The following is a 57,671-nucleotide window of genomic DNA, read 5'->3' on the forward strand; positions in this document are numbered from 1 at the left end:
GCTAGGAAGCCTAGCCAAGTAGTTCCCTGGCTCACCAGCCGCCCGCGGCAAAGAAGACACTGAGAAAGCGATCGTAGGAAGCTTGAACAGATGTCGCACTTGTGCTGGAAGTGAAAGCGAAGTGTATTTTCCGTAGCGGTAGGATTCATGCCACCACTAAAAATGCGAACAAATCCCCTTCTCTCTACCCATTTTTCTCAACGATCTCTAGTATATGATCAATAACTCCTATACCGTCAACTTCATCCAATAGGTTATTTAACATAATGGAAAAGATTAATCTTTCTCCACTATTCGTATCGATATACCCTGACAAGGTTACTACTCCAGAGATTGTTCCTGTTTTTGCTTGAACAGATTGTCCGGCCATTCGGTAGCGTAGTGTCCCTCCAATTAAACGGTCTGGTATTCCTGCTACTGGTAGTGATTTTTCATAGACTGAGAACCACGTTTCATCTTGAATTTCATATAATAATTTCGATAGTTCATTTGGTACCAGCATATTAATATGTGAAAGACCTGACCCATCTCGGATGACAAACTTATCCGTATCAATCCCGTACTCGGAAATTACATTTTCAAGTACCTCAATTCCTTCTTCCCAACTCCCTTTTCCATGTACGTTCCTACCTAGTTCTTTAATGAACACTTCAGCGTGACCGTTATTACTCAATTTCATATAGGGAACCATTAATTCAGACAAAGGCATGGAGTCGTGTTTCAATAATAATTTTGCTTCATTACTAGTTATCCCAACCTTCGTATTCTTTGTCCATGAAACCCCTTCTTCCTCTAATGCTTGAGTAAATAATGATAGGGCATATTTTGTTGGTTCCCATACTGCCATCCATTCTTTCACTCCAGGTGACCCAACTGGTATATCTCCTTCAATAGTAATGATATTTGTACCATGCTTTCGATTAAAGGTTAAATCTTCTTCTTGATTTTTAGATACAGTTCGAGCAGTATTAATCACTTGTACATAATCAGTATTAGGAGATACAGTAACTGTAGGCTTTTTCCCAACCTCTTGTGGCGTTACGGTTACAATGATAGAACCAGCATCATAATCATCATTAGGTGAAGCGGTTAATGCTGAAATTTGTGCTGCATAATACCAGTGTTCATCATCCCATGTAATATCCCGAGATAAACGAACATCATCATACCATGAATCATCCGCAATAATATTACCATCAATTCTTTCTATTCCAGATTGTTTAATTTTCCTAGCAAAATTTGTGAAATCTTCTCGTAAAAGGGTTGGATCTCCTTTTCCTTGTATAAATAGATCTCCTTTTAACTGATTGTTAACGACATTTCCATCTGTTAATATTTCAGTCGAAAACGTATAATCTTGCCCAAGGACAGATAAAGCAGCTACGCCAGTTAGTAGTTTCATATTAGATGCTGGGCGAAAACGGGTATTTCCAAAGTGCTCATAATATAATTCCCCAGTATCAGATGAACGAATACTTATCCCAGCTAAGGAACCTTCTAGTAATGGTTCTTCCTTTATGTATTCATCGATGATTGAGCCAATTGGATGTTTTACCCCAACTTTGACTACAGATTTATGCTCACGCTCAACCATTTTTTTCACTTCGGTTGAACGTGCTTCATTTGTCTCTGTTTCAATCGAGATAGTATTCATCGACCATATAATAATGATAATGCTTAAAATTGTTAAAAATAGTATGATTCGCTTCATTTTCACAAACAGCTCCTATGTACTATTCATTCTTAACATTTACTATCTCTTTTAATAATCTATTCCACGGATTTCTTTCTAATTACATACTGAATCGATAAAAATGGGATTGAAAAAATCCACATTTTATGACTTGCTTCTAATATGCCTGGTGCTGTTTCTTTGACTATGAAATCTTCCTCGATTGGTAACTTCATTAAAAACGAATGGATAGCTAAATATATGCCAGAATCATGTGTATTCTGTCTCCTTTTACTCGTTAAGCGTAAAGCGTTTCCTACTTGTTCAAGTTCCAAAATTCCAATCATCGTAGAGAATGGAAGTGGCAATGCAATATTCATATATTGCTTTTCTTCAGAATGATGATAGGAATAAAGTGCTACAAACACTGTTTCATTATTAATTTTTCGCACCCATGCTCTAGGGTTTGGTCGTCCATCAAGAGATTCAGAAACCGAATAAATATCCCCTGTCATCTCTACTTGTTTGCTTGATAATGGTAGATTAATTTGCTTGACTCTTTTACTAACTAAGCGATAGGCAAATGCAAATGGCAAAAACCACTTATACCACTGCACTTTCGCAAATAAACGATAGGAATTGGTATTCTCATAGAAGTCTCGAATCGCAGCTGCCATCAAATTAACATCTACATCTGGGTAATAATTGGCCATGTTATCAACTAATCCTTGATATTTTGGTTTATCCGTTTTGTTTTTTATAAAATGATCACCAATTATGAAATTCCCCGTCAAACGACTTATCGGAAACTCATTTCTACTAGTTGCTTCTGGAGTGTCTATGTACCAACCAATTAAGCCAACTGCTGCAAATGCACCTACATTAATTAATCCATGAAATCGCAACATAAAATCAATGGTGATGGTATAATTGTTAGAAAAATTTCCGAATGCATAAACTAACGAAAATAAAATCGTTATTCCTAAAGCCATAAAAGAAACTCGAATGAACCACTTTTGCCAATGGTTACGGAAAGTTGCTTTATAACTAAATAGTATTAAACTATAAATTCCAACGATATAGATTAATACTGACAACAATTCAATTGTTGTAGAGAACGTTATTCCTAAGGCGACAATGATGGGAGAAACTAAAATTAAAACACAAATCACATTGTAAGCTTTGGAAGAATAGATTCGCCCCAAAAACCCTAAGAAAATAGGTAAGAGAAATGCAGAATAATGAAAATGGATGGCAGTTAGCCAGGTTAACATCGTTGAAAAACCAGTATCAATATTTAGTTTATATGCTACAAACCAAGCTCCTCCCATAGCAATAAACATCAAGCCAAAGTCAATCATGCATTCCTCTATTTGAATAAGCCCTCTTTGTAATAATCGCCTTAAACCATACCAAGCGATTCCCAACGTAAAAATAAAATAAGTAAGGGTCAATATCACATTAAAAATATCATGTTCAATAAAGTTAGATAAAAAGACTGCAAGAGATGCCACTATTGTTAAGTGGACTAGATACTTAGGTGAATTTTTCTTATTTTCATCATCAATTACTAAATGTAAAACTAGCGGAACAAAAACAATCTGTGCAACGGTTAGAAGTAATTCATACCAAGGATTTATACCAAACAAACCAATAAAAATTAATAAAAGGATGTTACATAGTCCAATATTTCGAAATGTCATGATTCTACAAAGGCTCCTTTATATGTAAAAAGTCGACCAATCAATGGATTGCTTACTTGTACATGGATTATGTATTCTCCGTTCTCGTACGACTCTTTAACAGAAGTTATTCCCTGGAAAAATTTTGGCAATGGAATTTCTACACTTCCTAGAATCAATCTCTGCTTCTTTGATTCTATTATTAAACTTTCATCCACAACGCGAAACATTAAATCAGAATAAAACAAAGGTGGCTCACCTAAATAATCCTTCACTATTTTTCGCTTAGCATCAAAACTCATTGTTGCATTAAAAAAACGCACTTTTTCCTCAATGTAAAAAATTCGCTCCCAGTAGACCTGTTCTTCCCCATGCTCATCCGTTCGATAAGTATTTGAAATAGTAAACGGGATATTTGTTCCTTCCTCTGGGAAGAGAAACTTACGCCTTGCTGCTATTTTAAAAAATGGTTTTAACCATTTAGGTCCATTCCTTATTTCTGTCATGATTCCTTTCCCGTGAAATGAACTTCCTTCATCTATGAGATATCTTTTTTGTAGCATAGGATGTAGTTTATAATAATCATTTCCTAGCATTTGTTTATAAATAGTCATATGTCATCACCTTAGGGTTTCCTTTTGCAAGCTTTTGCCGTTGGGGTGTCTCTACTAATCATTAATCCAATCAAAGAAAGAACAGCTAATGCTAGATTAAACGTTAGAGGATTAAATGGTTGTTGGAGATAGGCTGGTTCTGAAAAGATCGCCCCCACCATAAGAAAAGGAAAGATAACGGTTTGAATTTGAAACAGCCTTCTTTTATTTCGATAAAATAACCATATCCCAGCAAAAGCAATTTCTAATCCTCCAGCAATGTACGCTAATAACTTAGCTTGGTCGAAGGTAAGTGGAATTACATTTGTTATCATCGTAACTTCATCTGGATGCATAAAAATGAGTTTAGGGACTAATCCATGATACAACCAAATAAATATAAAGAAGAAACTTAACACCCACGTAGCAAAAAAGCGTACAAATTGAGAACGAGGTGACTCCCCCTGTTCCAACCATCGTTTTAATACATCAAAGCTTAGTGCTGTTCCCCATCCCATCATAGGACGAAATAAAAATTGGTCAATTACTTTTCCTATAAATCCAAAGTTCGTTTCATAATTATATTGCGTTAAAAATTTAATGGTTCCTTCTTCTTGTGGTTGGTATTTCCAATAGCCTCTTCCTTCCCGAATAGGAGAGATTCTTTGATTTGTTCCAAAATGTAAAGAGGATGTTCTTGCACCGTCATCCGCATGGTAACTCCCAACACTTTTCCCCCATCCTTCAATAGAGATACCTAATCCAATGTTCGTTCGATAGGAAAAATGTTGTGGTTCTCCTTCCTTCTTTGGTAGATACGTAATATTAGAAAAACGAAGATCCCATTGTTCGTGTAACTCAGGGGTTTGCGTAGTCGTCCACAACTTGTCCATTTCAGTTTTTATTGGTATTTCAACATATATCGGCTTTTGTTTCATTCCTTCACCTCTATTGTTTTTTGCAGACGCAAGCACCTGGTACACTCCTAACATGGCCAGGCACTTGCGGTTAGATTTCTGTCACAAAAAATCATAATCTTAAATATATTTTAACATAATAGGAACCGTCACTACCTGCAAAAATATTAGGACTGCAGTTTTCTTCTTTGTTTTAAAAGCATCTGAAATTCTTCTTCTAACTCTGGTGTAGGTTCCATACTTAATCGACTTAAAATCTCTGTTATTTTAGTTTCGATAACCATTAACTCTTCAGTTTTTATGTCCGTTTCATTTTGCTCGGACACTAAATTGGTATATTCCTTATACGTTCCCTCAAAAAGTTCCATTCTTTTATTACGTATAATCAATAAGCGATTCGCAATTCTTTCTACAAATCGTCGATCATGAGATACAAAAATGATTGTTCCATCGTATTCGATTAACAATTTTTCTAATGCTTCTACTGCCTCAATATCTAGAAAGTTGGTAGGCTCATCTAAAATAATTGTATTGATTTCGCTAAGAAATATCTTGGCAAACGCTACTTTTACACGTTCACCACCACTTAGTACGTGTACTTTTTTGTTAACGTCATCTTCAAAGAAATGCAGTCGCGCTAATACCGTTCGAATCAATGCTTTTTCATGGTTTGATGTTTTTTCAACATTATCTAAAATTGTTTTATCTTCATCTAAAATATCTAAATTTTGACTAAAATATCCTATTTTTAACGCAGGTGAAAGTTGAATATTTGTGTCCTCTTTTAATAATTTTTTGATAAATGTCGACTTACCTGTTCCGTTATCGCCAATAATTGCAAGTTTGTCACCTGCAGTAATATGAAAGCTTGTTTTATCCCATAATTTTCGCTGGCCTATTTTGCCTTCTAATTCCTCTATACGGATGATCATTCTGTTTTTTAGTTTTTCATTTCCAACGATATCGATAGAAAGAGGAGGTTCTTCTTTTACCTTCTCTACCTTCTCCAGTTTTTCAATTCGAGTCTTGATTGATTTTGCAGTTTTTTCTAGTTTCTTCTGTTTCTTAGCGTAATATGGATTTCTCGGTGATTTTGAAGCCCGTGCTGCTTTTTCCTTCTTCTGTCCAATCGCATTTTCTAGCTGTCTTTTTTTAGCTTGATATTGCTCATATGCTTCTTGTTGTTGGTTAATTTCTATCTCTCTTTGATCAACATAATCAGAGTAATTACCTGGATAAACGGTCACCTTAGAATCTTTTATCTCCCAAATTTTAGTACATAACGAATCTAAGAAGGAACGGTCATGTGATACTAGTACAATTGCACCAGCATACCGTTTTAACTGTTTCTCCAACATTTCTATATGGTTTGTATCCAAGTTTGTAGTTGGTTCATCAGCAAATAATAAGTCAGCTTTTTTTCCTAACGCCTCATTAATAAATTGCTGCGTAATCTCTCCCCCACTTTTCGTTGTATCCATCCGCTTTAACTGTGGTAATAATAGACGACTAACCTCTGTTGTTACCGTACCTTGATGTGGCTCTACATTACCGGACAATATATTCAATAAAGTTGTTTTACCACTACCGTTCTTCCCTACTACACCAATTCGTTCGCCCTTTTGTATTTGTATATGATCGACGTTCAATATCTCTTTCCCTTGAACATCATGCCTAATATCTTTCGCTTCAAGTATCAGCATTTTTTCACCCCATATCTTATAAATAAAAAACTTCCTATCACGAAGAATAGGAAGTAAAAAAATGCATGATATAACCTAAATACATTACATCGGTACCTTTAGATGTAATGTCAAAAAAAGACAGGTCATACTATGGACAATTTTAATCCTATTCTTCGTCAAATCAAATTTTGCATGACAAAACACAGGTATCTACCTGCTGTCTTGCAAAATTATCCGATTAACGTTTAAAAATAGGATTAATTAATCATCTGCCCAATAGACACCCTTTCCGAAATAAGTTACTTCTACTATATGATAGATACAGAAAAATTGCAATTAAACTCAAGAATCCGATCCCTCAAATTTTAAGGAATCGGATTCTTCTTTAACCTGCTCAAACTATATTTGAAATCGATTTACCAGTTGTTTTAATTTTTCTGCTAATGTAGATAAATCTTCTGCACTTTTGGCCATCTCTTCCATTGAACTACTTGTTTGCTGTGAAGATGCTGATGTTTGCTCTACTCCAGATGCTGACTGTTGAGAAATTGCTGCAATCTCCTCAATGGATGTATTCATTTCCTCCGTACTGGAAGATAATCCGTTTAAGTTCTCAGAAACCATTTCAATATTAGATGCCATTTCTACAATTGCAGATTCAATCCATTTAAATGTGCCACTAGTTTTCTTAATCTGTTCTGTTCCCTTCTCAACTTCTAAATAACCCTTTTCTAGAGATTCGGAAACTACTGTTGACTCTTGCTGAATGTTTTTCACAATAACCGTTATATCTTTAACTGACATAGATACTTGTTCTGCAAGCTTGCGCACCTCATCTGCCACTACAGCAAAGCCTTTTCCATGTTCACCTGCACGCGCTGCTTCTATTGCTGCATTTAACGCTAATAAATTGGTCTGGTCAGCAATATCTGTAATGACTGATACTAATTTTGTAATATCTTGAGTGTGTCGATCTAAGCCTTTTACTTTCTGAACAGCATCTTGAACAATTTCATCAATCTGTCTCATTTGTTCCGTTGAATCTTCCATATAAAGACTGCCTTCTTTTGTTAGTTTCTGTACAGCCTCAGACCCTTGTTTAATTTGAATTCCATTATCATTTGCTGTTTGAACATTGGATAAGAAATGATTCATTCCGTTAGCCAATTTACTTGAACGACTTGATTGAGTTTCAGCTCCAGATGCTAATTCCTGCATAGTCGATGCTACTTGCTCTGAACCTATTTTTACTTCATTAGCCGATTGTGTTAATTCTTCACTCTGATTGGATACCGTTTCTGATACTTCTGCCACTTGCTGAATTGTTTTTAAGAGATTATCTTTCATTTGATTCATGGAATCGGCTAGTTGCCCTATTTCATCTTTTCCGTTAAACGGTAAACTTTGGACAGTCAGATCACCAGTTGATATTTTATTACTCATTACCACTACTCTACCCAAACTCTTCGTAATAGATTTGCTAAGGAAATAGAACAACAATCCGCCAATTAATGTTGAACCTATTAATAAAACTATTTGTATCGTTAGTGTTGATTCCTGGTTTCCTTTTGCCTCTTCAATGGATAAAGAACGTTCCTCATTTACAATAGTAATTAAGTCATTTAAAAGGTTTACATTTTTTTCTGTTAACTCATTTGCTTGTGTAACAAACTTTTGTGCTGTGTTTATATTTCCGTTCTCAACAGATGAAACAATGTAATTTTTAAACATCCGATTCATTTCTTGGTCATTCGAAATGATGTTTTGAAATAATTTTTCTTTTTCGTCTGTATCAATTTCTATTCGGATTTTTGTTGCTAGTTGATTAAAATCTTGTTGGCTATCATTATATTCATCTATTAATTCTGGATCCTGTTCTAATAAATATGTAACAATTCCCATTCCCTTTGATCTTGTTAGTGAACCCATCTCAGAAAAATCCATTGCAATATCACTGCGATGATTAACATTCTCAATATCTTTCCCTATATTTGTAATAAAATATGTTACTCCCCCTGCAGATCCACCGAATAATAGCAAGATTAATACAAAAATCAATCCATATTTCCAACCGATCTTCAGATTTCGTAAATTTATATTCTTGAAGTTTCGTTTCTTCAGCATTGTCGTTCCTCCAGGTATCTTAATCAAAAATTGTCTATCTATTTATCGTATCACTATTAATAGTAAGTCATATTTTGTCAAAACTCAACATTCTTTTTACTAAAGAAAAGCGCAGGCGCTCTGCGCTAGACATCCCTGAACCTTCTTCTCATAAAAAAGCCATTCCACACATTTACCGTGGAATGGCTTTTTGGTTATATTTCTATTTTTGTGGTGCAGAAGGGGTTGAGATACTTGATAAAGCTTCTTCTGCTTCATTATCAAGTTGGTTGTCTACAGCTAGGTCACCTAATGCAACCATACCAACAATCTGACCATTTTCTACAACAGGTAATCGGCGGATTTGCTGTTGTGCCATTAACTGTGCAGCTTGATGTGCGTCCATATTTGGCGTTGCATGGACAATTTGTTGTGCAGTCATTACTTGTGACACAGGTGTTTGAGCATTTTCACCTTGTGCTGTTGTACGAAGGGTAATGTCCCGGTCAGTAATAATCCCTACCATTTGACCACTCTCATTCACAACTGGTAATGACCCAATATTATATTCACTCATTAATGCTGCTGCTTCTTGGACAGATTGTGAATCCTTTACAGTTTGTACATTAGATGACATGAAATTACTTAGTTGCTGATTCATCAACTAACCTCCCCTTTCATAATTAGGATGTTTCAATCTATGCTAATTATGATTGGGAGATATTTCATGAACGTTTATTTATCAACTTCATATGACTTTACTTCACAAGTTGAGTCCATTTTTGCATATTTGGATCGCCCTAAATATAAAGGTATTTGTAATTTTTCAAAATTTGGTAGCCCATCCTCTAAAAACATAGCATCATCCCGATAACATTGAGTAATCTTTCCAACAAACCAATCATGATCTCCATAAGTATTTACATCAATAGTTTTGCACTCATATGCAACATACGCTTCATGTAAAATAGGAGCATTTACTGTTATCCCTTGATCATATGTAAGGTTACTTATTGTTAACTTGTCTTTTTTCTCTCCCGAATAAACACCTGACTGTTGGATAAAAGCTGCTTTTTCATATGGTAAAAAATTAATTGCAAATTCCCCTGCATTTTTAACTAATTCATACGTATAGCGTTCCCTACCAATTGCAACTCCATATATCGCTGGGTCATGTGAGATATAAGAATGCCAACCCGCAGCCATTATATTCGTTTCCCCATTATAGTTTACTGTTACTAATGCTACCATCCCTGGATAGCTGTGCATCACTGTTTTATCTGTTGGTTTTCTCATTATATTCTCCCTACTCCTTTTTGTTATAACTACCGAATTATAACATAATGTGCGTCAATTTTTCGAATTATCTATATTAACTGTTACAAAAAATACCATTGATATTTTTTAAATAACACCATATAATCAGAACAAACGTTCTGTTGGTGGTGTATTAAATTGGATTATTCATCTTATCCTCGTCATGATGTTCTTTGTATTGATATGCGTTCCTTTTACGCCAGTGTAGAAGCTGTCAAATTAGGGCTCGATCCAATGAAAACAATGCTAGCTGTTGTAGGTGATCCGAGTCGTTCAGGGAGTATTGTGCTAGCGGCATCTCCTGCATTAAAACAAAAGCATGGGATTAGTAATGTTAGCCGGTTCTTTGAATTGCCAAATGATCCTGATATTCATATTGTACCAGCACATATGGCAGATTACTTACAAGTATCAATGGAAATTACTAAGCTTATAAACCAATACGTCCCTAAAGATGCAATCCATCAATATTCTGTCGATGAAGTATGGGTAACAGTCAGTGGATTAGAAAAGCTTTTTGGGGATTGTTGGGAAGTTGCTAAAAAAATTAAGCAAGAGATTCTAGATAATTTTGGCATTACTTGTTCCATTGGAATTGGTGACAATAAATTTTTAGCAAAAGTAGTTATGGACTTACACGGGAAAAAAGTTGGCATTGCTGAGTGTCGGTATGAAGATGTAAAAGAAAAACTATGGCCGTTTCCTGTCGAAGATATTTGGGGAATTGGCAGTAGAATGAAACGCAATTTAAATCGAATGGGAATTGTGACACTAGGACAATTAGCTAATTTTGACTTAAAACAACTCAAAAAACGTTTTGGTGTAATGGGTGAACAATTATACTGGCATGCCTGGGGAATTGATTTAAGTCCAGTGTATGGTAATTTTTTAAAAGCGGAGCAAAAAGGATTTGGACATGGAATTTCCCTACTACGTGACTATTCTAAAGAGGATGTTGCGATTTGCATTCTTGATCTCTGTGAAGAAGTTTGTCGTAGAGCTAGAGCTGTAGACAAAGTCGGCAAAACGATTCATTTAGGAATTTCCTATTCTAAAGAAACAGGTGGTGGATTTTCTCGTTCAAGATCCATCGCCCTCCCCACAAACGTCACCATGGATGTTTACCATGTATGCATGCAGCTATTTCAGGAATTTTATGATGGAAAAAGCATGATTCGGCATGTGTATGTTACATTAGATAACTTATTTGAAAAAGGAGAGGTACAACTCGATTTATTCGAAGACCGTTCTAAAAAAACAGATATTGGCTACGTTATGGATGCAATTCGAGACAAATATGGCGCAACTGCCATTCTGCGAGCAAGTAGTTATACTGATGCCGGAGTAACATTAGAACGTAGTAAAAAAATAGGCGGACATAAAGCATAAAGCGAAACTTTAGGTTAGGACTACAGGTCGTGCGGGATTCTATATCTGTAGTCCTTATTCTTATTTAAGTAGCAAATCACATAACTCCTCAACCTCAGTTGGTTGAAATGTAGGAAATCCATTATTAAAAATCGAAGTTGTTACAACTGCAACAACATTAGTAAGCTCATGCAACAATGGCAAATCGGATTCATCATTTATAAGCAGAACCTTATTATAATGCTCATATTTAAATCCTTCAATCACTAACATTTCTATACCTAAGTGCTCATAAATGGCAATTAATTCAGGAAGCTTCCACTCATTAGAAATGGATAACTGAAGAAGCCCATCCCCTTCCACACCAGAGATAGTAGCTCCAGCTCGTTTATGCCTCTGACTATCTGTATTACTGAAACCAATAGGAAGACCACCATGACCATGATGTTTTAAAGTCCCAACACGTATTCCTTGATTAGCAAGAAAATCTACAATTTTTGTCACTAGCGTTGTTTTTCCTCTGTTTTTATATCCAACGACTTGGATGACGTTCATTTTATCCTCCACTTACTGGTGGAATGAATGCCACAATATCTCCAGATGAAATGATATCTTCATCAAGTGCATATTCTTCATTTACTGCAACCATAACACCGTCCAGCTGTAGAGTAGGATAATCATTTTTTAATTGCTGTTTTAAATCATAAACAGATAGAGAGTCCTCCTCAATCTTTATCGAATCTGAACCTAGCGCATCTTGTAACTGAGCAAAGAATAATACCTTAATCATTATTCCACCTCCCCACTAGTTGGTTTTCCATTTGGATACGGAACCGTCTGTAGTTGATTACCAATCCAAGTCTCTCCATCTTCCCAATGTTCTTTTTTCCAAATAGGAACAATTTGTTTAATCCGTTCAATAGCATATTCGTTCGCTTCATAGGCTGCTTTTCGGTGAGGAGAAGATACAACAATCACAACAGCTGCTTCAGAGATCTCTAACCGACCAATCCGATGCGTTATAGCAACCATTGTATCTGGCCATTTATCTTGAATTTCCTCTCCAATTTTCGCAAGCTTCTTTTCAGCCATTGGAACATAGGCCTGATATTCTAAGTAAATGGTTCGTCTCCCCTTCGTCCATTCACGAACAGTCCCAATAAAAGTAGTTATAGCCCCAGCTTCACTTCTTTTTACTTTGCTAATTAATTCTTCAACATCAATCGGTTGATTAGTAACTTCAAAAAGTTTATTCCCCATTTCTTCTGCTCCTTCTATCATTTATGTTAGGAGAAAAAAACGACTCTAACGTATCACCTTCTTGGTCTTCTAATAAAAGAACCGACACTTGCATTCCATTTTCATAGCCTTTCGTTCCACCTGGTAGGACGATTAATGCGTTCGCTCTTCCCAACGTGGACACAACATTCGATTTATCCAAACCAACAGGGGTTGCTACTAATTTTCCAGTCTCAAAAGATAAGTACCCACGCACGAAACGATCGAAAGGATTTGGTTTAGGAAAATCAGTACCTAGAGTTGCTTCTGCTTTTTTCAGGGTCGGATGAACCGAGTGTAAATACGTACGAATAATTGGTCGAGTAAATAACTCAAAGCCTACATAACATGCAGATGGATTCCCTGATAGTCCAAATAATAGTTGCCCATCCAGTTCCGAAATTGTTGTTACACTACCTGGACGCATACCAACTTTATTGAACAAAACATTTGCACCTAATTTCTCATAAATAGCAGGTAAATAATCATAATCACCTACGGAAACACCACCAGTTGTAATAAGAAAATCAACTTGTTCCAACGCATTTTTAACTTGATTGAAACACGTCTCAAAGTCATCACTAAATTGGCCAAAATAAATGGCTTCACCACCAGCACGTTTAATTTGTGAGAGTACCATATAGGCATTACTATTTCTAATTTTACCGGGCTGTAAGTCTTCATCAACGTCTAATAATTCACTTCCAGTTGCAATAACTCCAACTTTAGGTTTAACACTAACCGGTACTTGCTTGTAACCAAAAGTGGCTAGTAAGGCTACAATACCAGGATTAATATATGTACCTTTTTTTACAAGTACTTCTCCTTTTTCCGTATCTTCTCCAGCAAAAGAAATGTTGTCACCAGACTCTAGTGGACGCTTTAACTGAATCCACTCACCACCCGCCAGTTCTTTTACTAATTCAAACATAATAACAGCATCGCACCCTTCTGGAATTTGCGCTCCAGTCATGATACGAACGGTCTCCATAGGACCAACTGTGCCATTAAATACACTTCCAGCTCCAATTTCTCCAACTACCTTAAAAGAAAGTGGTGCCTGACTCGATGCATTTACAGTGTCGGATGAGCGTATAGCAAATCCATCATATGGCGATCTGTCAAAAGGAGGTACAGGATGATCGGCAATTAAATCATCTGCTAAAAATTCACCATAGCTCTCTTCAATTGGTACAAACTTCACGCTGCCTTGTTTAGCATATCGCATCACACGAGTAACAGCCTCGTTTACTTTTATCGGTTTCCTGCGTTCTACCATCGTTCTCCCCCTCTAACCAGTTAACTGATAATAAATTTTTTTGGCCGTTTCAATTGAATTGGTACCATGTATCAACGTTCGACCATCTTGAAAAAATACTACTCGATAGGATTGAAAAGCAACAGAAACTAAAAAGTCATTTTTCTTAACTTGACCAATAGAAAGAAGACGATTTGCTAATTGTTCTATTGATACATGGCGTTTGTTACGAATTTGAACTGTATTTCTACCACAAAGTATTTCTGTTTTCGTTTGAGATTCGTAATTTAAATAGGTATAACTAGGGTTATCTCCACAACTTGGACATGATTTCTTTTTTGCCCGATCCATCTTAATAGTTTGATATTGATTATTCCAAAGATCAAACGTTACTAAATTAGACCGAAGTGATCCTTTGTCCTCCACTAAGATCTTAAGTGCTTCTGTCAATTGATGAGCCACAACCATCTGTACTGTTGGGTAAATAATACCAACCGAATCACAAGTAGCACCAGAGATTGGAGCAGCATCTAAAATACACTGTAAACAAGGTGTTTCTTTTGGTAATATCGTAAAGCTCATCCCAGTACTTCCGACACAAGAACCATATATCCATGGGATGTGATTTTTTTGTGCTAGATCATTCAACATTAACCTTGTATCGAAATTATCCGTTGCATCAACAATGAGATCAACACCTTTTAATAATGGCTCTAGCGTAATATTAGTCGCATCCATCACATGCGCATGGATAGTAACATCACTGTTAATCGCTTTTAATTTAGATTTTGCAGCTATTGCTTTTGGTGTTTGATGTAAATAATCTTGTTCATTAAATAATTGTTGGCGCTGGAGATTTGTTAATTCTACATAGTCCCTATCAATGATGATGAGTTTTCCTATACCTGCCCTTACTAATCCTTCTGCACTTGCTGTACCTAATGCCCCACACCCTAGAATTAACACATGTTTTTGATTGATGAGCTGTTGCCCACTATTTCCTATTGGTTTAAAAAGAGCCTGGCGATGATAACGTTCCTCCATTGCAACCTCTCCTCACTCAAGTAACTATTCCTTTAATGATTGAATAGTAAATATATTATTACTATAGCACATTTATAATAAATTCTTTAGCTACGTCTATAACTAATGTATTTCCATTGAACAGCTAGTATGATTTTTGAGCTTTAAAGAAAACTATAAGTAGTCCTGCCTCTTGCAGGGAATATTAAACAGTAAAAGGGATGATATAATGGGCAACAATCGAAATGTAATGACTTCATTATTAACAGTTGGTGCTGCTGGAGCTGCAATTTATGGTATCTCAAAGGGAATTCAAAACGGTACTTTTCAAAAATTACCACAAAAAATGTCCGATTTAATGGGAAACCCTACCATTGAACAAGTTACTGAACCGATTCAAAATATGATGAATAATCAAGATACACAAGATCTAATCCAAAACAATACAGGACAAAGCATGCAAGACCAAATCGCCAACGAAAATAAACAGTGGTAAGAAGAATATCGTAGGACTGTTCGAGACATCTATGAAAATTACACTATCATTTGATAAAGAAAAGGAGCCCCGCGCTCCTTTTCAATTACTTATGTATAAGTGCCCCAATAGCACCTGCATATGCTCCTTTATCTAGAAAAACAGGTTCATAAGGATATAAATTTCGAAAACTAATCAATACATTACGCAATGGATCATTACCACTTAAAGTACTACCTACAAATACTATTTTATCTATTTGTTTAATCGCAGCTGCTTGACAAGCCACAGTAATAATCGTTTCCCCAATCATTTGGATTAAACTAGCCATATTGTCGTTAATAGAATTGGATTCTTGCATATGTGCCTTCCCAAAGTTTGCAGCAGTTAATTCACCTAGGATTGGTGATTCATCAGGAGAATAAATATCCTTCACAAGTAAGTCACGTTTATTTCTTTTACCACTTCTTGCCATTTCAACTAACCGATGGTAGGACTTTTCCCCCGATAGAATAGATCCCAACCCCACCAACGTACCACCACCTATACCAGTACCTAATATTCGATCAAATGAACTTTCAGTTACATGGTATATGGAGGTTCCAGTGCCAATACTAACAAGTATGTACTCATCTTCTATTTTGACATTTTCATGCCCTAATAGAAAATTAGTTCCCTGAATTGTTGCCTGAAATTCTTCAATTTGGATAGATTTTTGATCAGAAGAACTTTGAATTAAACCAGATTTTCCACCTGTAATATGAAATATGGCATTAGGTGCTGTTATATGTAACCATTGAATAAGTTGATTCATTTTCTGATTAGAAAATGTCTTCACATGCAAGCGTCCATTTTCTTCATAGGCAACTTTAGTTAACGACCCACCTGCATCAATACCAATTTTCTGCACCATATTGTCCCCTCCCTTACAAAGAAATACTTACCTACATTCATATTACCATGATATCGAAAAGTGAAATATAAAAATTATAAAATTTTAAAACTTCCACCATCTAATATTTTTATGTCTCTATTTTCTTTTATATCTTCCATTAGCTTAAACAAAGCATCATCTTTTTGCTTCGCTTCAATCATACAGTCAATTTGATTTACACTTCCCTTTACTGCTCTTAAGAAATTTAAAAACATTTCAACATCTACGTAATCTGCATGTGAGCGAAATTGATTCTCAGACTTTGGGCTTGAAATATGCATTTTCACTGGTAATTTGGAATGTTCCCATGTTTGAACAACTCTATCCCAATCTTCTGCCCAATTATCTTTGGAATGATTAGCTAAATGATGATGATAATCAAAAACTAAAGGGATATCTAGCTTTTCACACAGGTATAACGTATCATGTAAATCAAACGTTTTATCATCATTTTCTAGAATTATCATTTGTTGTAAATCTTGTGGTACATAGGCCCAGTTTTGGATAAATTGTTCTAAAGCCTGTTCTTTATCGTTATAACCTCCCCCGACATGCATCACACATCGATGAATAGGCTCTATCCCCATTCCTTTTAACAATCGATAATGCATTCGAAGAGTTTTAATCGACGTTTTCAAAACTTCTTTGTCAGGTGAATTGATCAACACAAAATGATCCGCATGAAAATCTACTCGATAATCCGGATGCTCATCTAAGAAACTTTTTAGTTGGGTCAATGACTCTTGTAAAGGTCGCATATAATTCCATTTCTCGATGTCAGGATGATCTGCTAACGGAATTAATTTAGAAGAAATGCGATAAAACTGAATATCATGAGCTACATTATGCTTAAATAAGCGATGAACGTTTGCTAAATTAGAGTTCGCGATTTTCTCTAATTTTCTTATGGCAGCTTCTCGATCGGTTAATTTTGAAAATGTTGAGTATGTCATCGTCTTAGAAGTAGAACTATTCTTAACATGTGTACTGATAGCAGAATAACCAAGTCGAATGATTGTCAATTCATAAAACTCCCTTTTCCAATACTTTGTTGTAAAAGTATTCCCCTAGTGTTTATTCACTATGAATTCTTTCGACTCAGGTTATACTAAGTAATATAAATTCTTAGGTGGTGATCCTATAAATTTACATCAAAAGTATATAGAGGTAATGGGAGTAAAGGTTTATGCCGAGTATTGTTTTAATGAAAAACCACCAATTCTATTACTCCATGGATTTGTTGCATCCAGTTATTCTTTTCATAAGCTAATACCACTTTTAAAGAACGATTTTTCCATTATTACCATTGACTTACCTGGATTTGGCCGAAGTGAGAAGTCAACAACATTCACTTACTCCTATAAAAATTATGCAAAACTCGTCCTTGCTTGTATGGATTATTTTAAATTAGATACCATTTATTTAGCAGGACATTCTATGGGAGGACAGATTTCATTAAATATTGCCCTACTTCAGCCAGAACGAATTAAGAAACTCATTCTTTTTGCAAGTTCTGCCTATTTAAAGCGAGCAAAAAAATCGCTTATACTCTCTTCCTATTTACCTTTTTTCCATCTCTATGCTAGACACGAGATACAGAAAAACGGGGTTAGAGAAACGTTAGAAAATGTTATTTATGACCACTCCTTAATTACTGAGGAGTTAATCGAGGAATATAAACGTCCAATTAATGAGAAAGATTTTTCAAAGTCTCTTGTAAGGTTATTACGACATCGTGAAGGAGATTTATCACCTGAACAATTGCAACGAATACAAAAGCCTGCATTACTGCTTTGGGGTGAACAGGATAAAGTTGTGTCGTTAAAGATTGGTAAAAAACTTGCTAAAGATTTACCAAATGCGAAACTGTTATCCTATAAAAATGCCGGTCACTTAATTACAGAAGAAAAACCAAATGAGTTGTATCATGAGATAATAAAATTTATAAATTCATGATTGAATAAGAGTGCTGCCCTTTAGTATGCAGCACTCTTATTTATTACTATCTTCTTCTAAACTGAGATATAATCGGATTAATTTGCGTGTAGATTTCATTAATTTGCCTTGCAGTCAATGTTAACCTTTCAAAATCCACATTTCCTTCCGTATCTTGAAACATTGCGAAGACGTTAGACCTTGTAGGATTCCGGAAGGACCTACGTGTTGGAGTAGAACGATAAGGACGCATAGGACCTCTTTGATGCATAGGAAACATGTCAATTACCTCCTTTTATTTTTTCCTGATATATTCTATTCTTACTTCCATTTTCTGAAAAGGGTCTTTGTCCTGAATAGATAAAATTAAATAGTAACTGGACCCTACCTTTTTCCATATCGTAAATTGTAAGGGGGTAGGGTTATGAGAGTAATACGAACAGACGAATGGCTGCTTCAAGATTATGAGAATCCAATTAAAATTTGTAAAAAGCTGAAAAAATATTTTCATGATGAAACAATTTCTGAGAGCGACATACTAAACCATCTAGCTAAATTCGGTATGTATAAACAACCATACAGCAATGGAAAAGACGAAATAAAAAACCTCCAAAAGAAAAAAGTCTGGCAATACGTTTATAAAGAAGCCAAAAAGCTACAAACCATATGGAATGGTCCCTCTATTTCTGTATTCATCCTACCGGTTGAAATACGAAATAAAAGAATTGCAAAAGAGCAAAATGGAAAATCAGGTCTCGCCTTTTCTGATAAATTATTTTTATTTATTGGTGACCACCTTGATAAAAATGAGATTAAAGCATTACTCACACATGAATACAACCATATTTGCCGGTTACATTATTACCAGAAAAATGCAGAAGAATTTACACTATTAGATACCATCATCCTTGAAGGTTTAGCTGAAAATGCTGTAAGGGAGTACTGTGGAGAAGATAATCTTGCTTCATGGACTACGTATTATTCAGAGGATCAACTAGAGGATATGTATCAGAAAATCATAAAGCCAAATGAAAGCCTTTCTACGTTTGAAAGAAAACATAATGAAATTTTATATGGGATGAAGTTTTATCCTAAAATGGCAGGTTATTGTGTTGGATTTTACTTAGTAAAAAACTACATGATTAACAATCGTTGCAAAATAAAGGATACACTTCCAATAAATTCGAGCCAATTTATTGAATTGTGATTTCCATTAAATTAGCTGCCTGTATACGAACAGGCAGCTTTATTATTACCACAAGAAAAATGGAAGCAATGCAAGTGTACCAATGGCACCTAAAGCAATACCAATACCAAATCCTCCATATCCCCAACCAAATCCAGGGCCATAAAAACCATATCCAAACCCACCTAGATTTCTCCTAGCACTTAATGGCTGAAGATATACTTTTCTTCGATTGACGTTCTGGATAACTCCTCTGTGTACCCTCCCATCAAGCGTTCTAATTTCAACAGCTCTGCCTTTATACCGATTACACATTCCATAATATAAATCTACTGACATATTCTCACCCCCATCTTTTTGTAACAAAGGAAACAAATGAATTCTAATAAGATTCCAACAAAATTACTAAAACAGACTTACAACAGTATATGTCTAGTAGAAATTTGCGTATAGATTTGTATATTAGGAGATTCGTGGAATATTAGTGATAAGGGTAGTTAGACGCCCATTTTCTTTAATTTGGGGATATGTCTATATCACTGCAAACATTGAAACATATAGTAATAACAAATGACACATGAAGGTGTTGTTTGTTAGAAGCTGTTGGCGAATCAGGGATAGGACTAATGTAGATAATTTTCACGAATTGTATTTACTGCTTCACTATCAATCATTGTAGTTGAACAGCTTACGTTGGTTATTAATTTCAATTCTTCAATTCTAAACTTTGTAAGGAGGGTTTTTATGTCATTCGGATATGGTCATTGTGGTGGATACGGCTATGGATCACAAGGTGGTGGCTATGGTTATGGCGGAGGTTTCGCCCTAATCGTTGTATTATTTATCTTGCTTATCATTGTAGGCGCAGCATGGCTGTAATATAAGTAAAAATAAGTACCTTACAAGAATAAGTTCTTGTAAGGTACTTCATTAAAGAGACCGAGTGTATAGCCTTCTAATAGATCACATCAATCTCACACACCACTATACTATTAGGTTAATCAATCCCTAAATTAAAAAGCACCTCATGGGTGCTTTTTTACATGTTATTTTACTTCATATGGCCAATTGTTCATTCCACCGGTCATATTATAAATATTTTGAAATCCATTTTGTATTAATATAGTGGATGCTTGCGCAGATCTGTTACCACTACGACAAACGACTAGATATTTTTGATCCTCATTTAACTCTGACAATCGAGCCTCTAGTTCCTGTAAAGGTAAAAGTTGTGCATTCGGAATATGACCCTGACTATATTCTTCAATAGTTCTTACGTCAAGGACAACTACTTCTTCATCATCTAGTAAGTCCTTTGCTTCATCTACAGAAACATCAACAATAGTTGCATTTTCATTAGAAGTACATGCAGAAAGAATGGCAACTAGAATTATTAGGATCAATAATACTTTCTTTTTCATGGTAATCACCGTATTCCAATTTACTATACCTACACAGGTATATTTTTATTGTATAATCGACCAGGAACATACACAAGCTTAATTTGTTACATAATTAGTAACTTATACCCCTTTAAAAGGTTATAGTCAACTCGAAACTATTTTTCTTTTTTCTAACAGTGCAACATCTCTTCAACCTCGTCCCAAGATACGGCATAGCCTTGACCTTTCGCACAAAAGATTGAATTCGATGAATACAATGGATCTGCGTCTTTTTTGTAATCAATGCGTTCTATTACTTCTTCTGTATTATGACATACATCGTATCCACTAGAACGAAGATGGAGTATTCCCTTACCGTGTGTAATGGAAGCAAACTCTTGATGATAATTCATAAATGTGGAAACGGGAACCTTACCTGTTAATATTGCTTTATCACCACTTGTTTCAGGTGGAGAAAATGTACCAAATGCCTGTTGAACATCAGACATCACTCTCCCCAGATGGTCATGATTAACTTTAATTATAAATTGATAGTATGGTTCTAATAGGATATTCTCAGCCTTCTCAAGTCCTTGGCGAATAGCTCGAAATGTTGCTTCACGGAAGTCACCACCTGATGTATGTTTTTCGTGTGATCTTCCAGTTAGTAATGTAATTTTCATATCTGTTATAGCTGACCCAGTGAGAATTCCATGGTGCTCACGTTCAAAAATATGATGACGTACTAGATTTTGGTTTCCTATTGACAAATCGTTCGCGTGGCACTGATTCTCAAACGTTATACCACTACCCCTATTTGAAGCCTCTAATAACAAGTGAACTTCTGCATAATGTTTCAACGGCTCAAAATGACCATAACCGGAAACTTGATTTTTAATGGTCTCTTTATATAATATCTCCGGTTCCTGAAAACGAACTTCTAATTGGAATCGTTCTTTCACTAGGTTTTCTAACACTTCTAATTGAATTGCTCCCATGACATGAATATGTATCTCCTGGAAATGTTCATTCCAAACTACTTGTAAAGACGGGTCCTCTGAATCTAATATGTTAAAATAATGCCATACATCCTTAGGTGGAATCGATGTGTCGAAAACAACTTTCGACTTCAGTGTCGGTATCATTTCAAAGGTGCCTTTTTTCTTAAGTTCTCCTACACCATCCCCAACTTCAGCGTGAGTTAAACCAATAACTGCACACAATTCGCCTGCTTCCACCTCATTTACTGAACTATATGAAGAACCATTATAAACCCTTAGTTGCGTAATTTTTTCACAGTTGTTGTCTCCCTCATCACCATAGCTCACTTCATCTCTAACCTTTACCTTACCACTTAAGACTTTAATAAAGGTGATCCGATTTCCCTTTTCATCATATCGAATTTTATATACTTGTCCCCCGAAATTACCCTGTACATTAAAACTGGTTTTAGTTAACGTATCTAAATTATCTATGAAGTTAGTAATTCCTATATCTTTTAAAGCAGAACCACTAAAACAAGGATAGACCTTATTTTGTTGAATCATGTGTATTAAATATTCGACCCATATGTTTTGGTTAAAGCCCTTTTCCATATATATTTCTAACAGGTCTTCATCTAATTCTGCAACTGACTCTATTAAATCATCATCCATTTGTTCTTGTGCTAACGATCGATTAATATAGCAAACATCGTCTGTAAGATTCTCTCTAATTTCCTCGATTACTTCTTGAACATTTGCCCCTTCACGGTCGGTTTTATTTATGAAGAAAAACGTCGGAACTTTATGTTTTTGAAGGAGTTCCCATACTGTTTCTGTGTGTCCTTCCACACCCTCAACAGCACTTAAAATTACAATTGCATAATCCATCACCTGTATTGCTCGCTCCATCTCCGGAGAAAAATCAACATGTCCAGGCGTATCTATTAAATAATAGTGAGAGTCATTCCATGCAAAGCTAGCTTGTTCAGCAAAAACGGTAATCCCTCTCTCTTTTTCGATAGAATGATTATCTAAAAATGCATCTTTATGATCAACGCGACCTCGTTTTCGAATCGCTTTTGTATGGTAAAGTATTGCTTCAGAAAAAGTTGTTTTTCCAGCATCAACATGGGCCAATACCCCAATGGTTTTCTTCATATGGTCACCTCAACTAATTGATTAATTCCTATTATATCAAACAGGAGGATAATAGAAATCATCCTCCTGTTTATAATTGGAATCTATAGGGCGCTTACGCTTTTGTTCTTATCCATTATTCGCAATTTCTACTAGATCAAATGAAATTACACGGTCCGTATTAGGGTTATAAACAACATTGCCCCGTATTCTTATCGTCTCACTATCCGACTGTATTACATAATCAAAGGATTCCCTTGTTTGGTTACTGGATAATTGAGTTTTCCCTACTGAATTATACTCATTTATTTCATAACCGGGGTATGCTATTTGTACAACCTCTAATAAATATTTCCCCCACTTTTCTTCTTCTAATTGTGGTTCTGGTGTTATATCAACATCAATGACTCCAACACTTAGATCTACTCCTAGTGCTTCAAAAGCTCTTCGATGAAGATTAATTTGATTCTGGCTATATCCTGGAACAGTATCAACTACTGTGACAATAACTTCTCTTCCAGGAATAGATGGATTCCCAACTTTGATAGACTGTCCACAAGCATATGGTGCATCTTCTCCAACTGCAGCTGTCATATACTCGTTGCTAGACCAAGGTAAATTGCATTTGGTAATTGTGCCTCCTTTAGTCCATCTCGCTTGCCCTCTTATAGTTTGTTGTCGTGAGTCATGATTCACAACCTGATATGGATTCACATAAGAATTCCAATAATAAGGATTAGGTATCATTCGATATCCATTCATACATGGATGGTTATAATATATATTTGGATACATATTCGTTCCCCCTATTCGTTAATACGCCTAACATAACGTATGAAAAGATAGGGGCCTACGTGACATTTTTGTGGTAGTTAGCTCGCCTTAGTGGAATTCTTTTCTTTCATGTAGCCATAAAAATGATCTAATTTATTAAACAACCATTGCAAGGCTAAACCTTGGATTATTATTCCTACTATTGATGTAATCGTAAGCAACCAAACGGAAAGGCCATGTTGAATTGCAAAAAGCTTATGGCCAAAAAATAATAAATGACCAAAAGTGACATAGATACCTTGCCAGTAATTATCTATACTAGATTCGACCTGCCATAAAATACTAGCTTCTAATAATAATAGAATAATAATAGCTGCAACTATTGCTGACAGAAATTGTGTATTTATTTTCTTAACATAAGGTGTAATATAATATTTTGCTATTGTTTTAATACGAAAATAGTAAAAGATACGAACAATCCTAGCTAACTGGAAAAATTGATCGATAGGAATTATTGCAATAAGCAAGAATGGATTACCTTTTATAAATTCCCATTTGTTTTTGGATATAGTTAATCTTGTTATAAAATCTACTAAAAAGATGCCCCAGACAATCCAGTTAATTGTTGGGTTATACGTATCTTCCGTCCATATCGTCATTATCGTAATAATTACAAGAGTAATCATTACGACTTCATAAATAATTTTTAACATCTTTTGCAACGTAATAACCCCTTCTTAAACCTCTCTCTACATTATTATATTAGAAACATCTTCAGTTGCGTAGTACTCTGCAAAAATACATAGTAATTATTTATTGATACATATTAAAGATAAGACCACTATTTTCATGAAAGATGGGAAATATAATGGATATTTCAGAACTATTACTTCGCTTAATATTAGCTTTTGTTGTTTTATTTACAATGGCTCGTTTGATGGGCAGAAAAGAAATTAGTCAAATGACTTTTTTTAATTTTGTTTCTGCTATTGCAATTGGATCCATTACTGCTAGTTTAGTTACAAATCAAAACTTCACTATTCGTAACGGAATTATTGCATTAGTTGGTTGGACTGCCTTTACATTAGTAATGGATATAATTGATATTAAATCAAAAAGTGCTCGAAAAATAACTACTGGGGAACCGATAATTGTAATAAAAGAAGGAAAAGTAATGGAAGATGCATTGAGAAAAGTACGTTTAGATATGGACTCATTAACCTCATTGTTAAGAAGGAACCACATCTTTTCAATAAATGATGTGGAACATGCCATTTTTGAAACCAGTGGTAATTTATCTGTTCAACTAAAGGAGTCTAAGTTACCTGTTACAAAAGGAGATTTAAATATTATTAATCCTAATGTAATCAAATATCCAATGGCTACAGAAGTTATTTCAGATGGAATCGTTAATACAAATAACCTTTCGCGCCTGGATTTAGACGAAAACTGGTTAAATAAACAACTACAACAAGCAGGTATTACAGAAGTAGAACAGGTCTTTTATGCCGAGGTTCAAAAGGATGGCTCACTGTATATTGACTCGAAAAATGACATTGTTCATTAAACAAGGGGGTAAAAAAATGAAGGAAACGACTATATTTGTAAAAGAAGCAGTCGAAGAATTATCAATACAAAAAATCGAAAAAACACTTATGGATCAAGATGGAATTGAACGTGTACTTATTGATACCGATGATGGTGAAATCAAAATACATTATAACGAAAAACACATAAATCATGAGCAATTGATTGTGGTTTTAGAAGAAAGAGGATTTCATTTAAACTAATAACATAGGATATCTTCAGCTAATTACAAACGCATAGTAAATTTTTCCATAAACATAGTATGACAACTTAAATTCTGGACACAATATCCCTGAATTAACCAATTCATCAAGGAGGTAGGAAATGGGAATATTAGGTGGTAATCAACAAAATGAACCGATGCATTATGGAGAAGTGTTTGGAGCTTGGTCATTTGTTACAGTAGCAAAAGGGTTAGTAGCTGCACATCAAACTGCTTTAAATCATGCGGGAGATGAAGAACTACAAAAGATATTAGAAGAAGCAATCGATGCAGGAAAAAATGAAATCAAACAAGTTGAAGCATTACTTAAAAATAACGGTGTTGGTCTTCCGCCAACTCCTCCAGAACGTCCTAAAGCAAACTTGGATGATATTCCAACTGGGGCTCGTATGATGGACCCTGAAATTGCTGCAGCACTTTCAACAGATATAGCTGCTGGTCTGGTATCATGTAGCCAAATGATTGGTTCAGCAACTCGAGAAGATATTGCCATGATGTTTGGTCAGATACATACGCAAAAAGCTGCCTTAGGTGCAAAAGTGTTGAGATTGAACAAAGAAAAAGGTTGGTTAGTTCCTCCCCCACTACATCAACCATAAAAAAAGCGTAAGCGCTCGCTTTGTATTGGAACTAGACATCTTTGCAAGTTTCTAATCTTTTAAATAAAAGAGAACAGCTCATTGTGACTGTTCTCTTTTATTTATATACTTATCATAATCCACTTGTCGATTTATATTTAAGAACTTGTTTTCATCACTCATCTGTACAAATTTCACACAGCAATGTTCAAATAATTGCTTTGGTGCCCGTTTACCATGCTCTAATTGACGCTTAATTAGTCCTTTTAATGAATGGTGATACAAACCAATTAATGGCTGTATTTTGTCTGCTACAATTGGAACCACAATATGTACGGAGTCATCAATAGCTTCTGTCAATCGTTTGTAAATCTCCTGGTCGATAAATGGGACATCAACAGGTGCAGTAACATACCATTCAGCCTCTGTCCTCTCCATTACAGTTAGGATTCCAACTAGGGGTCCTTGCCCTTGAAATTCTTCCAAATCAACGTATACATCATAAGAGGTTTCACTTTCCATAAACTTCTGCTCTAAAGTTGAATTTGTAACAATAGAAATCGAATCTGTAAATGGAGCCATTGCTTGAATGGAATATTTATAAAAATTGATTCCATCTCGTTCGGCAAATGCTTTAGGAGTACCAAATCTTCTCGAATAACCACCAGCTAGTAGGACTCCCTGTTTTTCAAACACTGCGATTCACCTACCCACCGATATAAGACATTTCAATTTTATCCTTATTTTTACCCGTTTCTTCTGTTCGCTCATCCGAATACCGATCTTCTCGCTTATTCCATATGTTGCAAATCTGCTCCTCAATATCATTATCATTTGCACTTGAACGTAACAATTCCCTGAAATCAAACCCACTGCCAGCAAATAAGCATGTATATAACTTTCCGTCTGCTGCAATTCTTGCTCGATTGCATGTTGAACAAAAAGATTCAGAAACAGAAGTGATAAAACCAACTTCCGTATTGGTTCCTTTATAACGATACCTTTTAGCAACTTCTCCCACATATGCAGGTTCCACTGCTTCTAACGCAAATTGACTAGTAAGTTTCTCATATAGTTCTTTTTTTGTCACTACTTTACTAAAGTCCCAACCATTTGTCTGACCAACATCCATAAACTCAATAAAACGTAGCGTAATATCTTTTTCTTTAAAATAATTGGCCATAGGCAGAATTTCGTGTTCATTCATCCCTTTTTTTACAACCATATTAACTTTTACTTTTAATCCAATTTCTTTAGCTTTCTCAATGCCACGCAATACCTTTTGTACAGAAACACCACTATCATTGATTGCTTGAAATACATCATTGTTTAATGCATCTAAACTTACATTGACTCGTTGTAGTCCAGCATTTTTAAGGTCTTGAGCCATTCTCTCTAAAAGACTAGCATTCGTTGTTAATCCAATATCCTCTATACCACTAATACTAGAAATCTTTTGAATTAAATCAGGTAGATTTCGGCGTAATAGTGGCTCACCACCTGTTAAACGCACTTTTTTCACACCTAGAGCTGCAAAAATCTTAGTCAATCTTTCTATTTCTTCAAAACTTAAAAGAGCATCTTTAGGTAGGAATGGGTAATCCTTTCCAAAAATTTCTTTAGGCATGCAATACGTACATCTAAAATTGCATCGATCCGTAACAGAAATTCGTAAATCTCGTAATGGCCTACCAAACTTATCGGTAATTGTTTGCAAAGAATCCCTCCTTAGCGATGTAATATTTCTATCATTCTACCATTATCATTAAAATTAGAATACCATGAATAAAGGGCATGCGTCTTTACTCATGGTATTTTCATTAGTTTATGTGATAATAACTGTTATTAGAATACAAGTTTAATTATTCGTTTCAATAATTCGTTCAGGATGAGTATAGATATTTAATTTATGGCCTCTAGCAAATCCGATCACCGTTATTCCTAAATCCCTGGCAAGATTTAATGCGAGGTCAGTAGGTGCTGATTTTGATATCAATATTCCTATACCTATTTTTGATATTTTTAGTAAGACTTCAGATGAAACCCGACCACTAAAAACAATTACTTTATCTGCTGTTTTTATTTTATTTTGTAATATATGACCATAGACTTTGTCTAAAGCATTATGCCTACCTATGTCTGTTCGTATTACTTGTAGTTCATCGACAGTACCTAAAGCAGCATTGTGCACGCCACCTGTTCGAATAAATGCGTCTGATCTTCTTTGTAATTGGTCCATTAATAAATAGCAATGATCAACAGATAATTTTACTTTACTTGTTATTGTTTTGGCAGTGCGAACATCACTTTTAAAATAAAACTGTCTACTCTTCCCACAACAAGATCCAATTACTCGCTTCGATTGGTCGAAATCAAAGGATTTTAAGTCTTTATCTATTTCAACATATGCAAACCCAGTGGATTCATCGATAGAAATAGAGGTGATTTCATCGTAAAAACGTACCATCCCTTCTGAAGCTAAAAAACCTACAATTAAGTCTTCTAAATCGGTTGGAGAACAAACCATCGTTGCAAATTCTTCACCATTCAGAACGATCGTAAGTGGAAATTCTGTTGCAATTTCCTCATCTAAAACAGTAGACTCCATTCCATTAAATCGAATGATTTCCCACTCATACTGTTTTGTATCGTTCATCTTATTCACCCTCTAACTTGGCTCAGTTTCTAATTCTTCAATTCTTTTTTCAACATATTTAGTGTCTTTATGTGCAAAGTACGTTTCTGCTTTTTCTATGATTACTGCTGTATTATATTCAGGTATACCAGCATATTGTTCATAAACACCTTTTGGAATGAGGGAGTTTCCTTCTGGCCAATGCACTTCAATATTTCCCGATTTTAATGGAACATATTTTGCTCTTCCATTAAAAGTACCATGTTGGTTATATACAACAACTGCATCCCCTTGCTTAATCCCTAATTCTATGCAATCGTTTTTATTCATTAATACATCATAGCGATCAGCATTATTAAATGGATCTTTTTCATCATAAATCATCGAATTAAACTGCTTGCCTCTTCGGGTTGTTACATAAAAATGTCCTTCTGGCTTACGCAACTCTGGTAATTCGACCGAGATCAAATTACCTCTTCCATCTGGTGTTGGACAAATACCATCCTCACAGAGCCATGCGCCACCCCATTGGAATACATCACCTCTATCTTTTAGATGTTGAATTCCATCATAATTTGGTGCTGTCTGCGCAATTTCATCTCTAATGTCAGAGGCATCTTTAAAATCAATTAAATGACTCTCCTCAGGCTTTACTAGTTTGGCTAGTTCAACATACACTTCCCATTCAGAACGGGCTTCCTCAATTCTTGGCCCTTTTATTTCAGGTGAGAAATATACCATTCTTTCAGTTGAAGTAGATGTTCCACCACCCGGTTGTTCATAACGTGTCATTGCAGGTAATACAATTACAGCTTCTTTTGCATCTAATAAAGTAGAAGTATTTAATATGATATCCTGGTGTACTCGGACATCAACACTTTCTAGACTCTCTTTAACAAAGTCAGGATCTGGCATCGTTTCTAAGAAATTTCCACCAGACATATAATATAGCTTTAATTTCCTCTCGTGCTCCTCTGGAAGAAGGGCATTTTCTAAAGTAACACCTACGATATCCCCTTGCCACTCAGGAACATGAAATCCCCATATTTCCTCAACTCGTTGCTTATTTTTCTTATCAAAACCACCACCAGGTAATGAGAAAGGATCAGCCCCCATTTCAGCCGAGCCCTGAACACCGGAGTGTCCTCGAATTGGCATTAATCCACTATGTTCTTTACCTAAAAAGCCTTGTAATAATGCTAGATTAGCAACTTGTGAGATATTATCCGTACCAAAGCGGTGTTGTGTTAGACCCATGGACCATACAAAAACAGCTGAATTCGATTTGGCAAGTAACTCAGCTAATTCATACATCCGTTCCTTAGTGATACCAGAAGACTTCTCTAGTTGCTCCCAACTAAATGAAGTGGCCTTCTCCCGTAGTTCATCCAATCCATTCACATGTTCCTCAATAAACGTATGATTAATTGCAGATCCTGGTTCCTTTTCTTCCATTTCAAACCAGTGTTTCATGATGCCATGAATAAATGCGATATCTCCACCAATGTTTACTTGGTACGCATCATCCGCAATCTTCGTACCAAACAATGCCGACTCTGGTATCGAAGGCACCCAATAATTATCCATGGAAGGTTCGTGATATGGATTAATGACAATAATTTTGGTCCCTTTTCGTTTTGCTGCATACATGTATTTTGTAGATACCGGCTGATTATTAGCAGCAACTGATCCCCAAAATACTAAAACATCTGTACCTATCCAATCCTTATAATTACAAGTAGATGCGCCTACTCCTATTGATCGACTTAATGCTGTCTTCGATGGTGAATGACAAATGCGTGAAGCATTGTCAATATTATTCGTACCGAGATAACGTGCAACCTTTCCTAAAGTGTAATACACTTCGTTTGTAATTCCACGTGAAGTTGTATAAAACGCATATTGTTTAGGGTCTAGCTTTTTCATTTTTGAAGAAATAATCTCCATCGCATCGTCCCATGAGATACGATTAAACTTATTATCACCAGGTTTACGAATGACAGGATAAGGAATTCTTCCCAGTTTTCGTAATTCAGTACTATTCATTTTCCTTAATTCATCAATATCTTTATGGAGAATTTCCTCATTCATTGCAGACATAGTATTCAGACGTAGAACATTTAATCGCGTTGTACAAACATGTGGTCCTTTTAACGTTTGATCTTGTAGACCCGATACTCCAAGTGCACATCCATCACAAACACCTTGTGTTAAAATTCTACTCGCATAAGGAAGATTATCTTTGTTTTCCCATACAACTTTCATTGTATCTCTAATATGATGCGGCTTAATTTTCCCCAGACCAAATGGTACTTTACTAACCCACAAACTAGGATCGGGTTTTTTTGATATTTTAACTGGCCCGGTGTGTTTTGTATCTCCCAACAAAATCCCTCCCTAAATAAATGAATGATAAAAAGTACAACTTTCAGCTCTCTATTTATATAAATATTTTCAATAAGTTCAAATTATTAAAATACTAACATGTAAACGCATACATTTCAATTTATACGTACTATAATGGATGATTTCGTGAAGTATTAATGATAGAAGCTGCATCATGGTAAATTTCACCTAAATGCAGCCTCCTAGTTTAGTTATTATTTGAATAAATTTCATTTCTCTCAATTGATATATGTTTAAATTGCTTCACATCAAAGAGTCCTTGGTCTGTTAACTTCAGTTCTGGAATAACAGGTAATGCTAAAAAGGATAGGGTAATAAATGGATTGAAATCTCCTTCAAAACCTATAGCCGATAATGCATCATTTACTCGTTGGAGTCCGTCATACACTGCTTGGTAATGATTATTTGAAATTAACCCAGAAATTGTTAGTGGTATGGAAGCTAATACTTCTCCTTTATCTACAACAGCAATTCCACCCTGCATTTCTCGTATAACGTGAACTGCTTTTAGTAAATCCTCATCGTTCATACTAGCTGCAACAATATTGTGAGAATCATGAGCTATCGTTGAAGCAATGGCACCTGTTTTTAGTCCCAGGCCGTTCAATATGCCAAGCCCAACTGTTCCTCTTGAATGATGGCGTTCCAAAACAACTAATTTGGATAAATCATCTTTAATAGAGGGAATAAATTGTTTATTTTGTACAGGGACTTTTTGAATGTGGTGTTTTGTCACAATACTATTTGGTATTATTGAAATAACATTTACCACATTATCATCAGGTAAGTTGATCTGTAAGTCCTCTTTATTAATCTCTTTCATGTTAACGCTATTCATTAAACGATCGTCTGGAACACTACTCACTATCTTCTGGTTACAATGGCCATTTTTTGCCACTAATTCACCACTTACATAAGTCTCTGATATCATCACTTCTTCTAAATTATCTAATAGTAAGAAGTCAGCATCATATCCAGGAGCAATCGCACCTTTTCTCGTTAACTTAAAACGCTCAGCCCCATTAAGAGTTGCCATTTGAATGGCTGTAATTGGGGAGATACCATGTTCAATAGCGACTCGAACATTGTGGTCAATACTCCCCTCCTCAATAATATCATCCAGGTGCTTATCATCGGTTACGAATAAGCAACGCCTAGCGTTTTTGTCATTGACTGCCTTTAATAACTCCCTTAAATCTCGGGAGGCCGAACCTTCACGAAGCATTACATACATCCCTCGTTGTAAGCGATCCTTCGCTTCCTCACTCGTAGTACATTCATGATCACTTGTGATTCCTGCAGCCATATATACATTGATTCCATTTTGTTCGATTCCCGCTGCATGGCCATCAATTACCCTTTCATTTTCCATTGCTTGTAAAAGTTTTTCTAGCATAGCGTCATCTCTATTATGAACAGCAGGGTAATCCATCACTTCCCCTAATGCAATACAACGGTCATGATTGTAGAATGGTTTCAAATCTATTGCCTCCAAAATTGCTCCTGCATTTTCAAATGGGGTTGCAGGTACACATGAAGGTATCCCTATATACACATTCAGTGGAATATCATCAGACGCATCTAGCATGAATTGTATTCCATCTACACCACTCACATTGGCTATTTCATGTGGATCTGCAATTACTGTGGTAACCCCGTGTGGCAATACGACTTTAGCAAACTCAGCTGGGGTTACCATTGCAGACTCAATATGCACATGCCCGTCTATAAAACCCGGCGAAATATACTTTCCTTTTGCATCGATAACGTTATGACCGTTATACTTACCTATCCCAGCAATTACTCCATCCACAATTGCCAAGTCTGCCTCAATAATTTCTTGATTAAACACATCAATTATTTTTCCATTTACAACTACTGTATCGGCAGGTTCCTTTTTCGCTGCAACGGCAATTCTTTTCTTAAGTGTTTTTTGATTCATGTATAACTCTCCTTCGTCACATGGAGGCACTTATTTCTAGTGACCACCTGTAAGAAAGTGGATAACAAATGCAATACTGATAAAATACACAATCCAATGAATCTCACTGAATCTGCCAGTAAGCATTTTTAATACGGTATAAGAAATAAAACCAAATGCTAATCCAGTAGCAATACTATATGTCAAAGGCATTAAAATAATGGTTAAGAACACCGGAATGACATCTGTATAATCATCGAATTTAATATTAGTAATCTCTGTGATCATTAAAGCACCAACAATAATTAAAATTGGAGCTGTTGCTACTCCTGGTATGAATCCAATAAGTGGTGCAAATAGTAACGAAACTAAGAAGAAGAAGGCAACTGTTAAAGCTGTTAAACCTGTTTTTCCACCTTCTGAGATTCCCGTCGCGTTCTCAACATAGGCATTTAATGCTGTACTACCTAATGCAGCACTCGCCATTGTTCCCACTGAATCTGCTTGAAGCGCCTTATCTAAATCTTGTATTTTTCCATCTTCATCTTGCAAACCAGCTTTTTTCGTTAGACCAATTAATGTTGCAAGATTGTCAAATAACTCCACAATGGTAAACGAGAAAATAACAGCAATTACTCCGTAACCGATTGCTCCTAATAAATCCATTTGTAAGAAGGTTTCAGATACACTAGGTAAATCAAATGAAACAAAATCACTTACTCCAGAAGGGACTGCTGCTACACCTGCGATCATAGCAATGATAGATGTTATTGCAATGGTAATTAAGAGCCCACCCTTTATGTTTCTTGCCATAAAAAACCCTGCGATTAATACCCCAATTATTGCTATTAATGGTCCTGCTTTCGTAACATCACCTAAAGAAACAATGGTTGAATCATCTGCTACAATTAATCCAGCATTTTGAAAGCCGATAAAGGCAATGAACAGTCCAATTCCAACCCCAATGGCAGATTTAAGCGGGGTTGGAACGCCTTCCACTATCTTCTGCCGGATCCCTGTTACTGTCAAAATGAAGAAAACTACCCCCGAAATAAATACTGCTCCTAGTGCTGTCTGCCATGTTAAACCTTGACCAATAACAACGGTGTAAGCAAAGAATGCATTTAATCCCATACCAGGTGCAATGGCAACTGGATAATTGACCCAAAAGGCAAATGCTAACGTACACAAAACACTGGCATAAATTGTTGCAGCTAAAGCAGCTTCATGTGGGATACCAGCATCAGATAAAATCATAGGATTCACGATGATAATATAGCTCATTGCCAAAAACGATGTTAGTCCCGCAATTAATTCTGTTCTAACATTAGTTCCACGTTCCGTTAACTTAAAGAATCTGTCTAAAAAATTTGTGGGTGCTGGATTTGGTGAATTGCCTTTGTCTTGAACAACTTCTCCTGCATTTTTCGACATACCTCTTCCTCCTTTTTAATAATTAATACGCTTGCTTTCATAAATTATATTAAGTTGTAAATCTCCTCCTTTAACTAGATTTTAAGAAATTTCGTATTACTAAAGTTGAATTGAAAACGCTTACGATAGTATATAAAACATAAAAAAACCACAGTTATGCCCAAAGATCGAGGCAAATCTGCGGTTCATTCTTTTTCCGTTAAACAGAACAATAGAATATGATACCGTTATAAGACTGGAGGAAAAGCGTATTAACACGATCCCACCCATTCATTGTAACTTTTAGATTAATTTTAGTGTAAACAACCTATTATTTTTTGTCAAGTTAAAATTTTCCGAATTAATAATTTATATCTATGCAATCGGCTCAATAAATACATCCATTATTCCACCACAGATTCCTCCATCCTCATATAATAACCCCTCTGTTAGATCTACTTGATGTTGGATTGGAGAATTGTATTTAATTACAGATATCGCCTTCTCAATGACCTCTCCTTCCCCACATCCTCCACCTATTGTTCCGACTATTTTCCCATCTGAGTAAATAATCATTTTAGCACCAATATTTCTTGGTGTTGATCCTTTCGTGCGAATAATTGTTGCAACAGCAGCTTTTGAACCTATTTTTTGTATCTCTTGTACTTTTTGATAAAATTCTACTTGCCTCATCGGTCCTTTCTCTCCCGAAATTTCAATTTTGAGTAGCTTGGTATTTTTTCTTTTAATGGTTTGCCACTCGAAGCATTTTTTACTGATAATATTTCTGCAAAAATACTAATAGCTATCTCTTCTGGAGTTTCTGCTCCAATATCCAAACCAACCGGGGAAAAAATATTCTTAAAATTATGTTCTGTGAATTCATCCTTTAATTGTTCAAAAACACCAGATATCCTTCTCCTACTTCCAATCATTCCAATGTATTTAGTCCGACTTTCATCCGGAATACTTTCCTCTCGTTTCAATATTTCTTGTAAACTAACAACATCAAATTTATGTCCTCTAGTTAAAAGAAGGATATACGTATGTGGTGATAACGGCACATTTCGGAAATATTCAATATATGAACTACAAACGACTTCATCTGCCATTGGAAAACGATGTTGATTTGCAAAATCTTCGCGATCATCAATAACCGTGACATAAAATCCTAGCATTTGACCAATCGTCGCCACAGGTTCTGATACATGTCCAGCTCCAGCTACAATTAGTTTTAATGGTGGAAGAAATACTTCTACAAAGCATTCCATCTCTTCCTCTTGATACCGAGCACTAAAAGTCTTTGATTTATTTTGTAGTAATAGAGAATAAGCTCCCTCTATTAGAACCTCTATTAATTCTTGTGAGTAATCCTCATCTACTACATATCGCTTATCATTCATGAGCAACAGTTTTTTTCCTACCAATTCCTTATCGGCATAACTGGTAATTGTTAGAAGTGCGACCTTTTTATGATTATTAATCGCATTTGAGAGTTCCTTATACAATTGATCACTAACCAAGAATAATCACCTCGAAATTAAGGATTGTGGTTTACTTTCTTGAATTGCTTGATATACCCGTTCTGGTGTGGCAGGGAGGTGATAAACTCTAGCACCAGTCGCATCATAGATTGCTGACATGATGGCTGGTATAATTGGAATCATGACTACTTCTGCTATCCCTTTAGCACCAAATGGACCAGACTCTTCATTTGATTCTACTGGGATGGTTTCAATTTCAGGTGTCTCTCGAATCGTAGGAATAATATAATCGGTGAAATTCTTTGTCTTATGATAACCATCTTCAATCAGAACATCCTCATACAATGTATAGCCAATCCCCATAACAGCTCCACCCTCTGTTTGACCTTCTAAGCCTTGAGGGTTTAATACTTTTCCGACATCAGGGATAGCTACTACCTTAATAACATCGGTTTGACCTGTTAGTGTATCTACTTCCACAAGTACTACGTGGGTCATGTAACCATATAAATGGTGAGGTGCACCACCAGAATTTTTTAGTTCTTCTTTTTCCTTTGGTAAATAAAAATGTCCTTCAACTCTTTTGGATCTATGTTTATCATGTAAACTTTCATAGATTTCTTCATAAGTTACAAAACGGGTGTGATCATGAGCATCAACTAGTCGATCATATGCTAATTCTATCTCAGAAACAGATACTCCTAATAGATTTGCAGCTTCTTCTGTTAATAAATTAATCATATTTGGGGCAGCGGTAGCGATCGCCCGGCCACCAGTATACGTCGAACGAGAAGCAGAAATTGTACCACTATCAAGCGTTTGTTTCGTATCACCTTGAACAACTACAATTCTATTAATATCGCATTTTAAACATTCCGCAGCTACTTGAGCATAAACCGTTCCATTGCCCGTACCTATTTCTTCAATTGCAACTCCAACTTTAAATTTACCATCTTGTAGCAGTTCGATTGTGGCTGCACCATAATCAGGTGTACCAATCCCCATTCCAACTCCATGAAAAGAAGTTGCAACAGCGACTCCTCTTTTTTTCCAAGGCTCACTTACTTGATTTTTATAGTAATCACGGTTCTTCCACAAATCACATGCAGCAGCTTTATCTAAAGTTTCTATTGTACCTACACTGGATTTCACTACATGTCCGAGACTCGAAATATCTCCTTGTTTATAAGCATTTTTCTTTCGTATTTCAATTGGGTCTAAGCCTGTTTTTTCAGCTAGCATATCAATATGGGTTTCAATCCCAACACATACTTGGTTCACTCCAAACCCACGAAATGCACCAGCAATTCCGTTATTCGTATACACGCAAAAACCTTCCATATCAACATTTGGTATCGTATATGGACCTGACGCATGTTCAATAGCTAAGGCAATTACAGCTCCTCCTAAGGAAGCGTAGGCCCCTGTATCTGCTACTGCTCGAACTTTATTAGCTACTAATGTGCCATCCTTTTTTGCACCTGTTTTCACGGTAACTTTAAAAGGATGTCTTTTAATTCCTGCAATAACTGACTCCTCACGACTTAGGTGGATTTTAACAGGTCTTCCTCCTGTATTCATAGCCAATAAAGCAAGGTAAATTTGGACGGTAATTTCATCCTTTCCACCGAACCCTCCTCCATTTGGACTTGAATAAACATGAATCCGTTCTGGATTTAACGCTAATGCCCTAGCAATTTGTAATTTATCCCTATGCCCATATTGTCCAGGACACTCAATAACGAGAGATCCATCTTCTTCCATTCTTCCCCAACCACCTTCTGTTTCAATAAAGGCATGCATTTGTCTCGGGGAATAAAAGGTATGTTCAAAAATATAATCTGCCTCATCAAATCCTGCATCAATATCTCCATTTTTAATAGTAACGTGGCTATGAATATTCCCATCCTTGTGAAGTTTTGGAGCACCTTGAAGCATCGCATTCTCTACATCAGTCACAGGTTCAAGAACCTCGTAATCTACTTCTATTAAATCAAGAGCCTCATCTGCAGCTTCTACCGTTTCTGCTGCCACCAACGCCACAGCATCAGCAGTACATCGAACGACATCCTCACAAAGGACAGGTTGGTCAGGCGTGACAATTCCAAATCCATTAAATCCTGGGATATCTTTATATGTGAGTACACATATAACATCAGGATGTGCTTCAGCTTTCACCGTATCAATAGATTTTATTTTTGCAAAAGGATATTTTGCTCTTAGTACTTTTCCCCAAACCATATTAGAGTAACTATAATCTGTCTTGTATTTTTGTTCGCCTGTTACTTTTTCAGGTCCATCAATACGCTTCACAGACTTCCCTATCCATTTTAACTTTTGCTCTTCATTCAGCACGTCCTTCTTTGCTTTAGACTTCATTGTTCTTCCCACCTTTTCATCAAACGGTATAACCCTCTTTCCAGTAAGGAACTAGCCATATTCCGTCGATATTTTGCACTTGCACGAACGTCAGAAATCGGCATCACTTCTTTCCAAGCAGCACTGGCAATATCATGTATGACATCATCAAATAATGGATTCAGTTTTAACATATATTCACATTTGGTTGCCCTAATAATTGTTGGAGCAACAGAACCAAAGGCAATTTTCCCTTCTAGGCATTCACGTGGTTTTTCTCCCATTTTTAACGAGATAGCAACATTTACGATCGAAATGGATTGTGCTTTTCTAGGTCCTAACTTCTCAAATATCCCAATCTCATCTTCATCTTGTGAGCGAATAATGATCTTTGTAATTATTTCATCTGATTTTTTCACCGTTCGACCTGGACCTGTAAAGATTTCTCTTATCGGGATTAGTCTTGTATCCGTTAATGAACGTAACTCAATCTTGGCATCTAATACAAATAATGCAGGAATTGTATCTCCTGCTGGGGATGCTGTTGCGATATTTCCACCAATTGTCCCCATATTTTGTAATTGTATTGCACCTATTTCCTTAGCAGCCTGTGCTAAAACGTCAGCTCTTTCATTTATTAGTTTCGACTCCACTAAGTCCGTATGACTGGTCAAAGCACCGATGTGAATCTCATGATTAACTTCCTCTATATAACGCAAAGCATCTAGATTCTTAATATTAATCCATGTATCTGGGTTCCAAACTCCTTCCTTCATTCGAACGACAGCATCCGTACCACCTGCTAACAATTGAACGGAATGTTTTTGATCATTAAGTAAAAGAAGGCATTCATCTAATGTGCTTGGTGAAACCAATGTAGCTTCAGATACCTTCATATTGAACCTCCTTCCGCAGAGTTTATAAAACTGTTGTAATCTTCAGGTCGATTTAAATTTAATAAAACTGAAGGGTCTTTCACTTCTAGATAAGTTATCCTATCATAATAGTTGTGGATAACTTTTTTTAACCCTTGTGTCTTTTCATTTACCTGTAGTAAATCGTCTATTAATCTACTATTGAATAAAACTGGATGTCCTCGTTTTTCTTGATAGACTGGAATAATAATATCTCCATCTTGTTTATTCATTGCTTCCATCATTTGAATTAACGTCATACTTGGTACAGGTTGATCAACTGCTGTAATCATAATTCCTTTAATATTCGATTGAATGGATGTAACTCCTACTCGAATGGAAGAGCTTTTTCCCACTTCGAAGTGAGGATTCTTTACGATTGTTACTGGATATCCTTTAATTTCTTGTTCTAATAATGGCGAACGGTATCCTAAAACAACAATAATTTGATCAAAACCAGCTTCCAGCAATTGTTCCACTTGATATTGTATAAGTGACTTTCCTTGCCATGGGAGTAATCCTTTTAATTTTCCCATCCTGCTAGATTTACCTGCAGCTAATAAAATTGCAGCGAAGCGACTGGGTTTCAATTTTTTACTCCTTGCTGTGTGATAGAAAGTTTAGCAGCTGATTGAACGGCTTTAATTATCTTCGTATAACCAGTACAACGACACAAATTCCCACCTAAAGCAGTTTTTACTTCCTCTTCTGTTGGGACGTGTTCGATTTGATTGAGAAATGATTTAGCACTAACAATAAACCCTGGCGTGCAGTACCCACACTGTGTAGCACCCTCATCAATAAATGCTTGTTGTAAAACATCCATATTTTGCGCAAGGCCGACACCCTCAGCTGTGATTACGGTTTCATTTTCTACTTGCCCAACTAGAACTAAACAGGAACATACAGAAGAACCGTTAATCATAACCGTACACGACCCACATTCTCCCTTACCACAACACTCTTTGCTCCCAGTTAAATCTAACTCCTCTCGTAACACATCGAGCAGTGGTTTAGTTGGGGGAGATGAAACCGCTACTTCATTTCCGTTAACAGTAAAACGAATCGTTTTCAATTAAGCAAACCTCCATTCTTCTATCATATTTCTTATTTGATAAAGTGCATTTGAAAGAGTAGTGAAGTGATGTGATGTTGTTCAATATTTAAAAAATTGATGTATTTAGTGGAAAGTGTGTTAGGACGTTCGTTACGAGGTTAAATAAATTAAGAAAACTACCAAAAGAAGCCCTTCCATAATGAAAGACGCCTTTCCGTAGTAAGGTTTTTGGTTACCTTGTAGAAACCCCCAAACCGTTTATTGGGGCTATACGAAATGGATAAACAAACAAATATACTCTTGTAATTTTTTACATTATATCTGCACTACAATTAGTTGTCAATATGAAATATTCAGAAAAATATATTTAGTTTACTTTCATAATCGAAGGAACTCGATTTAGCAATCGAGTGATTGATTTATTCGCCTCATGTAAGACTACATCTTTTGAAATTGTTTTTAATTTTCTATTTTCCATTACTACCTTACCATTAATAATTGTAGTTTCAACATCTGCCCTTGTAGCCGAGTATACTATTCTAGATATTGGATCTACTTCATAAGAAGGAAAAGTGTGGAAATTGTAAAGATCTAGAATTGCCAAATCTGCTTTCTTTCCAACTTCAATACTACCAATCTCCTTTTCTAAACCAACAGCTTCAGCTCCACCAATTGTTGCCATCCGAAAGACCGTTTTTGCATCCATAGCAGTAGGTCCATGGGTTGGCTTATGAATAATCGATGCCAATCGCATTTCGTTGAACATATCCAAATTATTATTACAAGGTGCTCCGTCTGCCCCTAAGCTAACATTTGCATTCATATTAAGTAAGTCCGGAACATCTGCAAATCCAGATGCTAGCTTCATATTAGAGCCTGGGCAATGACTCATTTTAATTCCACGTTCCTTAACAATTCGTTTTTCTTCATCATCAAGCCAGACACAATGTGCTAATATAAGGTTTTCATTCGCTAGACCAATTTTATCTAAATACACTACATTTCTCATGCCTCTTTGTTTTTCAACAATTTCTATTTCTCCTTTATTCTCTGAAGCATGTGTATGGACCTTTACCTTGTAATAGTTAGACAAATCTCGAACTTCAGTTAACAATTCCTCTGTACAAGAAACTACAAATCGAGGACAAAAAGCATACTGTATTCTCCCATTGTCATAGTTATTCCACTTCTCTAATAAATCAACACTTTGTTGAATGGAAGATTCCGTATCTTCTAGTAATAATGCAGGTACATCCTCTCCCATATCCATCATTACTTTACCTGAGAGACAACGCATTCCACTTTCAGCCATTGCTTGAAATGCAGCATTTGTATGATTCACTGTTTCCATATCCACAATCGTCGTAGTCCCACTTTGGATTAATTCTCCAAGCCCCAACATAGCTGAGTAGTAACTTGATTCTTCATCATGCGATGCTTCTAATGGCCATATTTTCTTCTGTAACCAGTCCATTAATTCTAAATCATCCGCTTGCCCTCGAAACAATGTCTGACAAAGATGTATATGTGTTTGAACAAAGCCCGGTATAATTGTTTTTCCACTTGCGTCAATTACATGTTCAGCTATTATATCTAGATTTTCACCAATTCTTTCGATTCGATCATTTTCTATATAAATATCAGCATGTAAAATATCCTCCTGTGGATTCATCGTAATGATTTGGGCATTTTTAATTAATAGGCTAGACATGTACTTCCCCCCTTTGCAACAAATTTATAATTCTATTTAATTCCACTGTATGTTAATGCGAGTTCTTTATAAAAGTCTATTGATCGTAAGTATGCATGAATGTCAACATATTCATTCGGTTGATGAGCAAGCCTCTCATCCCCAGGGCCATATATAAGAGTTGGTATCTCACTTTCAGGATTTAAAACAGCTCCATCTGTATAATAAGAAACTCCGTAGACTGAATTTTGACCTTTTATATTTAATGCTGTTTCAATTAAAGGACTTGTAGGATCAGTTAGGATCGACGGTCGATCAAGTAATTGATTGATTTTAACTACTGGTGCGTTAGGTTTTGACACAATTTCTTGAATGGACTCTTTTAATTCGTTTAAAAGAGCATCATGAGATTGTGGTGGGATGGAACGAATATCAAGATGCAAGCTACAATAATCTGGTATTACATTCGTCTGGATGCCACCATTAACTTTGGTAACAGCTACACTACTCTCTCCTAGTGGCTCATTAAAAACTTTCCATTTTGATTTATAGGTTTCAATGACCTCCATTATTGGTTTCATCCATTCTACTGCATTAATACCTTGATCTGGCATGGCTCCATGAGCTGTTTTTCCGATTGTTACTATTTCGAGCCAATATGCACCTTTATGTCCAACAACAACCTTTTCCTTAGTTGGCTCACCGATAACCAAAGCCTCAATATCATCCATTTTATTTTCTTCTAAATATTTTCTAGCTCCACAGCTATCTACTTCCTCACCTGCTGTAGCTAGAAATACGAGGTCCATCGGTAATCGGATTTTTTCTTGATGAATTGCTTCCAGTGCAAGAAACATTGCACTAAGACCACTCTTCATATCTGATGCGCCACGCCCGTATATTTTCCCGTCAATAACCTCACCTGAAAAAGGAGAATAATCCCATGGTTGTTCACCAGGTAATACTGTATCCATATGACCACAAAACATCAGTTTTCCTGACCTTTCACCAGTACCTTTTAATACAATTTCAAAATTGAGTCGATTAAAATCTACTTCTGATAGCCGATAGGGGATTCCTTGTTGATCACATTGATTTGCAAGCAACTTAGCGACATCACCTTCATTACCAGGTGGATTAGAACTATCAATTCGAATCATCTCTTGCAAGAATTGTAAAGGATCCATTTATGTCGCCTCCAATATTTGCATCTTTAATGATGTGACCTTCCATCCATTTACAGGTGCCATATCTTGTGAACATGTCGAGCATGCAATAACTACTTCGTCTAATGCCTTCATTCGAACATAGTCACCAGGCTTTGACAATGGTTCGGCAATTTCATAATCTCCAAACTCATCAAGAACATTATTCATAAATAGATTAATAGGATCAGGAATTGGTTCATTCCCTAGTCCAAACGATTCCAATGCATTTTGTAAATTATCATGACAATTAGGATGATTTTCCAATCCGTAATCAACCTTATATCGATAATAATCGCATGCCGGAAAAAAGAAATCATGTTTTCCAACCGTATCCTCCATAAATTCCATTAACGGTCGACGTTTATTACTAAATAACCCGTCACCTACTTTCAAACGAATACTACTTAACGAGGCTCTCATATGAACAGGGGAAACAAACTCCTTAGGATCAAAACGGTTAAAACAGATAAAATCCCCAACTTGCTTTCCATCAACATCAATGATCACCACTTCTTCACCCGGTTGTAAAATTGCTCCTCTACCTTCATAAGGTGGAATAATAATTTCTTCCTTTATTTTTTTGCCATCGTGAAACACCTATTTCACCTCCAAAAGGATTATTCGATAAATACTGCTACTGCACGTATTGGTGAGCCAGTTCCTTTTCTGATTTTTAGAGGTAGCCCAAAATAAAGGAAACGTTTTCCAGCTACTTGATCTAAATTAGCTAAATTCTCCGTATTGGAAATTCCATATTCTCTGCACACTAAATGTCCGGAATACTTCATGTCTTTTGGATTATCTACCGACGGGGAATCCACTGCTATATTGACTACACCTCTTTCAGCTAGCCACTTCGCACCTTCATAATTTAATCCTGTGTATCTCGTTAACCACTCGTCAGTACCATAACACCGATTGTAATGCCCCGTATATAATAAGACGATATCGCCTTTTTCTAATACTTGTTGGGACCGTTTTAGAGCTCTCTCTAATTCAAGTGGTGTTATGTAATCATCCGGTGAGACATGTGAAACATCTAAACATACCGCAGGCCCATAAAAATATTCTAAAGGCATATCATTAATATATTTCCCGTCTGGATCAAATTCATAGGTGGCGTCTGTGTGTGTAGCACCATGCTCATTGATTAAAAGATTATTGGTCGCAAACTCAAAACCTATCTTTTTCTTACTTTCCTCATGAGATATATTTGGAAAAATTAATGTTGGTTGATGTAAAGGAAAAACTGGCATCCCTTGATAAATTTCTTGAGATAGGTCAACTAATTTAACTGCCATCGTATCTCTCCTTACTCAATTACTGGGGGCAGCACTTCAAACTTATCTACATCGATTAACCCCATATCTGTAATTTTCCATTCTGGACTAGTAACCAAGGACCAAAATGATAGATGCATAAATGGTACATGTAAACTACATCCAAGTTCATCTTTGGCAAGACGAGTTAGTTCTGTTATCTTTTCACTAACTTCATTACCACTAAGTTCGTCTGTTATTAACCCACCTACTCGAAGTGGTAAGTCCCCCACTACTTTCCCATCACGAATCATCGCAATTCCACCATCCATTGCAATGACACGATTCACAGCTGTTACCATATCCTCATAGTTCGTACCGGTTACTATTATATTATGTGTATCATGGGCTACACTTTCGGCAATTGCTCCATGCTGCAATTGGAATCCATGTAAAAATGCTTTCCCAATGTTACCTGTTCTTCCATGTCGTTCTACTACTAAAATTGGTAATACATCTTGCTTTAGACAAGGTTGAACAACACCATTTTTAACATTTAAAGAGAATTCTTTCGCACCAGTTAGATTCTGATCTGGAATAGCTACAATGGAACGGACCTTTGCTTTACTCCCTTTAGCATGAATTTGTAAATCTTCTAATTTAACAGGTCCACGCTTCATAGACTTTTTAACACTTTCTGGGTATGTGTACGTACCAAGATTGATCTTTAATTCTCCCTTTTCCGCTGCCAATTTCCCGTTTAGGTATACTTGATCAATCGTCATTTGATTTAAATCATCGATAATGGCGATATTCGCTCTTTTACCCGGTGCCAAAATACCAACATCTTTAAAACCAAAATGGGTTGCAGGATTTATCGTTGCCATTTGAATAGCTTCCACAGGATCTAATCCTTGAGCAATTGTACGCCTAATTAAATCATTCATATGTCCATCTTTTAACAAATCTTCTGGTACCATATCATCCGATACAAGAATGGCTCTTCTTGAATCCATTCCTTCCTCAGTGATGGCACGAATGCATTCTGCCATATTACGTTGAGAGGATCCTTCACGCATAAAGACACTAACACCGTAGCGAAGCTTTTCCATCATTTCTTCCTTAGTTGTCGTTTCATGGCAAGAAACATGGGTTCCACCGCTTATAATATGTGCTGCCAGTTCCTTTCCAAATAAACCAGGTGCATTTCCTTCTACAGTCTTACCAATGCTATTTGCGTATGAAACTGCCGCTACTAAGTCGTCAATTAATTCCGGTGCATTTTCATAAACTGGTCCGATATTACTGAAACTTTGTATTTCCCCTATCCCCTGGACGTATGTGTCATTTAATAATTCTTCCATATGCTTCGAATTCACATCAAATCCTGCTGTTTCCAACCCTGGTGCATCCGGAACAGCTGCTGGTACGGTAAAATATATTTGATTCGGTAAAGTCTTTGCTTCCTTAATCATTTCTTGCATACCATGAACACCTAAGACATTCCCAATTTCATGTGGGTCACCGACTAGTGTTGTTGTTCCAGTAGGTATAGACAAACGGGAAAATTCAGTGCAAGTTAACATAGCACTTTCAAAATGCATATGGGAATCTATAAAACCAGGAGATATAAATTTTCCATTTACATCTTCAACGGTCGTACGCTTACCAATTAATTCACTGGCATCTCCGACCATTAAAATATACTCCCCTTTTATTGCAACGTCCGCTTCATAGATTTCTCTAGTTATTGTATTGATGACATAGCCACCTTTTAATACAATGTCAGCATATTGATTGGCATCAAGTAACACATCAATCAATTTTCTCCATTGTATGGCTTCTTTTAAGTGTTCTGCTTGCATTATATTTGTCACCCCTTAAAATTCCGACATTCTAAACTATCAATAATTCCAACAATTGCTGCATCCACTGGTGCATCTTTATTTCTTACTGCACGCGATGCCATACTACCTTTTACAAAAAACACCTTTTCTCCAATTCCAGCTCCAACTGTATCTACTGTTATTACCGGTTGAGAATCAAGGGGAGCACCATCTAAACCTATGGCCTGAGTAATTAAGAGCTTTGTGCCCACTAAGTTTTCATCTTTTCTAGTTGCGGTTACCCGACCAACCACGATACCCATTTCCATTTTGACTATCCCCTCGTTTCTCTATTATTTCGATACCTTGCTTGCGAGCAATATCACGTGCAAGTGGTGTAATAATTGTTTTTTCGTCTATTACTAGTTCCTGTTCACCAGAAAATGCTATTCTGGTTACATTTTCTTCTGTAATGATTCGACTCTTTCTCATTGTTGAATTTATTTCCTTAAAGATTGTCACATATGACTTGGTACTGTCTACAAATTGAATCCCATATCCCTTTATTTTCTGTAGTTGCTGATGCATTTCTCGTTTTAATAAGGATGTACCTTGGTCCATTCCAGCTTCTCTCCACGATTGATGATATGGATTAATCCCATTAGGACAAACTGCCACTGGTACCCCACTCATCAATGCCCAAAGCATCATTCGAATGACAATTCGTGTATCGTCAAAATTAATTAAATCGTTAGCAACAGAGAAAGGTAATATCGGGATATAAATTTGATCAATTCTCTTTTTCTCCCTTTCAAGTTCTTTGATGGAAATCCAGTCATCTATACCTGTTTTATTGAATAAATCTGTTACAGAATACTTTTTAAGTAGAGATGCATCAGCACAACACCGAACTCTAAAAGGTAAACTCTTTAATTGATTTAGTTCATATAAATCCTTTTTCACACCATTCATGTGATTAAAAAGAAACACTAGCACTGTTTGTTGACGTTCTGAATTATTACGTAAAGCTAATTCTCGCAAAGTTGATTCAACCACTGTACTTTGCTGGCTTCCCAGCACAATTATTCACCTTTATTTAACAGTGCTCGTTCTATTTCACTATGTGGTCTTGGGATTACATGGACACTCACAAGTTCCCCTACACGGCTCGCTGCATCGGCACCAGCATCAGTTGCAGCCTTCACTGCACCTACATCTCCCCTTACCATCACTGTTACTAGACCAAAGCCAACTTTCTCATACCCACAAATTTCTACATTTGCAGCTTTTACCATTGCATCTGCTGCCTCTATAGCTCCTACAAGACCTTTTGTTTCCACTAAACCTAATGCTTCACCCATTTAGATATCCTCCTTGTTTTGTTTATTATTGTTTACGCTTTCTTCCCATTATCATTTTTTGATGCATCTTCTTCCTTTTTGGATGATTCACTTGAATTGCTACTGTTATTTTTTTTATTTGTTGTTCCTTTTTTTCTACCTTTTTTTGTAGCAGTCTTTTTCTTTGGTTTTTCTTCCTTTACTAAAAACTTACTTAATAATTTTTCTTGTACATCTGAATGCGCTCTAGCTATAACCTCGCTAGAAATTACTTGCCCTACATTCTCTGCTTGCTGTATTCCAGCATCAACAGCAGATTTTACTGCTGCAACATCCCCTGTTAAGTGGACTGTCACCCCAACATAACCATTTACACCAATCACTTTCTCCAAACCGACTATTTCTACGTTAGCGGCCTTCACAGCAGCATCTGCAGCAGAAACAGCAGTCGCATAGCCTACCGTTTCAATAAGTCCTAGTGCTATCAAATGGTATATCCTCCTCTCCGGTAAAATTACATCGCGCTAAAGTGGTGGGCAGCTAGCTTTTTTAATTCCCCAATTAACTTCGAAACAATATGATAGTTCCCTTCAAATAGGATGTAATTTTTATGAATATAAAACTGAAACTCATTTGCCGCGAATTTTTCTAATAACTGGTCAACTAGAATTATATTATTGTAATATGAGATTCCTTCCAAAAAGGCAATAGCCTCAACTGATGGACTAGCTTTCAATTGCCTTGATAGCCACGAACTAGGTGAGATAGCTGTATAGGTTTCATATCGTTTCATAGAATTACGATTTAACTTTTGATACAAATCATTCATAATACGTTCAAGCCTTCCAACATCTTCATCATAAAGTTCTGCTGTAAAAGTGGAGTTTGCTTCACTATCCCACATGACATGAAACTTAATGTCTTGATTTTGACGGATCACTTCATTCACAAGTAAAAGATAACTAGGAAGACTATTTGGCATTTGAATCACACCTACAGCAACCCGGTCTAAAGGTCGTTGAAAACTTTGAATTAAATCCATGGAAAGTTCTGGGTAAAACCAAACGAATCCACCGTTTTTTGTTTTTCCTATTAATCTTGACTTTGCATTATATCGCTGATTTTGATGAATATAGTTATTATTTCTTTTTGGTAGGTTTCCTTCTGCCAATGTAATAGAGTTAAGCTTTGAAATAGATTTTTCATTCAATTCCTTACGATTATTAGTGCGTTGTTTTGTTGGTGTATTCTTCAGTACGGCTGCCGGTTTATGAACATTTTCTTTTACTTTAAGTCTGTGGTTTTTTTTCTTCTGTTGGTAATTGGGACGGTTAATATTTTTTAACACGTTATTTGATGTGGGTTTTGAACTGGATTTTTCTTGTACTGGCTTTGAAATGACCGTTTTATTTCCATGCAAGATTTCTTGCACCACTTGTTTCATAACATCTGACAAACTCTTCACCTACCTTTTATAGGATTTTCTTTAATTCCGGATGTGGACGTGGAATAACATTTGAAGAGATAAGTTCACCACCAGTAAGGTCAGGTGCTAATTTTCCCACTTCTATCGCTGCACTGACATCAGCAACATCTCCTTCAATAATTACAGTAATCAGTCCGGAACCAACACGTTTTAAATCTACTAGTCTAATATTTGCTGCTTTAGCCATCGAATCTAATGCCTCGATTGCAGCTGTCAAACCTCTCGTTTCAATTAATCCTATCGCGCTCATTTTGACCCTCCCCTAACTTGAAAATATAATATTACAGGTAGTCTTCTATGTTTATTGTAGGAAATGGTATTGAAGTCCTTTTAAATTCTTCTTTGTGTGATAATGGATAAGTTGCATCAATTCCCATTTTTGCAGATACCCCTCGTAAATTATGGGATGATTCTAATGGTGAACCTTTTGCCCCAGGTACAATAAAGATATCCTGGTCTGCTTGGCATCGGGTAGCGATCGCCCATTCAACATCCTCAGAATTGAAGGGATCCACATCATCATTTACGACTACAACATGTTTTAAGTCTTTATCACTCGCAAATGCAGCCAATGCAGCTTGTTTAGCATCCCCTTCCGTTTTTTTGTCGATCTGAATAACTGCATGAAGCCGAGCCGCCGCTGCCATCGTTACATGCACTGCTTTTACATTAGGTACAACCTGCCTCACTGTTCGTAAGAGAGTCATTTCACGGACGAGACCCATCGGAAGTTTTTCCTCAGCACTTGAAGGAAAAATAGTCTGTGAAATCGGGTTATCTCGGTATGTAATCGCCGACATTTCCACAATTGGTTGTGGCATATTCCCACCATAATAACCTCCAAGTTCTCCGAAAGTTCCTTCGGGGTCACGTTCATTAGGAAGCATTCGTCCTTCCATTACAATTTCAGCTTCAGCTAAAACTTCGATATCTACTGTTTTACACTTCACTACATCAAGCGGTTGCCCTAGCAATGCACTTGCCACATCTAATTTATCTGTATTATATAAATGTGTACTGTATTGGGAAGCTAACACGACAGCTGGAACGACTCCAAACATCACTGCAACCTCCATCGGTTCTCCTCTGTCTTCAAAATACTTGTATTGCTTATATAAATCAGGAGAGGTAATTACTATATTCGTACGGTTCCCATCAATAAACTTCATTCTTCTAATAGAGGTATAACGTTTTTCTCCATCCAAATCTTTGACAACTAATATTCCTGAAACATAGTACGGAGCACAATCATCTTCATGAAAGGTTGGAATTGGGAAAAAATCATCTAAATCAAATGGTCCCATTACTACATTGTCATGAACAGGTCCAGTTGGAACTAAATTAGTCGATATCGGATTTATAATAGAATCAACCATCTTTAATATAAGTTCAGACTCATCGATACCGACACTATCTGCAATTAGTTTGCGATCCCCACCTAAACCGGCAACCATTGGGACGTTATATCCTTTAATATTTTCAAATAGCATTGGTTGTTCGCCATTCAATGATCGGATAACTGCCCCCAATTCAAATTCAGGGTTTACTTCTTTTTTTATTCGATATAGTAGATTCCGTTTCTCCCAGTTTGTTAAAAGTTCTCTTAGATTAATGGGATTCATTCTTCTCCCCCCATCGTTCCATTAAATCATGATCAATATCTAGTTCATCTAGTATTCTAGCTACTAAGAAGTTTACCAACTCCCATATTTCAGTCGGACGATGATAAAATCCTGGACTAGCAGGCAAAATGGTGACACCAGATTCTGCTAAAGTCGTCATATTTCTAAGATGAATTAAATGAAACGGTGCCTCCCTCGGAACAATTACTAACTTCCTTCCTTCCTTCATAACCACACTTGCAGCTCGACTTAATAAATTATCTCCGACTCCATTTGCTATTGCACCGAGTGAATTCATTGAACATGGCACAATGACCATTCCATCTGTTTTAAAAGAGCCACTGGAAACAGATGCAAATAGATTTTGATTCTGATGGATAGTTGCAAACTCTTTTAATTCGTTTATTTTAATGCCGCATTCAAATTGCATTACCTTTACTCCCATTTCGGTTGCAATTAAATGAACTTCAACCCCTAATTGGTGAAGCGCACGGACCAATGTATAACCATACAGTGATCCGCTTGCTCCTGTAATACCCACAATAATTCTTTTCTTTTTGCTCAAGTTATGATTCCTTATACAATTTGTTGATTTTGGGAGAATTTTTTCTTTGCGGCTTCCATGTATTCGGCAGTTGTCATAATTTCACCGAACAAGTCCATATCCCTTAGTCCTGAGCGATGCATGTCATCATCTTTAGAAGCGGTGCCATCAGATAAGGCGATGACGTTGTATCCATGGTATAGTGCGTCAGAAGCCGTACTTCTAACACATACATTTGTCCATACGCCTGTTAACACAACAGTATCAATTGATTCTTCACGGAGGAATAAGTCAAAATCGGTGTAACTAAACGCACTGTGACGACGCTTTTGTACAACATAGTCCCCTTTTTCCTCATCGGGTTCTAGTTCAGGAATAAACTGTGATCCCCAAGTTCCCTTTATCGCATGAACTGGTCTCACTCTAAAATCAGCATCATTTTTCCGGTGGGCTTCTTGGATATGCACCACTTGGATACCATTTTCATGGCAAAAATCAATTGCTTCACGAATTTTGGGAACAATTTTCTCTCCATTTTCACAACGAAGAGCTCCATTTTCTCCAATAAAATCATTTAACATATCGATAATCACCAAAGCATGTTTTTTTCCTTTCAGTTGTACCATTAATACCAACCTCCCTTATTTTTGAACTAAAGCATGTTCTATTCTTTTCGTTGACTCCAGTTCTTTCGCCTTCTCTTCATATACTTCATATTTAATTTCACGGTCTAAGCGCTGAATGCTTTGTCGTTTAACATATTCTCCAAAACCAGCTTCTCCAACAATCCCACCATTGTCTTCATCGTAGACAACTTTTCCTCGGACGATTGTCTGAATTGGCTTTCCTTTTAGATGTAATCCGTGTAATGGGTTATACTTAGCCATTGACTCAGTTTGTTTCTCGTCTATCATATATTCTCTATCTAAATCAATAACCGTAAAGTCTGCATCTGCACCTAATTCCATGGAACCTTTTTTCGGGTATATTCCATAATGGATGGCTGCATTTCTACTTGTAACATCTACAAAACGAGATAATGATAATCTGCCTTTATTTAATCCTTCACTTACTAATATTGGAACCATTGTTTCGACTCCAGGAATTCCAGGAAAACTATTCCAAATATCTGAATCTGGGGCATCTTTTTCTGTTTCTATTTCATATGGTGCATGGTCGGTACCGACAAAATCGATTGTCCCATCTGCTAGGGCCTGCCAGTGTACAATATTGTCCATTCTTTCTCGAAGTGGAGGTGCAATCTTTGCAAACGTGCCTCTTTCCGTCATGGAATCCTGTGCATTTAACATTAAATAATGAGGACAAGTTTCAGCTGTTACTTTAACTCCTCGTTTCTTAGCATCACGTACAAGTTCAACACCCTCTTTGGTACTCATATGTACCACATGTACACGAGCGTCAGTTGCTTCTGCATAGCTTAGGATTAATTGAATGGCCACCTTTTCGGCTAAAGGCATTCTAGCCTCTGCCCATGCTGGACCATCCATTCTTCCCTCTTTTTTCAACTTTTCACTATAGAAGGTACAAATATCATAATTCTCTGCATGAACTCCAATTGGCATTCCAGTAGGCGCAATATGGCTAAATATTTCTAGCATCTCAGCATCAGTTACTTTAGGAAAAGTTGGAACCGATGGCGTCATGTACACTTTAAAGGCAACTACACCCTCTTCAATCTGAGGATAAATATTATTTAACCAGCCATTTCGCACATCTTCACCAGTCATTCCACCCCAGAAGCAATAATCGATATATGCTTGACCTTTTAATGGAGTTATCTTTTTGTGGAAACTATCTCCATCACGTACGGAAGGTTTACTACAGCATGGCATATCAATGTGGGTAGTCACTCCCCCTGCAGCAGCAGAACGACTTCCTGTAGTAAATGTTTCACGATGAGTAAATCCCGGGTCCATAAAATGTGTATGTGGATCAATACAGCCCGGTACAACTAAGTTTCCCTTCATATCAAGGATTTCATCGGCATATAAACCATCCACCGAATTCGTATAACCTGTTATTTTTCCATTATCTACTAAAATATTAGTTTGTACTTTTCGATCACCTTGTGGAATCAATGCATTTTTTAAAATTAAATCCATGTATTTCTCTCCTTCCAAATTCAACAATTCTAGAGTTTTGGGTTTCTTGTAAACGTTTTCAACAAATTAGTATAGTTTTTTCACCTCCTGGACATTTGTATATGAAAAAACCGCAGACTTAACGTAACCCCTACAAATCCTCTTCATAGGAATTACATAAAATCTGCGGTTCAACAACCTTCGCTTAACAAAGATTTAAGTAACCGTTCAAAAACAGTCTAAATGAAAAACGACCTGCGCTTACCATCCAGAGTGTCGAGAAACTATACAATTTTGAAAACAAATCATTTATTTTACATAAAGATGAAGGTAGGTAAACCCACCACATCCTCGTTAACTTTTTAACTTCTTACTAGTATAATAAAGAATTGTTATATAAAAGTCAATATATATTCCGAAAATTTAAATTAAAGCAAATATTACGATGTACATAATTTATGTGTCTCCATCCATTAGAACGGTATCTTTTGTCTTTACTGGGTGGCCCAAAAAAATTCGAACAGATTCAAATTCTTTTTAAGGAAGATGAATTGTTCGAACTCTTTTTAACATCTATTCTCTATGCATCAATCTCTTAGGTAACCTTCTCCTCTAGTAATTCTTCGTCTTGTTGATCCTTTTTCACATCAGCTTTCTTCGTATATGAGATTATTAAGAAATATAATCCTATTACTAGGTATCCTATTGCATATTCTGGGGATGCATTAAACGCAATTGCTGGTGCATGGATGATTCCAAAGAATGACAATAGCATTCCAGCAAAAGAAAATAACGAGGCTCTAATATAGTTCCCATCAATGATATACACGACAATTGCGCCCAGAATGATTGCCGTAATGAGTGCACCTTGACCAAGAGGCACAATTGCTGGAGAGATACCACTGACCACTTCACCAGCATCATTATTAAATCTAGTCATCACGTAGTTTGAGAAGTATGGAATCATCGCAATTGCAATTGCAGGGAAATATTTGCTATGTGATGTTTGATATGCAGTTGCAATCATGGATATACCAATAAACACCATAATCGGGGCTATCGCAGAAATTGGTATAAGTGATGAAATAACTGCAACAAGTCCAAATACTGCAGCAAATATATAGACAATACCATTTAAAATACTGTACCCTCTTCCGGCACCCATCCATTTTGAACCCGTCGAAGCCATATAAACTGTAGTTGGAAAAGCTCCACCAAAAATTGGTCCAATCATTGTTCCAATCCCGTCAACTATCATGCTTTCCTTAATATCGTACTTATCTCCAAGTGCTCCTACCGCTTCTACATTATTCATAGTTTCAATTGCATTATAGATTGTAATTGGTAAAACTACTGCAAATATGGTGGCAGCAGTACCAAATAAAAGACCAAACCCTTCAAAGGTTGCTAATGTCGGTAATATAGGATAAAAACCAAATTCCGATAATCCTGAAGAAATACTATCCAATTTAGCATAACCAAAAAGATAAGCAAGTACTGTACCAACAATAATTGCAAACAATGAGGCAGGAATTTTAAAAGGCATTGCCATTTTCCCAATAATCCCAACGACAACTATTGCTAGAACAACTAACCCAATAACTGGTATTTGCAGCGTGTTAAACATCATTTCACCAGCTATAAATGTCAGGGCTAAACCAGCAAGTGCTCCTAACATTGCGGCCCTTGGAATATTTTGATGAATCCATCTACCAATAAAACCCATTAATGCCTCTACAATTCCACTAATAAAACAGGCGGCAACTGCAATTTTCCATGCCATCTCATGACTATCTGTAAGTGCAAGTGCAGGAGCCATAACGCCAAATAAAAACACAAACATAGGTGGTGTACTAATCCCATATGATAATGCTGTGACGTCTGTTCGATTTTCTCTAATAGCCAACTTTTTTGCCATATGAGCATAATACAAATTACCAGCTAACACTGCAACAGCGGCACCTGGTACTACTTTCCCAAACACAATATCAGTTGGAAACCCCATTCCTAACATTGTTACTGAAATGATTACAAAATTTGCAAGGTTATTCTGGAATAAAGCAAAAAATGCATCTGTATCTTCTTTCTTAAACAACGGATAATGAACAGCAGTTTTGCTCATCTTACTTCCCCTCTCGCATTATTTTAAAATGCAATCCCCTATCCCCCTTTAAATTGTTTTGTAATCTAAATAAAAAATCCACAGCCAGAAAATATCTCAAAGAAGATATTTTTCGACTGTGGACATGGAACCCCGTATAACAAAGATCCAGGTTACAGTTATATAAACAAAGAACTAAAACGACAAACATTTTAGTTCCGTAGCATAAGTGTTATCTGTTGTACGGTAATCGAGGTAAGTTCTCGATGCCCGTAGCACAGGAGTTGTCTAATCTACGGTAATCGAGTGACGGTCTCAATTCCCCTTGCAACAGCGTTGTCCAGTCTTCGGTAATCGAGAGACGGTCTCGATGCCCCTTGCAACAGCGGGGTCTAGTCTTCGGTAACCGAGAGATGCTCTCGATGCCCATAGCAACAGAATTCGCCGGTCTTCGGTAACCGAGAGACGCTCTCGATGCCCCTAGCAAAGGAGTTGTCTACTCTACGGTAATCGAGAGAGATTCTTTCCTTTAGTTAGCATATTAGTCAACTATTTTTCTATCAAAAATAATAATACAGCATGCATGCTCTGTTTCTGCATCATAATCTTTCAGTACAGAGATCACTTTGTAACCAGTGACTTCTTGGATTTCTTGTTTTAATTCTACTTTAAATTCTTTTATTAATGCAGCATCGGCAAATGTAGTTAGCTCGTTAAAATTCTTACTTAAAGCCTTAAAAGCAGGGACACGTTTATGCTGTGCAAAAATAATGATTCGTTCATTATAAACACTAATTCTTTGACTTACGACTCCAGTAGCGTAAAATTTCTGGTTAATTTTATTATACACCTGAGCAACATTTTTCTTTAAAAGTCTAGTATCAGAAGAAATCACAGCCATCCTTCACCCTCCTATTACCATCATTTTAATGAATGCGCTTTCATAAGTCAATATATATTTTGAAAATTTTAAATATAAAGTAAAAGACTGATTATAAATCTGTCTTGGGTCCCATGCATAAAAAAAATCAGTAGGCCTACTCACACCTACTGATTTTTCTATTTAATATTCTTTTTCGAATTCTATTGTACTTCTAACTGTATTTATTGGGCGTACCATTTGTTCGATTTGATCCCTTTTATCTTCTAAGAATGGTGGTAGGGATAACTTCTCACCTAAGGTTTCATAAGGTTCATCGCCCATAAATCCTGGACCATCCGTTGCAAACTCAAATAATATATGTGGTGCCACTTGACAATATAACGAACCGAAGAAGAAACGGTCCACAAAACCGGATGTTTGGAATCCAAATGATCGCATATGTTTATTCCAATCCTCTAAAACAGAGCGATCATCTACTCTAAATGCTGCATGGTGAACGGTTCCGTAACCTTGCCTTGCTTGTGGTAATACTGGATTATACTCCACGATAACACGTGCACCATTTCCTCCTTCTCCTACCTCGAATAAGTGATAGGCACCATCACTATCAATTTCTTTAAATAGGAGAACTTTTTCCATCATCTCTTTAAAATAATCAAAATTTGCAACACGAACGAAAATTGGTCCTAGTCCGGTAATTGCATATTCTAATGGAATCGGGCCATTTTTCCAAGGTGTCCCACTCGCTACTCCTTGATTATTTTCATCTGAAATTAATTGGTATTGCTGATCATCAAAATCAACAAATGATAATGCCTTTACTCCAAACTGTTCTTCAATTCCTTTATGCTTAACATCTAGTCTATCAAAACGTTTTTCCCAATAATGTAGAGCTTCATCATTTGGAACACGAAAAGAGGTTTTATAAATCTCATTCGTTCCATGAGAACCTTTTGGGATACCTGGGAAATCGAAAAATGTCATGTCGGTTCCTGGATTCCCTTCATCATCTGCAAAAAATAAATGATATGTTCGAATATCGTCTTGATTTACCGTTTTCTTTACTAATCGCATTCCAAGTACATATGTGAAAAACTCATAATTTTTCTCCGCGCTACTCGTTATAGCTGTTACATGGTGCATCCCTTTCAAATGGTTCATTTATTAGTCCTCCTAGTTATATCAATCAAACATTCATACTTATATTTAATTAAGATATCTTTAATTCAAATTAATTTTATCATTAAAGAAGGAAACCTGTCAATAATAGGATTTCATTAAGTGGTTTAAATAATACAATGGAAAAAGAGCAGTACCTCTATGGCACTGCTC

General features: G+C 36.3%; 59 protein-coding genes and 1 riboswitch. Of the genes, 8 read left to right on the forward strand and 51 right to left on the reverse strand.

The genetic code is table 11. The annotated features are described in order from the left end of the window. Positions 1–184: 184 nt before the first annotated feature. The 8 genes from dacB to BUB12_RS05850 all read right to left on the reverse strand — a co-directional run bounded on the left by dacB (position 185) and on the right by BUB12_RS05850 (position 9,948). A complete protein-coding gene (gene dacB / locus BUB12_RS05815; protein WP_143155600.1) occupies positions 185–1,711 on the reverse strand; it encodes a D-alanyl-D-alanine carboxypeptidase/D-alanyl-D-alanine endopeptidase in 1,527 nt (508 codons plus the stop codon). Between the two features lie 59 nt (positions 1,712–1,770). Then, positions 1,771–3,375, reverse strand: coding sequence for a YndJ family protein (locus BUB12_RS05820; RefSeq protein ID WP_072889029.1), 1,605 nt, complete (start codon positions 3,373–3,375; stop codon positions 1,771–1,773). Continuing rightward, entirely contained in the window at positions 3,372–3,968 is a 597-nt protein-coding gene (locus BUB12_RS05825; protein ID WP_072889030.1) for a DUF4166 domain-containing protein, read from the reverse strand. Before BUB12_RS05825 ends, BUB12_RS05820 begins: the two co-directional genes overlap by 4 nt. Before the next feature lie 11 nt (positions 3,969–3,979). After that, on the reverse strand, positions 3,980–4,921 hold the full coding sequence (locus BUB12_RS05830; RefSeq protein ID WP_327196134.1) for a DoxX-like family protein: 942 nt from the start codon (positions 4,919–4,921) through the stop codon (positions 3,980–3,982). Between the two features lie 110 nt (positions 4,922–5,031). Continuing rightward, positions 5,032–6,567 (reverse strand): ribosomal protection-like ABC-F family protein, encoded by a 1,536-nt coding sequence (gene abc-f, locus BUB12_RS05835; protein ID WP_072889032.1) that lies wholly within the window; start codon positions 6,565–6,567, stop codon positions 5,032–5,034. A 381-nt stretch (positions 6,568–6,948) separates the two neighbouring features. Next, positions 6,949–8,673, reverse strand: coding sequence for a methyl-accepting chemotaxis protein (locus BUB12_RS05840; protein WP_072889033.1), 1,725 nt, complete (start codon positions 8,671–8,673; stop codon positions 6,949–6,951). A 202-nt stretch (positions 8,674–8,875) separates the two neighbouring features. After that, entirely contained in the window at positions 8,876–9,313 is a 438-nt protein-coding gene (locus tag BUB12_RS05845) for a CBS domain-containing protein (RefSeq protein WP_072889035.1), read from the reverse strand. A gap of 74 nt (positions 9,314–9,387) precedes the next feature. After that, positions 9,388–9,948 carry a flavin reductase family protein gene (locus BUB12_RS05850; protein WP_072889037.1) on the reverse strand — a complete coding sequence of 187 codons (561 nt, stop codon included), beginning with the start codon at positions 9,946–9,948 and terminating at the stop codon, positions 9,388–9,390. 159 nt (positions 9,949–10,107) lie between these two features. Between BUB12_RS05850 and BUB12_RS05855 the strand changes: the two genes are divergently transcribed. Next, a complete protein-coding gene (locus BUB12_RS05855) occupies positions 10,108–11,358 on the forward strand; it encodes a DNA polymerase IV (protein ID WP_072889038.1) in 1,251 nt (416 codons plus the stop codon). A gap of 60 nt (positions 11,359–11,418) precedes the next feature. Here BUB12_RS05855 and mobB read toward each other — a convergent pair whose 3' ends face one another. Genes mobB through BUB12_RS05880 form a run of 5 tightly spaced genes read right to left on the reverse strand, consistent with a single transcriptional unit; the run spans position 11,419 to position 14,917 of the window. Further along, a complete protein-coding gene (mobB, locus tag BUB12_RS05860) occupies positions 11,419–11,892 on the reverse strand; it encodes a molybdopterin-guanine dinucleotide biosynthesis protein B (RefSeq protein ID WP_072889040.1) in 474 nt (157 codons plus the stop codon). A gap of 1 nt (position 11,893) precedes the next feature. Continuing rightward, positions 11,894–12,127, reverse strand: coding sequence for a molybdopterin converting factor subunit 1 (moaD, locus tag BUB12_RS05865; RefSeq protein ID WP_072889042.1), 234 nt, complete (start codon positions 12,125–12,127; stop codon positions 11,894–11,896). Beyond that, positions 12,127–12,597 (reverse strand): molybdenum cofactor biosynthesis protein MoaE, encoded by a 471-nt coding sequence (locus BUB12_RS05870; RefSeq protein ID WP_072889043.1) that lies wholly within the window; start codon positions 12,595–12,597, stop codon positions 12,127–12,129. The genes moaD and BUB12_RS05870 overlap by 1 nt, the downstream gene beginning before the upstream one ends. After that, positions 12,587–13,894 (reverse strand): molybdopterin molybdotransferase MoeA, encoded by a 1,308-nt coding sequence (locus BUB12_RS05875; RefSeq protein ID WP_072889053.1) that lies wholly within the window; start codon positions 13,892–13,894, stop codon positions 12,587–12,589. Before BUB12_RS05875 ends, BUB12_RS05870 begins: the two co-directional genes overlap by 11 nt. A 12-nt stretch (positions 13,895–13,906) precedes the next feature. Next, complete coding sequence (locus BUB12_RS05880; protein WP_072889055.1) at positions 13,907–14,917, reverse strand: MoeB/ThiF family adenylyltransferase; 1,011 nt, start codon at positions 14,915–14,917, stop codon at positions 13,907–13,909. Between the two features lie 208 nt (positions 14,918–15,125). Here BUB12_RS05880 and BUB12_RS05885 point away from each other — a divergent pair, with 208 nt between their 5' ends. After that, positions 15,126–15,392 (forward strand): hypothetical protein, encoded by a 267-nt coding sequence (locus BUB12_RS05885; protein WP_072889056.1) that lies wholly within the window; start codon positions 15,126–15,128, stop codon positions 15,390–15,392. A gap of 85 nt (positions 15,393–15,477) precedes the next feature. Here the strand turns inward: BUB12_RS05885 and coaW are convergent, their stop codons facing one another. Both coaW and uvsE read right to left on the reverse strand, forming a co-directional pair. Then, positions 15,478–16,284: a type II pantothenate kinase gene (gene coaW / locus BUB12_RS05890; protein ID WP_072889058.1), complete on the reverse strand. Its 807-nt coding sequence runs from the start codon at positions 16,282–16,284 to the stop codon at positions 15,478–15,480. A gap of 74 nt (positions 16,285–16,358) precedes the next feature. Continuing rightward, positions 16,359–17,327 carry a UV DNA damage repair endonuclease UvsE gene (gene uvsE / locus BUB12_RS05895; protein ID WP_072889060.1) on the reverse strand — a complete coding sequence of 323 codons (969 nt, stop codon included), beginning with the start codon at positions 17,325–17,327 and terminating at the stop codon, positions 16,359–16,361. 148 nt (positions 17,328–17,475) lie between these two features. On the opposite strand from uvsE, the gene BUB12_RS05900 reads away from it, so the two are divergent. Continuing rightward, the gene (locus BUB12_RS05900; protein ID WP_072889061.1) at positions 17,476–18,261 is read left to right on the forward strand and encodes an alpha/beta fold hydrolase; all 786 of its coding nucleotides are present in this window, start codon (positions 17,476–17,478) and stop codon (positions 18,259–18,261) included. 46 nt (positions 18,262–18,307) lie between these two features. Here the strand turns inward: BUB12_RS05900 and BUB12_RS05905 are convergent, their stop codons facing one another. Beyond that, on the reverse strand, positions 18,308–18,520 hold the full coding sequence (locus tag BUB12_RS05905; RefSeq protein WP_072889063.1) for a YppG family protein: 213 nt from the start codon (positions 18,518–18,520) through the stop codon (positions 18,308–18,310). A gap of 144 nt (positions 18,521–18,664) precedes the next feature. Here BUB12_RS05905 and BUB12_RS05910 point away from each other — a divergent pair, with 144 nt between their 5' ends. Next, positions 18,665–19,447 (forward strand): DUF2268 domain-containing putative Zn-dependent protease, encoded by a 783-nt coding sequence (locus BUB12_RS05910; RefSeq protein WP_072889064.1) that lies wholly within the window; start codon positions 18,665–18,667, stop codon positions 19,445–19,447. 45 nt (positions 19,448–19,492) lie between these two features. Here the strand turns inward: BUB12_RS05910 and BUB12_RS05915 are convergent, their stop codons facing one another. After that, positions 19,493–19,765, reverse strand: coding sequence for a hypothetical protein (locus tag BUB12_RS05915; protein WP_072889066.1), 273 nt, complete (start codon positions 19,763–19,765; stop codon positions 19,493–19,495). Between the two features lie 405 nt (positions 19,766–20,170). On the opposite strand from BUB12_RS05915, the gene BUB12_RS05920 reads away from it, so the two are divergent. Continuing rightward, positions 20,171–20,305, forward strand: coding sequence for a YjcZ family sporulation protein (locus tag BUB12_RS05920; RefSeq protein WP_072889067.1), 135 nt, complete (start codon positions 20,171–20,173; stop codon positions 20,303–20,305). Positions 20,306–20,472: 167 nt separating this feature from the next. Here BUB12_RS05920 and BUB12_RS05925 read toward each other — a convergent pair whose 3' ends face one another. The 4 genes from BUB12_RS05925 to BUB12_RS05940 all read right to left on the reverse strand — a co-directional run bounded on the left by BUB12_RS05925 (position 20,473) and on the right by BUB12_RS05940 (position 24,415). Continuing rightward, a complete protein-coding gene (locus tag BUB12_RS05925) occupies positions 20,473–20,847 on the reverse strand; it encodes a rhodanese-like domain-containing protein (RefSeq protein WP_072889069.1) in 375 nt (124 codons plus the stop codon). Between the two features lie 152 nt (positions 20,848–20,999). Beyond that, positions 21,000–22,949: an elongation factor G gene (locus BUB12_RS05930; RefSeq protein ID WP_072889071.1), complete on the reverse strand. Its 1,950-nt coding sequence runs from the start codon at positions 22,947–22,949 to the stop codon at positions 21,000–21,002. Positions 22,950–23,057: 108 nt separating this feature from the next. Then, complete coding sequence (locus BUB12_RS05935) at positions 23,058–23,723, reverse strand: DUF3889 domain-containing protein (protein WP_072889073.1); 666 nt, start codon at positions 23,721–23,723, stop codon at positions 23,058–23,060. A 77-nt stretch (positions 23,724–23,800) separates the two neighbouring features. Beyond that, the gene (locus BUB12_RS05940; protein WP_234982590.1) at positions 23,801–24,415 is read right to left on the reverse strand and encodes a transporter; all 615 of its coding nucleotides are present in this window, start codon (positions 24,413–24,415) and stop codon (positions 23,801–23,803) included. A 155-nt stretch (positions 24,416–24,570) separates the two neighbouring features. On the opposite strand from BUB12_RS05940, the gene BUB12_RS05945 reads away from it, so the two are divergent. The 3 genes from BUB12_RS05945 (at position 24,571) to BUB12_RS05955 (ending at position 26,111) form a co-directional block, all read left to right on the forward strand. Beyond that, positions 24,571–25,269 carry a DUF421 domain-containing protein gene (locus BUB12_RS05945; RefSeq protein WP_072889077.1) on the forward strand — a complete coding sequence of 233 codons (699 nt, stop codon included), beginning with the start codon at positions 24,571–24,573 and terminating at the stop codon, positions 25,267–25,269. Between the two features lie 16 nt (positions 25,270–25,285). Then, positions 25,286–25,492 (forward strand): heavy-metal-associated domain-containing protein, encoded by a 207-nt coding sequence (locus BUB12_RS05950; RefSeq protein ID WP_072889079.1) that lies wholly within the window; start codon positions 25,286–25,288, stop codon positions 25,490–25,492. Positions 25,493–25,613: 121 nt separating this feature from the next. Continuing rightward, positions 25,614–26,111, forward strand: a complete 498-nt coding sequence (locus BUB12_RS05955; RefSeq protein WP_072889082.1) for a DUF3231 family protein — start codon at positions 25,614–25,616, stop codon at positions 26,109–26,111. 78 nt (positions 26,112–26,189) lie between these two features. Here BUB12_RS05955 and mobA read toward each other — a convergent pair whose 3' ends face one another. From mobA to BUB12_RS06105, 30 genes are all read right to left on the reverse strand, one after another. Further along, entirely contained in the window at positions 26,190–26,786 is a 597-nt protein-coding gene (gene mobA, locus BUB12_RS05960) for a molybdenum cofactor guanylyltransferase (RefSeq protein WP_072889084.1), read from the reverse strand. A 10-nt stretch (positions 26,787–26,796) separates the two neighbouring features. Beyond that, entirely contained in the window at positions 26,797–27,807 is a 1,011-nt protein-coding gene (moaA, locus tag BUB12_RS05965) for a GTP 3',8-cyclase MoaA (RefSeq protein ID WP_072889086.1), read from the reverse strand. A 141-nt stretch (positions 27,808–27,948) separates the two neighbouring features. Next, the gene (fdhD, locus tag BUB12_RS05970) at positions 27,949–28,746 is read right to left on the reverse strand and encodes a formate dehydrogenase accessory sulfurtransferase FdhD (RefSeq protein WP_072889088.1); all 798 of its coding nucleotides are present in this window, start codon (positions 28,744–28,746) and stop codon (positions 27,949–27,951) included. A 12-nt stretch (positions 28,747–28,758) separates the two neighbouring features. Further along, on the reverse strand, positions 28,759–31,110 hold the full coding sequence (locus tag BUB12_RS05975) for an FdhF/YdeP family oxidoreductase (RefSeq protein WP_072889090.1): 2,352 nt from the start codon (positions 31,108–31,110) through the stop codon (positions 28,759–28,761). Positions 31,111–31,318: 208 nt separating this feature from the next. Next, the gene (gene ade, locus BUB12_RS05980; RefSeq protein ID WP_072889092.1) at positions 31,319–33,073 is read right to left on the reverse strand and encodes an adenine deaminase; all 1,755 of its coding nucleotides are present in this window, start codon (positions 33,071–33,073) and stop codon (positions 31,319–31,321) included. Positions 33,074–33,109: 36 nt separating this feature from the next. Next, positions 33,110–34,486 carry an NCS2 family permease gene (locus BUB12_RS05985; protein ID WP_072889094.1) on the reverse strand — a complete coding sequence of 459 codons (1,377 nt, stop codon included), beginning with the start codon at positions 34,484–34,486 and terminating at the stop codon, positions 33,110–33,112. A 354-nt stretch (positions 34,487–34,840) separates the two neighbouring features. Then, positions 34,841–35,158 carry an XdhC family protein gene (locus tag BUB12_RS05990; protein ID WP_072889096.1) on the reverse strand — a complete coding sequence of 106 codons (318 nt, stop codon included), beginning with the start codon at positions 35,156–35,158 and terminating at the stop codon, positions 34,841–34,843. Beyond that, complete coding sequence (locus BUB12_RS05995; RefSeq protein WP_072889098.1) at positions 35,155–35,988, reverse strand: XdhC family protein; 834 nt, start codon at positions 35,986–35,988, stop codon at positions 35,155–35,157. The genes BUB12_RS05990 and BUB12_RS05995 overlap by 4 nt, the downstream gene beginning before the upstream one ends. A 6-nt stretch (positions 35,989–35,994) precedes the next feature. After that, positions 35,995–38,328 carry a xanthine dehydrogenase family protein molybdopterin-binding subunit gene (locus tag BUB12_RS06000; RefSeq protein ID WP_072889100.1) on the reverse strand — a complete coding sequence of 778 codons (2,334 nt, stop codon included), beginning with the start codon at positions 38,326–38,328 and terminating at the stop codon, positions 35,995–35,997. Then, entirely contained in the window at positions 38,325–39,203 is an 879-nt protein-coding gene (locus BUB12_RS06005; RefSeq protein WP_072889102.1) for an FAD binding domain-containing protein, read from the reverse strand. Before BUB12_RS06005 ends, BUB12_RS06000 begins: the two co-directional genes overlap by 4 nt. Further along, positions 39,200–39,811, reverse strand: a complete 612-nt coding sequence (locus BUB12_RS06010; RefSeq protein ID WP_084063233.1) for a nucleotidyltransferase family protein — start codon at positions 39,809–39,811, stop codon at positions 39,200–39,202. Before BUB12_RS06010 ends, BUB12_RS06005 begins: the two co-directional genes overlap by 4 nt. After that, on the reverse strand, positions 39,808–40,296 hold the full coding sequence (locus tag BUB12_RS06015; RefSeq protein WP_072889104.1) for a (2Fe-2S)-binding protein: 489 nt from the start codon (positions 40,294–40,296) through the stop codon (positions 39,808–39,810). Before BUB12_RS06015 ends, BUB12_RS06010 begins: the two co-directional genes overlap by 4 nt. A 179-nt stretch (positions 40,297–40,475) precedes the next feature. Continuing rightward, positions 40,476–40,573, reverse strand: a riboswitch (purine riboswitch). 72 nt (positions 40,574–40,645) lie between these two features. Further along, entirely contained in the window at positions 40,646–41,989 is a 1,344-nt protein-coding gene (locus tag BUB12_RS06020; RefSeq protein WP_072889106.1) for a 5'-deoxyadenosine deaminase, read from the reverse strand. A 32-nt stretch (positions 41,990–42,021) separates the two neighbouring features. Then, complete coding sequence (locus BUB12_RS06025; protein ID WP_072889108.1) at positions 42,022–43,155, reverse strand: M20 family metallopeptidase; 1,134 nt, start codon at positions 43,153–43,155, stop codon at positions 42,022–42,024. Beyond that, positions 43,156–43,773: a DUF1989 domain-containing protein gene (locus tag BUB12_RS06030; RefSeq protein ID WP_072889110.1), complete on the reverse strand. Its 618-nt coding sequence runs from the start codon at positions 43,771–43,773 to the stop codon at positions 43,156–43,158. A 20-nt stretch (positions 43,774–43,793) separates the two neighbouring features. Continuing rightward, on the reverse strand, positions 43,794–44,477 hold the full coding sequence (locus BUB12_RS06035; protein WP_072889112.1) for a cyclase family protein: 684 nt from the start codon (positions 44,475–44,477) through the stop codon (positions 43,794–43,796). Positions 44,478–44,488: 11 nt separating this feature from the next. Continuing rightward, entirely contained in the window at positions 44,489–46,300 is a 1,812-nt protein-coding gene (ade, locus tag BUB12_RS06040) for an adenine deaminase (RefSeq protein ID WP_072889113.1), read from the reverse strand. Positions 46,301–46,308: 8 nt separating this feature from the next. Then, on the reverse strand, positions 46,309–46,590 hold the full coding sequence (locus BUB12_RS06045) for a EutN/CcmL family microcompartment protein (RefSeq protein ID WP_072889115.1): 282 nt from the start codon (positions 46,588–46,590) through the stop codon (positions 46,309–46,311). After that, positions 46,550–47,302: a hypothetical protein gene (locus BUB12_RS06050; RefSeq protein WP_234982585.1), complete on the reverse strand. Its 753-nt coding sequence runs from the start codon at positions 47,300–47,302 to the stop codon at positions 46,550–46,552. Before BUB12_RS06050 ends, BUB12_RS06045 begins: the two co-directional genes overlap by 41 nt. Before the next feature lie 41 nt (positions 47,303–47,343). Next, positions 47,344–47,622, reverse strand: coding sequence for a BMC domain-containing protein (locus BUB12_RS06055; protein WP_072889119.1), 279 nt, complete (start codon positions 47,620–47,622; stop codon positions 47,344–47,346). A gap of 32 nt (positions 47,623–47,654) precedes the next feature. Continuing rightward, positions 47,655–48,089: a BMC domain-containing protein gene (locus tag BUB12_RS18285; protein WP_072889120.1), complete on the reverse strand. Its 435-nt coding sequence runs from the start codon at positions 48,087–48,089 to the stop codon at positions 47,655–47,657. Positions 48,090–48,115: 26 nt separating this feature from the next. Further along, positions 48,116–49,045, reverse strand: a complete 930-nt coding sequence (locus tag BUB12_RS06065) for a hypothetical protein (RefSeq protein ID WP_234982586.1) — start codon at positions 49,043–49,045, stop codon at positions 48,116–48,118. Positions 49,046–49,073: 28 nt separating this feature from the next. Next, a complete protein-coding gene (locus BUB12_RS06070) occupies positions 49,074–49,337 on the reverse strand; it encodes a BMC domain-containing protein (RefSeq protein ID WP_072889124.1) in 264 nt (87 codons plus the stop codon). Between the two features lie 31 nt (positions 49,338–49,368). Then, positions 49,369–50,709: a UbiD family decarboxylase gene (locus BUB12_RS06075; RefSeq protein ID WP_072889127.1), complete on the reverse strand. Its 1,341-nt coding sequence runs from the start codon at positions 50,707–50,709 to the stop codon at positions 49,369–49,371. Further along, positions 50,696–51,274, reverse strand: a complete 579-nt coding sequence (locus BUB12_RS06080; protein WP_234982587.1) for a UbiX family flavin prenyltransferase — start codon at positions 51,272–51,274, stop codon at positions 50,696–50,698. Before BUB12_RS06080 ends, BUB12_RS06075 begins: the two co-directional genes overlap by 14 nt. A gap of 11 nt (positions 51,275–51,285) precedes the next feature. Further along, positions 51,286–51,879: a cysteine hydrolase family protein gene (locus BUB12_RS06085; protein ID WP_072889129.1), complete on the reverse strand. Its 594-nt coding sequence runs from the start codon at positions 51,877–51,879 to the stop codon at positions 51,286–51,288. Between the two features lie 15 nt (positions 51,880–51,894). After that, positions 51,895–53,376 (reverse strand): dihydroorotase, encoded by a 1,482-nt coding sequence (locus BUB12_RS06090; RefSeq protein ID WP_072889131.1) that lies wholly within the window; start codon positions 53,374–53,376, stop codon positions 51,895–51,897. A 574-nt stretch (positions 53,377–53,950) separates the two neighbouring features. Further along, on the reverse strand, positions 53,951–55,477 hold the full coding sequence (locus tag BUB12_RS06095; RefSeq protein WP_072889133.1) for a SulP family inorganic anion transporter: 1,527 nt from the start codon (positions 55,475–55,477) through the stop codon (positions 53,951–53,953). A 520-nt stretch (positions 55,478–55,997) separates the two neighbouring features. Then, positions 55,998–56,357: a Na-translocating system protein MpsC family protein gene (locus tag BUB12_RS06100; RefSeq protein WP_072889135.1), complete on the reverse strand. Its 360-nt coding sequence runs from the start codon at positions 56,355–56,357 to the stop codon at positions 55,998–56,000. A 162-nt stretch (positions 56,358–56,519) separates the two neighbouring features. Then, positions 56,520–57,500 carry a ring-cleaving dioxygenase gene (locus BUB12_RS06105; RefSeq protein WP_072889137.1) on the reverse strand — a complete coding sequence of 327 codons (981 nt, stop codon included), beginning with the start codon at positions 57,498–57,500 and terminating at the stop codon, positions 56,520–56,522. Positions 57,501–57,671 lie beyond the last annotated feature (171 nt).

The sequence above is a fragment of the Ornithinibacillus halophilus genome (assembly GCF_900129485.1).
GTDB lineage: Bacteria > Bacillota > Bacilli > Bacillales > Amphibacillaceae > Ornithinibacillus > Ornithinibacillus halophilus.

Excerpts from the sequence above, each read along its gene's own strand:
- dacB (WP_143155600.1), bottom strand. The coding sequence starts at position 1,711 with ATGAAGCGAATCATACTATTTTTAACAATTTTAAGCATTATCATTATT.
- BUB12_RS05820 (WP_072889029.1), bottom strand. The coding sequence starts at position 3,375 with ATGACATTTCGAAATATTGGACTATGTAACATCCTTTTATTAATTTTT.
- BUB12_RS05825 (WP_072889030.1), bottom strand. The coding sequence starts at position 3,968 with ATGACTATTTATAAACAAATGCTAGGAAATGATTATTATAAACTACAT.
- abc-f (WP_072889032.1), bottom strand. The coding sequence starts at position 6,567 with ATGCTGATACTTGAAGCGAAAGATATTAGGCATGATGTTCAAGGGAAA.
- BUB12_RS05840 (WP_072889033.1), bottom strand. The coding sequence starts at position 8,673 with ATGCTGAAGAAACGAAACTTCAAGAATATAAATTTACGAAATCTGAAG.
- BUB12_RS05845 (WP_072889035.1), bottom strand. The coding sequence starts at position 9,313 with ATGAATCAGCAACTAAGTAATTTCATGTCATCTAATGTACAAACTGTA.
- BUB12_RS05850 (WP_072889037.1), bottom strand. The coding sequence starts at position 9,948 with ATGAGAAAACCAACAGATAAAACAGTGATGCACAGCTATCCAGGGATG.
- mobB (WP_072889040.1), bottom strand. The coding sequence starts at position 11,892 with ATGAACGTCATCCAAGTCGTTGGATATAAAAACAGAGGAAAAACAACG.
- moaD (WP_072889042.1), bottom strand. The coding sequence starts at position 12,127 with ATGATTAAGGTATTATTCTTTGCTCAGTTACAAGATGCGCTAGGTTCA.
- BUB12_RS05870 (WP_072889043.1), bottom strand. The coding sequence starts at position 12,597 with ATGGGGAATAAACTTTTTGAAGTTACTAATCAACCGATTGATGTTGAA.
- BUB12_RS05875 (WP_072889053.1), bottom strand. The coding sequence starts at position 13,894 with ATGGTAGAACGCAGGAAACCGATAAAAGTAAACGAGGCTGTTACTCGT.
- BUB12_RS05880 (WP_072889055.1), bottom strand. The coding sequence starts at position 14,917 with ATGGAGGAACGTTATCATCGCCAGGCTCTTTTTAAACCAATAGGAAAT.
- BUB12_RS05885 (WP_072889056.1), top strand. The coding sequence starts at position 15,126 with ATGGGCAACAATCGAAATGTAATGACTTCATTATTAACAGTTGGTGCT.
- coaW (WP_072889058.1), bottom strand. The coding sequence starts at position 16,284 with ATGGTGCAGAAAATTGGTATTGATGCAGGTGGGTCGTTAACTAAAGTT.
- BUB12_RS05900 (WP_072889061.1), top strand. The coding sequence starts at position 17,476 with ATGGGAGTAAAGGTTTATGCCGAGTATTGTTTTAATGAAAAACCACCA.
- BUB12_RS05905 (WP_072889063.1), bottom strand. The coding sequence starts at position 18,520 with ATGTTTCCTATGCATCAAAGAGGTCCTATGCGTCCTTATCGTTCTACT.
- BUB12_RS05910 (WP_072889064.1), top strand. The coding sequence starts at position 18,665 with ATGAGAGTAATACGAACAGACGAATGGCTGCTTCAAGATTATGAGAAT.
- BUB12_RS05915 (WP_072889066.1), bottom strand. The coding sequence starts at position 19,765 with ATGTCAGTAGATTTATATTATGGAATGTGTAATCGGTATAAAGGCAGA.
- BUB12_RS05920 (WP_072889067.1), top strand. The coding sequence starts at position 20,171 with ATGTCATTCGGATATGGTCATTGTGGTGGATACGGCTATGGATCACAA.
- BUB12_RS05925 (WP_072889069.1), bottom strand. The coding sequence starts at position 20,847 with ATGAAAAAGAAAGTATTATTGATCCTAATAATTCTAGTTGCCATTCTT.
- BUB12_RS05930 (WP_072889071.1), bottom strand. The coding sequence starts at position 22,949 with ATGAAGAAAACCATTGGGGTATTGGCCCATGTTGATGCTGGAAAAACA.
- BUB12_RS05935 (WP_072889073.1), bottom strand. The coding sequence starts at position 23,723 with ATGTATCCAAATATATATTATAACCATCCATGTATGAATGGATATCGA.
- BUB12_RS05940 (WP_234982590.1), bottom strand. The coding sequence starts at position 24,415 with ATGTTAAAAATTATTTATGAAGTCGTAATGATTACTCTTGTAATTATT.
- BUB12_RS05945 (WP_072889077.1), top strand. The coding sequence starts at position 24,571 with ATGGATATTTCAGAACTATTACTTCGCTTAATATTAGCTTTTGTTGTT.
- BUB12_RS05950 (WP_072889079.1), top strand. The coding sequence starts at position 25,286 with ATGAAGGAAACGACTATATTTGTAAAAGAAGCAGTCGAAGAATTATCA.
- BUB12_RS05955 (WP_072889082.1), top strand. The coding sequence starts at position 25,614 with ATGGGAATATTAGGTGGTAATCAACAAAATGAACCGATGCATTATGGA.
- fdhD (WP_072889088.1), bottom strand. The coding sequence starts at position 28,746 with ATGAACGATACAAAACAGTATGAGTGGGAAATCATTCGATTTAATGGA.
- ade (WP_072889092.1), bottom strand. The coding sequence starts at position 33,073 with ATGAATCAAAAAACACTTAAGAAAAGAATTGCCGTTGCAGCGAAAAAG.
- BUB12_RS05985 (WP_072889094.1), bottom strand. The coding sequence starts at position 34,486 with ATGTCGAAAAATGCAGGAGAAGTTGTTCAAGACAAAGGCAATTCACCA.
- BUB12_RS05990 (WP_072889096.1), bottom strand. The coding sequence starts at position 35,158 with ATGAGGCAAGTAGAATTTTATCAAAAAGTACAAGAGATACAAAAAATA.
- BUB12_RS06000 (WP_072889100.1), bottom strand. The coding sequence starts at position 38,328 with ATGAAGTCTAAAGCAAAGAAGGACGTGCTGAATGAAGAGCAAAAGTTA.
- BUB12_RS06005 (WP_072889102.1), bottom strand. The coding sequence starts at position 39,203 with ATGAAGGTATCTGAAGCTACATTGGTTTCACCAAGCACATTAGATGAA.
- BUB12_RS06020 (WP_072889106.1), bottom strand. The coding sequence starts at position 41,989 with ATGTCTAGCCTATTAATTAAAAATGCCCAAATCATTACGATGAATCCA.
- BUB12_RS06025 (WP_072889108.1), bottom strand. The coding sequence starts at position 43,155 with ATGGATCCTTTACAATTCTTGCAAGAGATGATTCGAATTGATAGTTCT.
- BUB12_RS06035 (WP_072889112.1), bottom strand. The coding sequence starts at position 44,477 with ATGGCAGTTAAATTAGTTGACCTATCTCAAGAAATTTATCAAGGGATG.
- ade (WP_072889113.1), bottom strand. The coding sequence starts at position 46,300 with ATGCAAGCAGAACACTTAAAAGAAGCCATACAATGGAGAAAATTGATT.
- BUB12_RS06045 (WP_072889115.1), bottom strand. The coding sequence starts at position 46,590 with ATGGAAATGGGTATCGTGGTTGGTCGGGTAACCGCAACTAGAAAAGAT.
- BUB12_RS06055 (WP_072889119.1), bottom strand. The coding sequence starts at position 47,622 with ATGGGTGAAGCATTAGGTTTAGTGGAAACAAAAGGTCTTGTAGGAGCT.
- BUB12_RS06065 (WP_234982586.1), bottom strand. The coding sequence starts at position 49,045 with ATGAAACAAGTGGTGCAAGAAATCTTGCATGGAAATAAAACGGTCATT.
- BUB12_RS06070 (WP_072889124.1), bottom strand. The coding sequence starts at position 49,337 with ATGAGCGCGATAGGATTAATTGAAACGAGAGGTTTGACAGCTGCAATC.
- BUB12_RS06075 (WP_072889127.1), bottom strand. The coding sequence starts at position 50,709 with ATGAATCCCATTAATCTAAGAGAACTTTTAACAAACTGGGAGAAACGG.
- BUB12_RS06085 (WP_072889129.1), bottom strand. The coding sequence starts at position 51,879 with ATGGTACAACTGAAAGGAAAAAAACATGCTTTGGTGATTATCGATATG.
- BUB12_RS06090 (WP_072889131.1), bottom strand. The coding sequence starts at position 53,376 with ATGGATTTAATTTTAAAAAATGCATTGATTCCACAAGGTGATCGAAAA.
- BUB12_RS06095 (WP_072889133.1), bottom strand. The coding sequence starts at position 55,477 with ATGAGCAAAACTGCTGTTCATTATCCGTTGTTTAAGAAAGAAGATACA.
- BUB12_RS06100 (WP_072889135.1), bottom strand. The coding sequence starts at position 56,357 with ATGGCTGTGATTTCTTCTGATACTAGACTTTTAAAGAAAAATGTTGCT.
- BUB12_RS06105 (WP_072889137.1), bottom strand. The coding sequence starts at position 57,500 with ATGAACCATTTGAAAGGGATGCACCATGTAACAGCTATAACGAGTAGC.